This is a genomic window from Pseudomonas sp. HT11, from assembly GCF_044875395.1.
Lineage (GTDB): Bacteria > Pseudomonadota > Gammaproteobacteria > Pseudomonadales > Pseudomonadaceae > Aquipseudomonas.
Genome location: NZ_CP173217.1, coordinates 1,214,634 through 1,272,304, shown reverse-complemented (window position 1 = coordinate 1,272,304; position 57,671 = coordinate 1,214,634). Strand labels below are relative to the sequence as shown.

The 57,671-nt window shown below is 62.1% G+C and carries 42 protein-coding genes (2 of these 42 cut by a window edge); 18 read left to right on the top strand and 24 right to left on the bottom strand.

What is annotated here, in order from left to right:
* From ABWL43_RS05630 to ABWL43_RS05615, 4 genes are all read right to left on the bottom strand, one after another.
* Positions 1–544, bottom strand: partial view of an HD domain-containing phosphohydrolase gene (locus ABWL43_RS05630; protein WP_404487089.1) — the 5' portion only. It extends 803 nt beyond the left edge of the window; the window shows 544 of its 1,347 coding nt (coding positions 1–544); it begins with the start codon at positions 542–544; its stop codon lies off the left edge, out of view.
* Between the two features lie 168 nt (positions 545–712).
* Positions 713–985 carry a type B 50S ribosomal protein L31 gene (locus tag ABWL43_RS05625; RefSeq protein ID WP_242194441.1) on the bottom strand — a complete coding sequence of 91 codons (273 nt, stop codon included), beginning with the start codon at positions 983–985 and terminating at the stop codon, positions 713–715.
* Between the two features lie 101 nt (positions 986–1,086).
* The gene (locus tag ABWL43_RS05620) at positions 1,087–2,412 is read right to left on the bottom strand and encodes an APC family permease (protein ID WP_262210535.1); all 1,326 of its coding nucleotides are present in this window, start codon (positions 2,410–2,412) and stop codon (positions 1,087–1,089) included.
* 253 nt (positions 2,413–2,665) lie between these two features.
* Positions 2,666–3,487: a carbon-nitrogen hydrolase family protein gene (locus ABWL43_RS05615; protein ID WP_145161492.1), complete on the bottom strand. Its 822-nt coding sequence runs from the start codon at positions 3,485–3,487 to the stop codon at positions 2,666–2,668.
* A gap of 93 nt (positions 3,488–3,580) precedes the next feature.
* Here ABWL43_RS05615 and ABWL43_RS05610 point away from each other — a divergent pair, with 93 nt between their 5' ends.
* From ABWL43_RS05610 to ABWL43_RS05590, 5 genes are all read left to right on the top strand, one after another.
* Positions 3,581–4,345 carry a LuxR C-terminal-related transcriptional regulator gene (locus ABWL43_RS05610; protein ID WP_145161489.1) on the top strand — a complete coding sequence of 255 codons (765 nt, stop codon included), beginning with the start codon at positions 3,581–3,583 and terminating at the stop codon, positions 4,343–4,345.
* Positions 4,346–4,372: 27 nt separating this feature from the next.
* On the top strand, positions 4,373–5,992 hold the full coding sequence (locus ABWL43_RS05605; protein WP_404487086.1) for an FMN-binding glutamate synthase family protein: 1,620 nt from the start codon (positions 4,373–4,375) through the stop codon (positions 5,990–5,992).
* Positions 5,993–6,003: 11 nt separating this feature from the next.
* The gene (locus tag ABWL43_RS05600) at positions 6,004–6,288 is read left to right on the top strand and encodes a putative quinol monooxygenase (RefSeq protein WP_145161484.1); all 285 of its coding nucleotides are present in this window, start codon (positions 6,004–6,006) and stop codon (positions 6,286–6,288) included.
* Positions 6,289–6,346: 58 nt separating this feature from the next.
* Entirely contained in the window at positions 6,347–6,643 is a 297-nt protein-coding gene (locus ABWL43_RS05595) for a cupin domain-containing protein (RefSeq protein WP_242194452.1), read from the top strand.
* 132 nt (positions 6,644–6,775) lie between these two features.
* A complete protein-coding gene (locus tag ABWL43_RS05590; RefSeq protein ID WP_404487083.1) occupies positions 6,776–7,900 on the top strand; it encodes an OpgC family protein in 1,125 nt (374 codons plus the stop codon).
* Positions 7,901–7,947: 47 nt separating this feature from the next.
* Here the strand turns inward: ABWL43_RS05590 and ABWL43_RS05585 are convergent, their stop codons facing one another.
* Positions 7,948–9,360 carry an amino acid permease gene (locus tag ABWL43_RS05585; protein WP_404487081.1) on the bottom strand — a complete coding sequence of 471 codons (1,413 nt, stop codon included), beginning with the start codon at positions 9,358–9,360 and terminating at the stop codon, positions 7,948–7,950.
* Between the two features lie 454 nt (positions 9,361–9,814).
* Between ABWL43_RS05585 and ABWL43_RS05580 the strand changes: the two genes are divergently transcribed.
* From ABWL43_RS05580 to ABWL43_RS05570, 3 genes are all read left to right on the top strand, one after another.
* Positions 9,815–15,154, top strand: a complete 5,340-nt coding sequence (locus ABWL43_RS05580; RefSeq protein ID WP_404487079.1) for a hypothetical protein — start codon at positions 9,815–9,817, stop codon at positions 15,152–15,154.
* Between the two features lie 89 nt (positions 15,155–15,243).
* Positions 15,244–18,333: a transglycosylase domain-containing protein gene (locus tag ABWL43_RS05575; protein ID WP_262210544.1), complete on the top strand. Its 3,090-nt coding sequence runs from the start codon at positions 15,244–15,246 to the stop codon at positions 18,331–18,333.
* A 150-nt stretch (positions 18,334–18,483) separates the two neighbouring features.
* Positions 18,484–23,499 carry a dermonecrotic toxin domain-containing protein gene (locus ABWL43_RS05570; RefSeq protein WP_404487077.1) on the top strand — a complete coding sequence of 1,672 codons (5,016 nt, stop codon included), beginning with the start codon at positions 18,484–18,486 and terminating at the stop codon, positions 23,497–23,499.
* Between the two features lie 138 nt (positions 23,500–23,637).
* Here ABWL43_RS05570 and ABWL43_RS05565 read toward each other — a convergent pair whose 3' ends face one another.
* The 5 genes from ABWL43_RS05565 to ABWL43_RS05545 form a co-directional block, all read right to left on the bottom strand.
* The gene (locus tag ABWL43_RS05565; RefSeq protein WP_369300888.1) at positions 23,638–24,120 is read right to left on the bottom strand and encodes a CS1 type fimbrial major subunit; all 483 of its coding nucleotides are present in this window, start codon (positions 24,118–24,120) and stop codon (positions 23,638–23,640) included.
* A 5-nt stretch (positions 24,121–24,125) separates the two neighbouring features.
* Positions 24,126–24,884: a molecular chaperone gene (locus ABWL43_RS05560; RefSeq protein ID WP_242194465.1), complete on the bottom strand. Its 759-nt coding sequence runs from the start codon at positions 24,882–24,884 to the stop codon at positions 24,126–24,128.
* Between the two features lie 69 nt (positions 24,885–24,953).
* A complete protein-coding gene (locus ABWL43_RS05555) occupies positions 24,954–26,198 on the bottom strand; it encodes a hypothetical protein (RefSeq protein WP_404487074.1) in 1,245 nt (414 codons plus the stop codon).
* Positions 26,199–26,229: 31 nt separating this feature from the next.
* Entirely contained in the window at positions 26,230–28,749 is a 2,520-nt protein-coding gene (locus ABWL43_RS05550) for a TcfC E-set like domain-containing protein (protein ID WP_404487072.1), read from the bottom strand.
* 120 nt (positions 28,750–28,869) lie between these two features.
* Positions 28,870–29,361: a CS1 type fimbrial major subunit gene (locus ABWL43_RS05545; RefSeq protein WP_106579440.1), complete on the bottom strand. Its 492-nt coding sequence runs from the start codon at positions 29,359–29,361 to the stop codon at positions 28,870–28,872.
* Positions 29,362–29,838: 477 nt separating this feature from the next.
* Here ABWL43_RS05545 and ABWL43_RS05540 point away from each other — a divergent pair, with 477 nt between their 5' ends.
* Positions 29,839–30,411 (top strand): PadR family transcriptional regulator, encoded by a 573-nt coding sequence (locus ABWL43_RS05540; protein ID WP_145161452.1) that lies wholly within the window; start codon positions 29,839–29,841, stop codon positions 30,409–30,411.
* Complete coding sequence (locus ABWL43_RS05535; protein ID WP_262210552.1) at positions 30,408–31,175, top strand: siderophore-interacting protein; 768 nt, start codon at positions 30,408–30,410, stop codon at positions 31,173–31,175. The genes ABWL43_RS05540 and ABWL43_RS05535 overlap by 4 nt, the downstream gene beginning before the upstream one ends.
* 46 nt (positions 31,176–31,221) lie before the next feature.
* On the opposite strand, the gene ABWL43_RS05530 is transcribed toward ABWL43_RS05535, so the two are convergent.
* Both ABWL43_RS05530 and ABWL43_RS05525 read right to left on the bottom strand, forming a co-directional pair.
* Positions 31,222–31,848 (bottom strand): Pr6Pr family membrane protein, encoded by a 627-nt coding sequence (locus ABWL43_RS05530; RefSeq protein WP_145161446.1) that lies wholly within the window; start codon positions 31,846–31,848, stop codon positions 31,222–31,224.
* A 4-nt stretch (positions 31,849–31,852) separates the two neighbouring features.
* Positions 31,853–32,086, bottom strand: a complete 234-nt coding sequence (locus ABWL43_RS05525; RefSeq protein WP_048720273.1) for a VF530 family DNA-binding protein — start codon at positions 32,084–32,086, stop codon at positions 31,853–31,855.
* A gap of 213 nt (positions 32,087–32,299) precedes the next feature.
* On the opposite strand from ABWL43_RS05525, the gene ABWL43_RS05520 reads away from it, so the two are divergent.
* Together ABWL43_RS05520 and ABWL43_RS05515 are read left to right on the top strand one after the other, a co-directional pair.
* Positions 32,300–34,318 carry a TonB-dependent receptor gene (locus ABWL43_RS05520; protein ID WP_404487068.1) on the top strand — a complete coding sequence of 673 codons (2,019 nt, stop codon included), beginning with the start codon at positions 32,300–32,302 and terminating at the stop codon, positions 34,316–34,318.
* 563 nt (positions 34,319–34,881) lie between these two features.
* On the top strand, positions 34,882–37,299 hold the full coding sequence (locus ABWL43_RS05515; RefSeq protein WP_404487066.1) for a glucose/quinate/shikimate family membrane-bound PQQ-dependent dehydrogenase: 2,418 nt from the start codon (positions 34,882–34,884) through the stop codon (positions 37,297–37,299).
* Positions 37,300–37,489: 190 nt separating this feature from the next.
* Here the strand turns inward: ABWL43_RS05515 and ABWL43_RS05510 are convergent, their stop codons facing one another.
* The 9 genes from ABWL43_RS05510 to ABWL43_RS05470 all read right to left on the bottom strand — a co-directional run bounded on the left by ABWL43_RS05510 (position 37,490) and on the right by ABWL43_RS05470 (position 47,783).
* Positions 37,490–39,826 carry a putative bifunctional diguanylate cyclase/phosphodiesterase gene (locus tag ABWL43_RS05510; protein ID WP_404488373.1) on the bottom strand — a complete coding sequence of 779 codons (2,337 nt, stop codon included), beginning with the start codon at positions 39,824–39,826 and terminating at the stop codon, positions 37,490–37,492.
* Between the two features lie 255 nt (positions 39,827–40,081).
* The gene (locus tag ABWL43_RS05505) at positions 40,082–41,254 is read right to left on the bottom strand and encodes a PotD/PotF family extracellular solute-binding protein (protein ID WP_145161435.1); all 1,173 of its coding nucleotides are present in this window, start codon (positions 41,252–41,254) and stop codon (positions 40,082–40,084) included.
* Positions 41,251–42,225: a CobW family GTP-binding protein gene (locus ABWL43_RS05500; protein ID WP_404487064.1), complete on the bottom strand. Its 975-nt coding sequence runs from the start codon at positions 42,223–42,225 to the stop codon at positions 41,251–41,253. The genes ABWL43_RS05505 and ABWL43_RS05500 overlap by 4 nt, the downstream gene beginning before the upstream one ends.
* Entirely contained in the window at positions 42,222–42,518 is a 297-nt protein-coding gene (locus ABWL43_RS05495; protein ID WP_145161429.1) for a hypothetical protein, read from the bottom strand. Before ABWL43_RS05495 ends, ABWL43_RS05500 begins: the two co-directional genes overlap by 4 nt.
* Positions 42,519–42,531: 13 nt before the next feature.
* Complete coding sequence (locus ABWL43_RS05490) at positions 42,532–43,281, bottom strand: SDR family NAD(P)-dependent oxidoreductase (protein ID WP_242194485.1); 750 nt, start codon at positions 43,279–43,281, stop codon at positions 42,532–42,534.
* 137 nt (positions 43,282–43,418) lie between these two features.
* Positions 43,419–44,180 (bottom strand): SDR family NAD(P)-dependent oxidoreductase, encoded by a 762-nt coding sequence (locus ABWL43_RS05485; protein WP_145161424.1) that lies wholly within the window; start codon positions 44,178–44,180, stop codon positions 43,419–43,421.
* Positions 44,181–44,190: 10 nt separating this feature from the next.
* On the bottom strand, positions 44,191–45,531 hold the full coding sequence (locus ABWL43_RS05480; RefSeq protein ID WP_404487061.1) for an MFS transporter: 1,341 nt from the start codon (positions 45,529–45,531) through the stop codon (positions 44,191–44,193).
* Between the two features lie 30 nt (positions 45,532–45,561).
* Entirely contained in the window at positions 45,562–46,440 is an 879-nt protein-coding gene (locus ABWL43_RS05475; RefSeq protein ID WP_404487059.1) for a polysaccharide deacetylase, read from the bottom strand.
* Positions 46,441–46,451: 11 nt separating this feature from the next.
* On the bottom strand, positions 46,452–47,783 hold the full coding sequence (locus tag ABWL43_RS05470) for an amidase (protein WP_404487057.1): 1,332 nt from the start codon (positions 47,781–47,783) through the stop codon (positions 46,452–46,454).
* Between the two features lie 348 nt (positions 47,784–48,131).
* On the opposite strand from ABWL43_RS05470, the gene ABWL43_RS05465 reads away from it, so the two are divergent.
* The 6 genes from ABWL43_RS05465 (at position 48,132) to cmoB (ending at position 54,744) form a co-directional block, all read left to right on the top strand.
* Positions 48,132–49,121 (top strand): GntR family transcriptional regulator, encoded by a 990-nt coding sequence (locus tag ABWL43_RS05465; RefSeq protein ID WP_145161414.1) that lies wholly within the window; start codon positions 48,132–48,134, stop codon positions 49,119–49,121.
* A gap of 216 nt (positions 49,122–49,337) precedes the next feature.
* Positions 49,338–51,761: an endopeptidase La gene (lon, locus tag ABWL43_RS05460; protein WP_145161411.1), complete on the top strand. Its 2,424-nt coding sequence runs from the start codon at positions 49,338–49,340 to the stop codon at positions 51,759–51,761.
* A 202-nt stretch (positions 51,762–51,963) separates the two neighbouring features.
* Positions 51,964–52,353 (top strand): protease inhibitor I42 family protein, encoded by a 390-nt coding sequence (locus ABWL43_RS05455; RefSeq protein ID WP_106579457.1) that lies wholly within the window; start codon positions 51,964–51,966, stop codon positions 52,351–52,353.
* Position 52,354: 1 nt separating this feature from the next.
* Positions 52,355–53,011 carry a lysoplasmalogenase gene (locus ABWL43_RS05450; protein ID WP_262210568.1) on the top strand — a complete coding sequence of 219 codons (657 nt, stop codon included), beginning with the start codon at positions 52,355–52,357 and terminating at the stop codon, positions 53,009–53,011.
* A gap of 36 nt (positions 53,012–53,047) precedes the next feature.
* Positions 53,048–53,791 carry a carboxy-S-adenosyl-L-methionine synthase CmoA gene (gene cmoA / locus ABWL43_RS05445; RefSeq protein WP_404487052.1) on the top strand — a complete coding sequence of 248 codons (744 nt, stop codon included), beginning with the start codon at positions 53,048–53,050 and terminating at the stop codon, positions 53,789–53,791.
* Positions 53,788–54,744 carry a tRNA 5-methoxyuridine(34)/uridine 5-oxyacetic acid(34) synthase CmoB gene (gene cmoB / locus ABWL43_RS05440; protein WP_242194502.1) on the top strand — a complete coding sequence of 319 codons (957 nt, stop codon included), beginning with the start codon at positions 53,788–53,790 and terminating at the stop codon, positions 54,742–54,744. Before cmoA ends, cmoB begins: the two co-directional genes overlap by 4 nt.
* Before the next feature lie 139 nt (positions 54,745–54,883).
* On the opposite strand, the gene tadA is transcribed toward cmoB, so the two are convergent.
* The 3 genes from tadA to pdxJ form a co-directional block, all read right to left on the bottom strand.
* Positions 54,884–55,381, bottom strand: a complete 498-nt coding sequence (gene tadA / locus ABWL43_RS05435; RefSeq protein WP_124416513.1) for a tRNA adenosine(34) deaminase TadA — start codon at positions 55,379–55,381, stop codon at positions 54,884–54,886.
* A complete protein-coding gene (locus ABWL43_RS05430) occupies positions 55,381–56,757 on the bottom strand; it encodes a multicopper oxidase family protein (RefSeq protein ID WP_145161395.1) in 1,377 nt (458 codons plus the stop codon). Before ABWL43_RS05430 ends, tadA begins: the two co-directional genes overlap by 1 nt.
* Before the next feature lie 271 nt (positions 56,758–57,028).
* Positions 57,029–57,671: the 3' portion of a pyridoxine 5'-phosphate synthase gene (gene pdxJ, locus ABWL43_RS05425; protein ID WP_404487049.1), read on the bottom strand. The gene runs 104 nt beyond the window's last position; only the last 643 of its 747 coding nucleotides appear in the window; its start codon lies beyond the right edge, outside the window; the stop codon is at positions 57,029–57,031.

Here is a 57,671-nt window from a genome sequence, read left to right as displayed (position 1 = left end):
CGTAGGCCAGGTCGAGCATATCGGCGGTTTGCTGCAATTCACTGGTGCGAGAGGCAACACGTTTTTCCAGGGTGGCGTTGAGCTGCTTGAGTTCATCGTTCTGCGCCTGGATCAGCAGCTCCAGGCGCCCACGTTCGCGCTCCGAATGCTGATGGGCCAAGGACTGACGCAGGGCCAGCAGCAGCTCTTCATCGTTCCAGGGTTTGCTCAGGTAACGATAGATCTGGCCTTCGTTAATGGCTTTGACGATCAGCGTCAGGTCGGTCTCGCCGGTCAGCAGGATGCGCACCGTGTGCGGGTGGTGTTGGTGGATGTGCGCCAGCAACGAGGCACCATCCATGTCCGGCAGACGCGCGGCGCTCATCACCAGGTCAATGGGTTGAGTGGCGAGAATGCCCAGGGCATCAGCGGCGCAGGTGGCGCTGTGCAGTTCGAAGGGCTCCAGGCTGAGCAATCGCTTGAGGCTGTGCAAAACATCCGGGTGGGCGTCGATCAACAGCAGCACTGGACGGTTGGCATCGATAAAGGTCACTGACTCTCCCATGGGACACCTCGGATCGTCGATCTGCGTTCCTTACGGTCTGGGACAATGCCTCCTGGCGATTACCAGGTAGTTTAGTTGGTTTTTACAAGGTGATGGCCTTGCGATATCAACGCATAAAAAAAGCCGCTCCCAATGCTGGAGCGGCCTTTGAGGTGAAACGTGAATCCCTCACGCCTCGGCGTTTTTCGGGGTGCTGCCAAACGAAGCAAAACGCTTGTTGAACCCGGCAATCCGGCCTTCGGCCTGAGTCTTGCGCTGCTGGCCGGTGTAGATCGGGTGCGAGGCGCTGGAGACGTCCAGCGGGATGTAAGGGTACGTGTTGCCGTCGCTGTGTGTGTGGGTGCGCTCACTGTCGGCCGTGGAGCCGATCAGGAAGAACACGTCGGCGGCGGTGTCGTGGAACAGCACGGTGCGGTAGTCGGGGTGGATACCAGTTTTCATAGTGCCTCCGGGGCGTTTGAGTGCAATTAATGTGTTACACAGTAACACAAAATCATGCACCCAAACGAGAACCGATTGCAATAAGAATAGACCTGTCGCTTCTATGCAGCTTCCTGGAAGTCCATTTCCGGCGGCTGTTGCGAGAAGCCGCGCGTCAGGAAACCCAGGTAAACCAGGCCGATCGCCAACCACACCACGCCCAGGTAAATCGCCAGATGATCGAGGCTGATCATCAGCCACAAGTCCGCCGCGAGGCCGATGGCCGGGAACAGCAGGAACAGCATCAACTCACGCACGCCACGCGCTTTCGCGCCGATCCAGTAGTGAAAGATCACCGACAGGTTCACCAGGCTGAACGCCAGGAACGCCCCAAAGTTGATGAACGAGGTGGAGGTGGTCACGTCCAGCTTCAATGCCAGTAACGCCACAACCCCACACAACAGGATGCTGTTGACCGGCGTGCCGAAGCGCGCATGCAAGGTGCCAAAGAACGACTTGGGCAACACGCCGTCGCGCCCCATCGCGAACAACAAACGCGAACCACTGGCCTGGGCCGACAGCCCCGAGGCGAACTGGCCGACGATCAAGCCGATCAGGAAGATCGACACAAACAGGTCACCGCCGACATTGCGCGCGATTTCGTAAGCCGCCGAATCCACATCGGCAAACTCGAACGACGGATGCGCGATCTGCACGAAATACGACACGCCAACAAAGATCAATCCGCCGATCAAGGTGATCAGCATGATCGCACGCGGAATGGTACGGCGTGGGTCGCGGGTTTCCTCGGTCAGCGTGCTGACCGCGTCAAAGCCCAGGAACGAATAGCAGGCAATCGCCGCCCCGCTCATGATCAGCGGCATGTGCATCTGGCCGTTGAAGAACGGCGCGACAGTCCACAGCGGCTTGCTCGCATCGCCCCCGATGTAATGGATGCACAGCGCGACAAACGCGATCAGCACCAGAAACTGCACCAACATCAGCAGCGCATTAATGCCATTGGCCAGTTTCAGACCGATGATATTGATCGCCGTGGTGACGCCGATAAACGCCAGCACCCAGATCCATTGCGGCACCGCAGGGAATGCCGAATGCAGGTACGCCGCCCCGATCAACCAGATGGCCATGGGCAAGAACAGGTAGTCGAGCAACACCGCCCAACCGGCGATAAAGCCCAGTTTCGGGCTGATGGCCTTGCGCACGTAGCTATAGGCGGAACCGGCCACCGGAAAGGCCGACGCCATGCGCCCGTAACTCATGGCGGTAAAGAACATCGCCACCAGAGCGGCCAGGTAAGCGGCCGGCACCATGCCGCCGGTGGATTGCGCGAGGATGCCGAAGGTGCCGAGCACAATGATCGGCGTCATATAGGCGATGCCAAACAGCACCACCGACCCTAACGACAGGGTGCGTTGCAAACGAGCCATGAGCGATTCTCCGCTGATTTATTAGATTTATGGCAGAACTGAAGTCGGTGAAGCAGATGTCATTTTTCTTATGATCAAGCGTGTTTACTGTGGCGAGCGGGCTTGATGTGGCGAGCGGGCTTGCCCCGCGTTGGGCTGCGCAGCGGCCCCATTACATTCACTGCATTTCTCCAGGCAAACCGCGGTTGCAGGTTTTAGGGCCGCTTCGCGCCCCAACGCGGGGCAAGCCCGCTCGCCACAAAAAGGGTCAGCCTTAATGGTGTGGAATCAGCAGTTCACGCGTCCCGTCCGTGCGCTCGATCACCTCACCCGGCAATTTCAAGCGCTGGTCGTCGAGGTAGCGGTAGTCCTTGCGAGCCGCCACCAGTTGGTCAAGATCCAGCTCGACGGTAAATTGCCCTTCCTCGCGCCCGGCTTCGAACAGCAGCGTGCCAATCGGGTCGACCAGGGCACTGCCGCCGGCGAACAACAGGCCGCCATCGCCCTCCTCCACGCGATTGACCATCAGCGCAAACGCTTGGTTTTCCTGGGCGCGCGCCATGATCGCGGTGCGGTGCGTGGGGCCGTAAGGGTCCATGTTGCCGTTGGTGACAATCAGCAGTTCGGCGCCCAGTTGCGCGTTGGCGCGGGCGGTTTCCGGGAACTCGATGTCGTAGCAGATCAACAGGCCGACGCGCACGCCGTTCCACAGGCAAGTGGCATAGCGGTCACCCGGCGTGAACACGCCGCGATCCGAGGCCCACAGGTGGGTCTTGCGATACCGCAGGGCAATGCCCTCGGGGGTGATCAGCAACGTGGTGTTATAGAATTGGCCGGCGTCGCTCTCGGCCATGCCGATCACCACGGCGATATTGCCTGCGCGGGCCGCCTCGATAACGGCCTGCACGGTCGGGCCATCCACCGGCTCGGCGATGTCGGCGACGGTCTCGGCTGACGGGAAGCCCATCAGGTGGGTTTCCGGAAATACGATCAGTTGCGTGTCGGCGGCGCAGGCAGCAATTGCCGCCAAGGCGCGCTCAAGGTTGTAAGCTGTGCCGTTATCACGACCTGCCAACTGGGCAAATTCGACCTTCATGGGAAGTCCTGTTGTTTTATCTGTGGCGCAGTATGCGCAGCCGCAACCGTCGGGGAAATCACGCCGCCGGGGTAACCCTATGGGGGTAGACGAATGACAGTCTCGCTGCAAGACATCGCCTGGCACCGTTCGGTGGGGCAAATGATAGACGCCCTCGACCAGGCCAACTTCTGGACCCAGCTCGTGCGCTTGCTGGACAACTACGTGCCGTTCGACAGCTGGGTGGTATTGCTGTTCAGCAACGCGCACCGCCCGCTGGTATTCGCCGAATGCCCGGGCGCCGACGGCACGCCGGACCAGTTGTTCCAGGACTACCTCAACGGCCTGTACCTGCTCGACCCCTTCTACATCGCCAGCCGCGAACACTCACGCACCGGGCTGTTTCGCCTGGCCGAAGTCGCGCCGGAGCACTTTGAACTCACCGAGTACTACCAGCGCTACTTCCGCCTGAACGTGGTGGCCGATGAAATCCAATTCAATTGCCAGCTGCCGGATGGGCGTACCCTGTGCCTGTCCCTGGGCTCCAAACAGCGGTTTGACCCGCAGCAGATCGCCCTGCTGTCGCTGATCCAGCCCTGGGTCTTGAGTTTGCTGCGCCAGCGCCTGCCCTATGAACTCAATCAGGTCAGCGCCCCGCAGCCGCCGGTGCAAACGGATGACTGGGGCGCGCAACTCACCGCCCGCGAGCTGGATGTGGGCCGCTTGATGCTCAGCGGTTGCTCCAGCAAGGAAATCGCTCGTAAGCTGGAAATCTCTGTTGAAACCGTGAAAGTCCATAAGAAACACATGTACAGCAAGCTAGGGATCAAATCCCAGTCGGAGCTGTTCTCGATCTTTCTACAGGCGCAAAACGCCTAGCCGATGAGTGAACCCAAGGAAAACCGTATGAGCCTGTCGTTACTAAGCCGTTACGCCTTCTTTGCCGTGTGCGTCATTTTCACCCTCGCCAGCCTCCCTTTTATCGAACATGAATGGCTGTGGCCGATCACCGTGGTCACCGGCGTGCTCAGCCTGATCGGTCTGGTCGACCTGCTGCAAAGCCCCCACGCGGTGCGCCGCAACTACCCGATCCTGGGCAATATCCGTTACCTGGTGGAGGCCATCCGCCCGGAAATCCGCCAGTACCTGCTTGAATCCGACAGCGATGCGCTGCCCTTCTCACGCGCGCAACGCTCACTGGTTTATTCGCGCGCCAAGAACGAAACCGCCGACAAACCCTTCGGCACCCTGATCGACGTGTATCAATCCGGCTTCGAATTCATCAGCCACTCCATGCGCCCAGCGCCGTTGAGTGACCCGAGCGCGTTTCGCGTGATGGTCGGCGGCCCGCAGTGCAAGCAGCCGTACTCGGCGTCGGTGTTCAATATCTCGGCCATGAGTTTCGGCTCGTTGAGCGCCAACGCCATTCGCGCGTTGAACCAGGGCGCCAAGCTTGGCAACTTTGCCCACGACACCGGCGAAGGCAGCATCAGCCCGTACCACCGCGAAAACGGCGGCGACCTGACCTGGGAACTGGGCAGCGGCTATTTCGGCTGCCGCACCAGCGATGGCCGCTTCGACCCGCAACGCTTCGCCGCGCAGGCGCAGAACCCGCAAGTGCGCATGATCGAAATCAAGATGAGCCAGGGCGCAAAACCCGGCCATGGCGGGATCCTGCCCAAGCACAAGGTCACCCAGGAAATTGCCGAGACCCGCGGCATCATGATGGGCGAAGACTGCATCTCGCCGTCGCGCCACAGCGCGTTTTCCACGCCGATTGAAATGATGCAGTTCATCGCCCAACTGCGCGAACTGTCCGGCGGCAAACCGGTGGGCTTCAAGTTTTGCCTGGGCCACCCGTGGGAGTTCATGGGCATTGCCAAGGCCATGCTCGAAACCGGCATCCTCCCGGACTTTATCGTAGTCGACGGCAAGGAAGGCGGCACCGGCGCCGCGCCGGTGGAGTTCACCGACCACATCGGTGTGCCGCTGCGTGAAGGTCTGCTGTTTGTGCACAACACGCTGGTGGGCCTGAACCTGCGTGACAAGATCAAGCTCGGCGCCAGCGGCAAGATCGTCAGCGCATTCGATATCGCCAGCGTTCTGGCCATTGGCGCCGACTGGGCCAACGCCGCGCGCGGCTTCATGTTTGCCATCGGCTGCATCCAGTCGCAGAGCTGCCACACCAACAAGTGCCCGACCGGCGTTGCCACCCAGGACCCGCTGCGCCAACGTGCGCTGGTGGTCCCGGACAAAGCGCAGCGCGTGTTCAACTTCCACCGCAACACCCTCAAGGCCCTGGCGGAAATGCTCGCCGCAGCCGGTCTGGATCATCCCTCGCAGCTGTCGGCCAAGCACCTGGTGCGACGCATGTCGGCGACTGAAATCAAACTGTTCTCGCAACTGCATGTGTTCCTCAAGCCCGGTGAATTGCTCACCGGTGAAGTAAATGGCCAGTTCTATTCGCGCATGTGGCAGATGGCACGCGCGGACAGTTTTGAGCCGCATGACGTCGAAGCTGCGTGAGGAGACCGGCCATGCTCAAAGTTATCGCTGAAGATTTCATCAAGCCCGAACACGTGGAAACCGTGCGCCCGTGGTATGCCGAACTGGTGGAAAAAACCCGCCTGGAACCGCTGTGTATTGCCTACGAGCTGTTTGTCGATCAGAAAGACCCCGGGCACTTCGTGTTCATCGAGCTATGGCCCGATCAGGCCGCGCTGGATGCTCACTGCCAGACCGAACACTTCACCCGGCTGGTGCCGCAGATCAATGCACATCAGGCCAAGCCCTGCCGGTTCGTGTTGATGGATGCGTTCTAAATTCCTTATTGCTGCTGAACCGGACCACCGACGGCATCGTTGAAACCAGGAGATTCACATGCCGTTACTCGACTTCGCCGCCCTCGCCGGGCAACTGCCCGACAGCTGGAAATCCACGCGCCTGGGCCAGGTAGGCCCGGCGCGGATCAAGGTGTTGCGCATGGATGAGCAGGCCTACGAGGAAGAAACCCACGCTTACAACGAAGGCCTGCTGGTGATCAGCGGCCAGTTGCGCCTGAGCATCGGCGACGAGGAAATCCGCGTACAAGCCGGCCAGATGTACCTCGTCGAAGCCGGTATCGCCCATGCTGTCCTTGCCGGTAGCCAAGGCACATTGGTGATCATTGATGTCTAGAGACATTCAGTAATACCCAGCCTTTGCAATTGCTTACAAATACCGCCAACCTGCGCCCGCCCGACGTGCGGCGTGCGACAACGCCGCCGTGCACCTGTCATTACTAAACTATTTGTTCAAGAGCCCGCTGCCATGCTGAACGGACGCGACCCGCGCATCGATTTTTTTCGGGGCCTGGCGTTGATCTTCATTTTCTGGGATCACGTCCCCCACAACCCCCTCGGCCAGATCACCCTGCGCAATATCGGTTTCAGCGACGCGGCTGAAGTCTTCGTGTTCCTTGCCGGCTACGCCTCGGTGCTGGCCTACGGCAAGGTTTTGCAGCGCGAAGGCTACTGGATGGCCTGCCTGAAGATCCTGCGGCGCACCTGGGTGTTGTACGTGGTGCACATCTTCCTGCTGGCAATGCTGATGGGCATCGTGTTTTTCGCCAACAGCCATGTGGAAACCCGCGACCTGGTCGAAGAGATGGGCCTGACGCATTTCGTCACCCACCCGCAGCAAGCGCTGGTGGATGAATTGCTGCTGCGCTTCAAGCCGAACCTGATGGACCCGTTGCCCCTGTATATCGTGCTGCTGGCGGGCTTGCCGCTGGTTCTGCCGCTGCTGCTGCGCAAGACCTGGGCGGTGGTCGCGGTGTCGATGGCGGTGTACTTGCTGGCGCCGCACCTGGGCTGGAACCTGGCCGCCATCGCTGACGGCGTGTGGTACTTCAACCCGGTCACCTGGCAGTTTCTGTTTATCCTGGGTGGCGCAGCGGCCATTCACGGGCAACAACCCCGCGCACAGGATAATCGGCCACTGCTGCGCCAGCCGTTGTTCGTCACGGCGGCGGTCTACGCACTGGCGGCGGGTGTGCTCACCCTCGCCTGGCGTTGGCCTGAGGTGCACGACGCGTTGATGCCAGCGGCCTTGAGCGAACTGCTCTACCCGATCAGCAAGACCGACTTGTCACCGGTGCGACTGTTGCACTTCCTGGCGCTGGCCTACGTCACCGCCAAACTGTTGCCTGGGCGTGCCTGGACACAAAATTGGCTGGCCCGGCAGACCTGCCGGATGGGGCGTTATTCGTTGGAAGTATTCTGCCTGGGCGTCTTACTGGCGCCGCTGGCGGATATGCTCAACGCCCTGGCTGGCGATGCCTTCACCATGCAAATCGTCACCGCACTGGTTGGCGCCGCCCTGATGGCCGCGCTGGGGGCCTGGCTGGAATTCAACCAACGCCTGAGCCAATCGCCGCGCGTGGCCACCGCCTGAACAACAAAAAGCCCCGATCCCGGGGCTTTTTGTTGTGCGCCTGAACGTCAGGCTTGAGCACGCGCCGCAGCATTGATGGGCTGCAACTTGAACACGTAGAACAGCACGGTCAGCAGCACCAGGAACACCGGGCCGACATACAGCGCCACACGCGTGTCCGGGAAGTACGCCATCAGCCCAACCACCAGCACCAGGAACGCCAGCGCCAGGTACGAACTGACCGGGTACAGCCACATGCGGTACTTCAGGCCGGCTGCCTCGGCCGGGCTCAGGCTTTTGCGGAATTTAAGCTGAGCCAGCAGGATCATCAGCCAGGTCCAGATCGCGCCGAAGGTGGCGATGGACGTCACCCAGACGAAGACTTTCTCGGGGACCATGTAGTTGAGCAACACGCCCAGCAGCAGCACGAAAATCGACAGCAGCAGCGCCTTGCGCGGTACGCCGTTGCTTGAGGTGGTGCCGAATGCGGCCGGGGCCTGACCGTTCTGCGCCAGGCTGTAGAGCATACGGCCGGTGCTGAAGATGCCGCCGTTGCAGGAGGACAACGCAGCCGTGATCACCACAAAGTTGATGATGCCAGCGGCGGTCTTGATGCCCAGTCGCTCGAAGGTCATCACGAACGGGCTGCCCTGGGTGCCGATTTCATTCCATGGGTAGATCGACAGAATCACGAACAACGCCCCCACGTAGAACAGCAGGATGCGCCAGAACACCGAGCCGATGGCGCTCGGGATAGTCTTCCGCGGGTTCTTCGCTTCACCGGCAGTAAGGCCGATCATCTCGACGCCCAGGTACGCGAACATCACCATTTGCAGGGACATCAACACACCGGTCACACCATTGGGCATAAAGCCGCCGTGGGCCCACAGGTTAGAAATCCCCAGCGCCACACCGTCGTTGCCGAAGCCGAACGCGATGATGCCGACGCCGCCGATCACCATGGCAATGATCGTGACGATCTTGATCAGCGCGAACCAGAACTCGAACTCACCGAATGCCTTGACCGCAATCAGGTTGATCGTGCCCATGCTGACCAGCGCCGCCAGCGCCCAGATCCAGCGCGGCACATCGGGAAACCAGACGCCCATGTAGACGGCAACGGCGGTGATTTCTGCCACGCAGGTCACCAGCCACAGGAACCAGTAGTTCCAGCCGGTCAGAAAGCCCGCCAGCGGGCCGAGGTAGTCCTGGGCATAACGGCTGAACGAACCGGCGACGGGGTTATGCACCGCCATTTCGCCGAGCGCGCGCATGATCACCAGGATCGCCAGGCCGCCAATGATGTAGGAGAGCATGATCGCCGGGCCGGCCATTTCGATGGCCTTGGCGGAACCCAGGAACAGGCCGACACCGATACAGGCGCCGAGGGCCATCAGGCGAATATGCCGTTCGCCCAGTTCACGTTTCAGCGGGCCGCCCTGAGCGGTCTCGCCATGGGGCAGCTGATTGCCAACTGGCATAGGGGTACAACCTCGTCTTGTTATTGGATATGAACCACCGAGCGTTGCGCACGCCATGCCGGTAAGCCGGGGGCGAACTTCAACCAGGCCTGTTTCGTGGACAGGCGCGTCCGGCAGCGCACAGCCTGCGGGATCGGCGGGGGTGCAGTATAAAAAGCCGACACTAGGGTCTTTCACTCTAAAAATGACTAAATTCAGCGATAAATCTGGGTAAATACGCCTTTTACAAGGAAGCATTACCTGCCTTTACGCATTTATCAGGTCATCGCGAGGGCCGCGAGTATTGCACAGTGATGGTGCAGCGTCATGCCTGGGCCGACGCCCTCTGGCTGTCAACGAAGGCTCTGGCCCAACGCTTCGAGCTCGGCCACAGGCAAATCGGAAACGTCATGATCCCCCCGCCAACGGCACTCCCTCAGGATGATGCAATTGCATCCATGCACAGGGAAAATCAATGGACACGCCTACCGAGCGCCTCGAGCAGGGCCGCACCCGACGCCAGGAGGGTGACCAGCACATGGTCACTATCCTGATCAATCATTTGAGTTCCACCAGCGCCGAGCCGCTGCTGATACCGCCCCATTCGTCGCCAGGTTGCTGGCTGCAACTCTGGCGCCAGGCCATTAACCGCCCGCGCTTCATCGCCTGGGCCCGGCAACGGAACATCGACCTCGCCAGCCTGACCCTGGCCAATGGCACCCTGACAGACCGGACGCGACACACCTGGACCCTGTGGGACGACGCGCCAGGGCGCGCCCTGGCCCTTCCCCTGTTGACCATCGCCGACATACTGGACCCAGCGGCCACCGGCCTGCCGTACGGGCCGATGACTGCCGGCGAGAACACGCTGCAATTGCCCGCCAGCCAGGTGCTGCGCTTCTACGGTTACCCTCAGCCGCAGACCCGGGGGCAGCGAATGATCGTCATCCAGGCCCTCGATCAGCTCAACCCTTTCGCCAGCGCCAACCCAACACTGGCGGATGATTTCGAGCGGCTGAACCAAGACCTGCTGCAGCTGGCCGACAGCCTGGAGGCTGCTGCGGGCGAGGCGGGTTTCAACCCGCAAACCGCTCACCGCCAGAGGCTGACCCTCGCCTCCGGCTCTTTTGCAGCCAACGCCCAACAAACCGGCGCAGCGCTGCTGGATTACATCACCCGTCATCAGGACTTCCTGGCGCTGAAGCCGGTTCACGGCCTGCAGCCCGGCCATTACACATTCGATCCCGATACCCGCCAGCTCACCGGCCAGCGCGCCAATGGCGCACAGGTAGCACTCGGCATCGAATGGCTGTTGCCGCTGCCATTGGCAGGCCGTCTCGAACAACTGGTCAGTGTGGCGCAACAGCTCGGCACCTCTATTCACCAAAGCGGTCAGTTCAGCGTGGCGCAGTTGCTGCAGTGCCATGACCTGGCAGTGCCCGCCACGCCAGACGCGGCCAGGGCGCTGAGCCTGCGCCTGCGCCTGCGCGCGTCGCAGCCTCTGCACGTGCTGCCTGTTTGCGACTTCGCGGGTGCCGATATTGCGCTGATGCAGCAACGGCACTGGCAGCGTCTGGACCATGACCGCGACCATGCCGCGGCGGCTTTGCGCACGCTGCTCGAGGGCAAAGTCGCTGACGCCGTGATTGCCACGCACGCGCCATTGCTGCAGGCCTCGGCCGGCGACGCCCATTTGCATCCGGCACTCGCACCTGCGCCGCGCACCGAAGCGCGCAGCCTCGCCCAGCTTCTGCAAGGGCACGGTCTTGCCGTTCCACGTACCGCTGGCGACGCCCTCGGTACGCTGCAAATCCTCGAAATGACCCTGCCGCGCAGCACTGAACACGCTGACTATCGACAGGGCCTGCCCTTAACGCCAGGCCAGCGCGAGACCGTGCGAAATGCGGTCAACGCCTGGCTGCCGCGCACGAGCAGCAGGCTGTTGGAATATCTGGTGGGGCCCTTGTTGGCCGAGCTGTCGCGAAGCGCGATTCGCACCCAGGCCGACCGGTTGCTCAAGCTCATGCTCAGGCGCCCTCCTGCCCGGCAACTGGGCCGACGGTTGCTGGAGGCACTGGGCGGATACGGTCAACACCCGCACGAACACACCAACAGTGCCAGCCTTGAAAACCTGGTGCTGGCCGCGCTGATGATCGAACTCGACCCGCTGCAGGATGAACAGCGTTACGTCGTCGCGGGGTTCGACCTCGCCGAAAGCAGCCAATGGGGCCGCTCCCATGCGGCCCTGCGTGAAGACCTGGAACTGCACCTGATACGCAGCGGCGCCGTCTCGGCTGAGGCCACGCCGCTGGCCGCCCACCTGCTGCTCGCGGGGGCAGCGCCGGAGTTTTTGGTGCGAGAACTGCCGGCCACGTTGCGCTTCATGACCTCCACCCACTGGCTGGTGTTCAGCCAAGGCGTGGCGATGGCGCACAGGGTCGCGCCCGGCTCACCGCAGCAGCTGAGCTACAACGATGTCATCGCCCTGGCGTCACGGGAGGACACCTCGCCCGAGCAGCAACAATGGCGCGAATACACCGCAACCCAAGGCCTGCTCGATTGGGCTGTCGCCCAGGGTGAGCTGACGCAACAGGCCGACGGCCGCTACCCGATCAGCGAGATCGACGCGGCGAAAGCCCGACTGCAAGCGCGCCTGGAGGCACTGAAAAGCGCGTTCATGACGTTCGCCAGCGACCTTCCGACGCGCCGGTCGGTGGCGCTCGACGACCTGCGAAAAGTCTTCCCGGGGCACCCCCGCATCAATACGCCCGACCTGCGCTGGGCGTTGGGGTCGCGCTTGCAACTGAACCTCGGCCTGGCGTCCAACGGCCCACCCCGTTGGCATAACGTGCCTTACCTCAGCGAGCACTCCCTGGTGGACTTGCACAGCCAGGGCTGGCTGCAGCCTTTTTCGCGCCACTGGGCATCGGTTCATCCACACCTGAACCTGAACCTGATGCGCAGCGCGTTCAGCCGTCTGGGGCATGTGAATACGCTGTTCGAGGCAGCCTTCGACGCCCACATTGATCGCCTTAAACAGGCGTACGCCACCACCCTCCAGGACCTGTTGGCACAATTACCGCTGGCCGAGCGTGCCCGGCTGCCCATCGGCGAGCTGCAACTGCTGGTGCTGAGCAAGGCGGCCACCAAGCCAGAAGGCCTGGAAACCCGCGAGGAAAAAAGTGCCCGCGTCGGGCGCTTCGGCATCCTCCTGCGCTGCACCCTGCCCCACGCTACCCACGATTACGAGTTGTTCCCACTGCTCAACCGCCTGCATAAACGCAGCGGGCCCGCCCTGGTGTTTGACCTGGGCGGCAAGCCCCTGTCGGTCACCACCGGCCGACCAGGCTCGGTTCAACCCGTCAGCCGCTTGCACACCGGCAATCAACTGGGCGTCGACTGGCAAGCCTACGAAACCGGCAGCGCGCCGCGGCCGAACATGTTCTCCACCGTGGTCGTCGAGCAGCTATGGCAGCAGGGCCCCACACCCGATGAAAGCGGCGCCCCGCGGTTCGGTTCGGCGATCCTGCGCAGCATCACCCAGGCCATTGTCGAGCGGCATTTTTTTCTCGACGTCGAAGCCGCACGACAACAGGCGCATGGCGCGTCCGCCGAAGAGGAGTTTGAACGCCACCACGAAGCGTTGACGCAGCGCCTCAAAATCCTCGTGCCGTTGTGGTCGTGCGGCCAGGACATCGCTTCGGGCGATCCACACCGCATGACCTATGGCAGCTACCAGTGCCTGCTCGACCTGTTCAGCCTGCTGATGCCCGCCCGCGCCTACTCGTCGGCCGGCCTGGCGGTATTGAAAAGCACTGCCCCGCTGCCAATAAAACTGCTGCAACTGGGCAAAGCGAGTACGCACCTGCTGCATGCAACCCTCAACCCCCTCGACCACATTCCCCGACTTGCCAGAGTGGCCCGCAACGGCCTGGTCAGGCTGGGCATGGACGCGTGGCACACCCTGAGGCAATCCATCGAGCAAACCCAACGCTGGACCGCCAACACGTCGTTGCGCGAGTACGTGCGCTGGCTGTCCAGGGCCGACATCGGCATCGGTGCCGTGCTGGGCGGGAGCGACTTTTCGCGCATTGTCGCGGTGATGCGCGAAAAGCAGTGGTACGCCTTCGACCCTTTCAGCGCGAGGCCCTATGGGCCACCGCTGGCGAGCTTTCGTCTGGACAGCGCCCTGAGCGTGACACCGGTGCACTGCGTCAACGGTTACCAGGCGCGCGTCACCGAGCGCCTGTTTGACACTCCGCCATTGCTGATTCCCCGCGCCACCGCCACGGATTTACTGGTTGATGGCAAGGTCATGCGCCTTGAACACAGTGCCCCGACCCACTTGGACGACCTGGCATCGCCCGCCCATTTTCGCGTAGAGCACCATTTCGACACCCGCTGCACGCCCACCCGAAGAAAACGCAATGCGCCCCCCTTCATCTGCTTCACCAAACGGCTGTCTGCGTTTGCCAACTCCATTCATCAACGCCGCGTGCAAGCGCTGGAACATATCCGGATCATTCCCGCGCCCGGCCAGGGCGGTGCAAAACAGCGACTGGCGTATCACCACACCGTTTACGAAGTCAGCCGTGACGACGTCGCCTTTGAGCTGACCCAGGTCGCGGCACCGCCGTTGATCTATCGCCGCCGCACGCTGGGCACGCTTGTCGATGAACCGCAATTCGGGCTGCCCGACGACCAACTGGACAACCTGCTGGGCCATGAAACCCGGGTGGTGGAACTGCAAGGCATCGCCGAAGGCATTGATGACACGCGCATCCTGCGAGCCATGGTGTTCGAACTCTCCCGGCCTGGACCGATCCCCGGCCCACGCTGGGTTGTCGAGGCCGACACCGGTGTGTTCTATGAAGTGATCCAGACCGCCAACCCGCCAGAACTGGTCTTCGATTACCTGGACTTCAGCCAGGGCGGCGAGCACGCGCGGCTGATCCACGCCTTCTGCGGTTACAAGCGCGATTACCTGGACATCGCCGAACTCATGCCCACGCAACCACTGGTGGCGCTGCCGACGCTGGAGGTGCTGTACCGGCAACTGGCGGCCCGCGGTTTTTCTGACGGCACCTTGGCAAGGCTGCGCCATACCGCCAGTACCCTGACCCCCCTCAAACAACGGGAATTATTGTTGAACGCGTCCAGCCAGGGACAGCGTCTGGATGTGCATGTCGCCGCCAAACCCTTGCAGCTGGATATATGGCCGCCACGCCCGCTAGTAGCCGGCGGCCCCAGCGCCGCGCAGATCAACGAGTACCTCGCGCAGAAAGCCCACGCCAGCACGCAGGCGTTGGTCGAAAGAACCGGAGTCGGCGCCGCCAACCTCGTTACCGATGCCGTTGACGACCTGGCGCGGTTGCGGATCGCAGCCCCCGTGGTGCTGTGGCAATACTCCCTGGTCGGGCAGCCCGACTACACCGAGATCATCCTCAAGACCGGCGCCGGCAATTGCGACCAGATGGCCCATGTTGCCCATGAGCTGATCCGCACCAACGGCGGTGTCTCGCAGATATGGGGCTCGCGTCCGCCTACCCATGCCTTTGTGGTGGTCGGCAAAACGCCGTCAAGCCTGGTCGAGACCCAGGACTTCAAGGAGGACGACTGGCAAGGCCTGTGGATCTGCGACCCCTGGGCCCGGATTGCCTGCCCGGCCAATCAGTACCCGAACGCGTTTAACGAACGGGTGCGTGACTGGTCCGGCCAGCACATGTCGGTTTACTACAAGGGCCAGTGGGAGCGAATCGAAAACTCCAGCTGGCTGGCGGACTGGAACCGCGGCCTGAAACTTTCATGGAGCTAGCAAGCCCGCACACAAAATCTTCACGGCGCATCACCAGCGACTAAGCTTGAACCAAGTCCGATCAATCTGCGTGAATGGATCAATCGACTATGGGCGCTTTATGGCAGACCGATTCGAAACCCGCTGTGGTCCAGACCGACAGTGCGGATCCACCGCCATTGCCACAAAGCCCCCGCTCTCGACGCTTGTGGTGGCGGCTGATCGGGCTGGTGCTGGTGCTCGCGTTGGTGGCCCTGGGGTGGGCCGCCAGCCGGGAGATACGCACCTCGCGCCTGCAGGCTGAACACCTGAGCCCTTTTGCCGCGTCACTGAGCTACCGGGTGGAACCTGGCGCAAGTGATGCGATGGTGTATCCCGGCGAGGGTCCTTTTGACCGGCGCCTGGGCTACAGCGCGCTGAATGAGTTTTTGCCACGCCTGCTCAAACGCAATTACGTGATTCAGGCACAGTCGCGGTTTTCCCCGGCGCTGATGAGCTACGCCGAGCACGGCCTGTTCGTGCCCTACGCCGAAAAGGTCCAGGCCGGCCTGACCATCACCGACTGCCGCGCGGCGCCGCTGTACGCTTTCAGTTACCCACAGCAACTCTATGCAAGCTTTGCCGCCATTCCACCGTTGGTGGTGCACAGCCTGTTGTTTATTGAAGACCGCGACCTGCTGGACCCCAAGCGTCCAATGGCCAACCCGGCGGTGGATTGGCCGCGCTTTGCCAAGGCCGCCTGGTCGCAGGTGGCCAAACTGCTGCATCTGCCAGGGCAAACCGCCGGCGGCAGCACCCTGGCCACCCAGCTTGAAAAGTATCGCCATTCGCCCGACGGCCTGACGCTGTCCGGTGGCGAAAAAATCCGCCAGATGATGTCTGCCAGCGTCCGCGCCTACCAACCGGGACCGCAGACCCTGGACAGCCGGCAGAACATCGTGCGCGATTACCTCAACAGCGTGCCGCTGTCGGCGGTGCCGGGCCACGGTGAAGTGCACGGCATGGCCGAAGGTTTACGCGTGTGGTACGGCGCCGACTTCAACCAGAGCAATGCGCTGTTGAGCGGCAACGCGCCCAAGGACCTTCCAGCAAAAGGCCTGGCGCTGCGCGAAGTGCTGTCGCTGATGATCGCCCAGCGCCGCCCTTCGCATTACCTGACCAAGGGCCGCGATGAGCTGGCGCAATTGACCGACAGCCATATCCGCCTGCTGGCACAGAACAACGTGATCGATCCGGCGCTGGCCAAGGCCGCCCTCGCCAGCCATGTCACCTACCGCGACTGGCAGCAACAACCGACGCTCCAGCCGGTGGAAACCAACAAGGCGATCAACGTTGCGCGCAGTCGCCTTGCCAGCCTGCTCAATCGCCCGCTGTATGACCTTGATCGCCTCGACCTGTCAGCCACGAGCACGCTGCAATACGACCTGCAAACCCAGGCCACCGAGTATCTCAAGCACCTGGCCGACCCCGCCTTCGCAGGGCAAATGGGCCTGCTCGGCCCGCGCTTGCTCACCCCGCAAAGCACGCCGCAAGTGCGCTACAGCTTCACGCTGTTCGAACTGACGCCCGATGGCGCACGGGTACGGGTGCAAACCGACAACACCGACCAACCTTTTGATATCAACGAAGGCAGCAAGCTGGAACTGGGCTCCACCGCCAAGCTTCGGGTGCTGACCACCTACCTGCAAATCATCACCGAGTTGCATGATCGCTACCGCGCGCAAACACCCGCCGAGTTGAAAAAAGTCGAGGTCCCCGAACAGGACCCACTGTCACGCTGGGCGCTGGATTACCTGATCCAGACCCCCGACCGCGACCTGTCGAAGATGCTCGACGCGGCCCTCAACCGCACCTATTCGGCCAGCCCCGGCGAAGCGTTTTTCACCGGCGGCGGCTTGCATCACTTCCACAATTTTCGCAATGAAGACAATGGCCGCAGCCCGACCCTGCGCGATGCGCTGCGCGAGTCGATCAACCTGCCGTTCATTCGCCTGATGCGCGACCTGGTGCGCTACACCACCTACTCCGGCGAAGACAACAGCGCGCGCTTGCTCAAAGATGACAACGATCCGCGCCGTCAGGAATACCTGGCCAAGTTCGCCGACCACGAAGGCACTGCGTTCCTGCTCAAGTTCTGGAAAAAGTACCGCAACAAAGACACTCAGACACGCCTCGACACCTTCATGGACGGCCTGCACCCCACCGCGATTCGCCTGGCTGCCGTGCACCGCTACCTGCTGCCCCAGGCCAGCCAGGAGAGCTTCAACCGTTTTGTGCGCTCGCATCTGAAGACCCCCAGGACCCCCGAAAAGCTCACGGACGAGCGCCTCGAAAAGCTCTACCAAAGCTACGGCCCCGGCGCCTACGACCTGCCGGACCAAGGCTACATCGCCAAGGTGCACCCACTCGACCTGTGGCTGCTGGGCTATCTGCTCAACCACCCCGACGCGACCTTCGGCGAGATCGTCAAGGCCAGCGAATTCGAACGCCAGGAAGTCTACAGCTGGCTGTTCAAGAGCCGGCACCAGAGCGCGCGCGACAGCCGCATCCGCACCATGCTGGAGATTGAAGCGTTCCTGGAAATCCATCAGCGCTGGCAGGCTGTCGGCTACCCGTTCGACCACCTGGTACCGTCGCTGGCGACCGCCATCGGCAGCTCCGGCGACCGCCCCGCCGCCCTCGCCGAACTGATGGGGATCATCCTCAACGATGGCGTGCGCATTCCGGTGCTGCGCATCGACAGCCTGCATTTTGCCGCCGGCACGCCGTATGAAACGCTCGTGAGCAACGACCCCAACCGTGGCAAGCGCGTGATGCCCAGCGAAGTCGCCACGGCGCTGCGCGGTGCGCTGTCGCAGGTGGTGGACGCAGGCACGGCGAAACGCGTGGCCGGCAGTTTCAAACTGGCCGATGGCGCGCCGCTGGCCATGGGCGGCAAGACCGGCACCGGCGACAACCGCATCGAAGCCATGGGCGCGGGTGGGCGCATCCTCAGTTCCAAATCGATCAACCGCACTGCAACGTTTGTGTTCTACATCGGCGAGCATCACTTCGGCACGCTGACCGCCTTCGTCCCCGGGGCCTCGGCCGAGCATTTCACCTTCACCTCGGCATTGCCGGTGCAAGTGCTCAAAGGCATGGCGCCGATCCTGACGCCGTACCTGCAGCCGGGCACGCAGACGCTGTGTGTGGCGCGCTGAATCCAGGGTGTCAGTTATGTATTTTTCACCCTCGAATTGTTGACTGTTACGCGCGTTAAAACCCGCGTAAGCCGCTATTTTTAAAGCTTATTTTAGCCTCGACGCGTGAATAGACTCAGGGAGTCTCCACTCTCTGTTCAGGTTCACACCATGCCTACCGATTCCTCCGCCCTGCCGTTCCAGGGCCGTCATTTCGAGTTGATCCAGAACGCGTTGCCCGACTGGGTAAAGGGCACCACAGCGGCGCGAATTGGCGCGCTCAAACGCCAGGGTCTTGCATCTGCGGCGCCTTACCTCGAGACCTCGCCGGCGCAGCACGTGTCACTCAAGCGCGCCGTCGCTGACCATTGGCACGCCCAGGCAGCGCTGGACAAACGCCTCGGCCCGCTCAACGATTTGCGCGCCTTTGCCGAGCCGCTGCTCAAGCGAGCGCTGTTCACGCACTACGGCGAGGTCGATGTACGCAACACCTGGCTGCGGGTGTACGTAGACGCGTCCAATGCCTGGTGGGTGATCAACGTCAAACGAGGCGTACAAAGCAAAACCCTGTCGTTGCTGGACATGGCCCTGCATAACTTCGCCGCCGGCGACACCTTCGTCGACCACGCCTTCCTGGGCCCGGAAGACGCCCGTGGTCAGCGCGACAGCCTGACGATACGTGGCCGGCCCGGTGGGCCGATACTGACGGCGCAGCGCTTCAAGGCCGTGTGTCGATCCCTGGACATCGGCGGCCTTTACCAGGCCCGGCTCCAAAGCGCGCTGGGGTTCGATCAGCCGGCGCTGGCCCGCACCGTGCGCGACGAAGTGGTCAGCCAGCTCAAGGCGGATTTGCGCAGCAGTGCGCACCTGGGCCTGCACAGCGGTCATCTGGCAAACGACGCCCATCACGCCTTGCTGAAGTTCATCGACACACCACTGGGCCTGTCACTCGATGGCCACACCCTGAGGTGTCATACGCTGAGCCTGGCTGAGTGCGAACTGAGCGGGATTATGCTGTTCGCCACGCCTGCAGCGCAGGGCTCCGCCCTTGGGCGGTTGATTGCCTGGGTGCCCCAGGACCCCGAGCATCCGCTCAAGCAGTACCCTTCGCCGATTGCCTTCGTCGAAGAGCTGACGCGTCAGTTGCACAGCGGCCCGGCGTATCAGGCGTTTTTCAGTCAATTCGTGGCGCACGCCGAGCGCGGGGTGTTTTTCTCGCGGTTGCAATCGCGTGCACATCTGCCATTGCGCCTGGTGGACATTGACCGGGATCACCCCAACCGCGCCGCCAACCCTGCGCGAGACGACCCGTGGAACTACCTGCACCGGGTCAAGCTCAACAAGATCGTCAACGACGCCCGGGAGCTGGCGGTATCCACTGCCTACGTCGACCGGCTGGCACGCTGGGCCTGGTGGGACAACCTCGAGCAGATACTCTCGGACGTCCTCAATGCGGCCTTGCTGGTGGTCACACCGTTCGTGCCGGTGGTGGGCCAATTGATGTTGGCCTACAGCGCCTATCAACTGTGCGACGACGTTTTCGAAGGCCTCCTCGATTGGGCCCAGGGCAATGTGCAGGAAGCTGGCGAGCATGTATTGGGCGTAGCTGAAAACCTGATTCAGCTCGCCTTGTTTGCCGGCGCGGGAAAAATCGGCGAGGTCGCGCGCCTCAAACTGTCGGCGTTTGTCGAAGGCCTGCACCCGGTGCAACAGGCCGACGGCACGCTCAAATTGTGGAACCCGGACCTTGCGCCCTACGCCCAACCCAGCCCGCAGGGGCCCACGGACAAAACCCTGTTGCCGCTGGAGGACCGGCACTATCACGTGCGCCACGATGCCCAGGCCGACGAGCATCGCGTGGTGCACCCAACACGTGAACAGGCGTATCAGCCCTGGGTAAGGTTCAATGCCGACGGCGCGTTTTTGCACGAAGGCGAGCAGCCGCAACGCTGGGACAGCCAGACCCTGATGCGCCGTATTGGCCCGCGTGTAAAAGACTTCAGCGACCAGCAACTGGCCGACTTGCGCATTGCCAGTGGCACCGATGAAGGCGTGCTGCGCGCGATGCACCTCTACAACGAGCCCCTGCCCCCCTTGCTCGCCGCCAGCCTTGGCCGCCTTGAAGCCCAGCGCTATCCCGAAGCCATCAGCCGCAAGGTTCGTGCAGGCACGCCGCTGCCAAACGGGCCGTCATCGGATTGGTTCCCGCAGCTCATCACCGAGCTGCCCGGGTGGCCGCAGGACAACGCCCTGAAGGTCTGCCTCAATGATGATCTGTCGGGACCGGCCCTCACCTTCGGCAACGTCAACGCAACCCAGGCCAGCACCCTGACCCTCAGCCTGTCTCAGACGTTGTCCGGGACCCTGCCTGAACGAGTACTGGCTTTTCTCGACGACGCCGCAATACGCAACTTGCTCAACGGCGACGTCCCCAAGGACCTTCGGCTCACCGCCCTGCGCGATCAATTGGCCGACCGGGTGCTCAGCTACGCCCCCGAGATTGCCGACAAGGTCTACAAGACCCGCGAAATCACCGACAAGCCCAGCCTTGCGACCCTGCGCAAGCCCTTCGAGTACTTGGACTCCAACGCAGCCCTTGCCCTGCTCGGCAGCGCCACCGGCGAGGAACGCCAGGCGCTTGCCCAACGACAACTGCCTCTGCGCCTGCATAACCAGGCGCGTGAATTAGGCTTTGCCAACCAGTCGGTGCTGGCCTTCCAGGGGTTTGACTGGCCTTCGCCGTTGCCGACCCCGACCGAAAGACTGGTGCTCAACACCTTGAAGTTTCACAGCGACACCTTTGCTCGGTTGCGCATTGAAATCCGCGAACAGGCGGTGACAGGTCGCGTGCTGTGTGAAGCCGGGCCGGCGACTGCCGACACCACACGCGTGCTGATTCGCAAGGCGCGCGGCTATGAAGTGCTCGACCCTTTGACTTCACGGCCGTCAGCGCTCATCGACCTTTACGAGGCGATCCTGCAAGCCCTGCCCGCTGACCGGCGCGACGCATTGGGTATGCAAACGGGCGAAGGTCAAGCGCTCAAGCATTGGCTCAAACAGCGCATGACGTCCCTGGCCGAGCGTCGCAAAGTCCTCGCGCAACCTCCCGTGCCGATGGTCCAGGGCCGCGAAACCAGCCGCCTGCTGGGTGGCCCGGCGGCCAGCCGCTGCTCGGCGTTACCCGCCCAAACCCATACCGAGCACGCCCGGCAAACCCTGCAATTGTTGTTTCCACACTTGAGCGAAGCACGCTTGAACCGATTTCTGGAGGACATTCCCCAGGCACAACTGCGCCATACCCTGAACACGCTGGTGGTGGAAAAACAGCAACTGCATGTGGACCTGATGAACTGGCAGAACTCGCTCATCCTCGGCGTCGCGGACGCCGCCGATGACTACGAAGCGAGGGTGTCCAGAAAGCACCTGGCCCATCGGATCATGCGTTGCTGGGGTGACCGGTTTGCTGAATTCACGGACGGCCGCGGTGCTGTCCAGCAAGGTGCCACACTCAACTTCAAAGGCCTGCGCCTGCCGCCCAGGCTCCCGACGCTGAGCGCCAGTTTCGAGCACGTGACATTTCTGGACGCCAGCCAGTGCGGCTTCGGCGAACGCCACAGTGATTTCCTCAAGCACTTCCCCTCCTTGCGCGGCCTCAACCTGGCTGACAATCGCCTCACGCAGGTGCCCAAGGCGCTGGAACAGATGCGTTTTCTCAAGGCGTTGAAACTGGCAGGCAACAGACTTGCACTGACGGCGGAGGACGTGACGCGGTTAAAAAAACTGCGGCGCCTGAAGAGCCTAGACCTGAGCAACAACCCTTTGACCCTGGCGCCCGACATCAGCCATATGCCCGGGTTGCACCTGCTTTACCTCCGCGGCACGCGCCTGGCTACCTGGCCCCAAGGGTTGTTCGCACACCCGCGCAATGACGCCTTTGTACTCGACCTGCGCGGCACCCGGATCAACCGCCTGCCCGAGGTCGCAGCCGGTTCCGCGCAAGGCAGAGTGGTGGCCCGCGCACGCCTGGATCGGCGCACCCTGCCGGACGAGCAACGCCTGCGCTATGAAGCTTTGCGCGTGGCCGCAGGCCTTGATCCCAACCGCACGTATGAGCCGCTCGGTCACAACGCATTCTGGACGCAGGGCCTGCAAGGCGCCGATCTTCAGGACGCTCAAGCCCTGTGGCAGGCAGTGGAGCAGGAACAGGGTTCCCAAGGCTTTTTCGAAGTCATTGAAGCGCTGGAGATCGAAGGCGTTTTTGAGACTGACGCCGACCGCCAACGCTACGCCGTCAACCGCCCACTGCTGACCCAGCAGGTATGGCGCCTGCTGTGGGCAGCCCATGAAGACACCGAACTGCGTGAGCGCCTGTTCAAGATGGCGAGCTTTCCCGGCCTGTGCCCGGATGCCGGGGCGCAGATTTTCAATGAAATGGGGATCGAGGTCATGGTCAGCGAGATCCGCCGTGATACCGCAACCGCCGCTGAGCTGGAAAGCCGTCTCGTCACGCTGGCCAAAGGCAGCGCCCACCTCAAACAACTGGCGAAGGCCGTGGGCCAGGAAATCGCCCGACGCCTGCGCCCGGTGGCCGAAGGGGGCCTTGGGCAGCGCTTCAGATCGCAAGTGCGCGACGGGGTGCCCGGCGAGGTTGATGAGGTGGATATTCACCTGGCCTATCAAACCGCGCTCGCCCGCCGTCTCGACCTGCCCTGGCTGAGTGATCACATGCTTTACCGGGTCAACGCGGCTGTCAGCGCTGCCCAGATCGAGCAAGCCTACAGCGTGGTGCTGGAGCTGGATGAGGGCGACGGCCTGGTCAACCAGATGCTGCTCGAACCCTGGTGGGAACAGCACCTGCGTGACGCTTACGACAGCCAGTACCGTGACAACGAGCGCGAGTTCGGCGAGCGCTTCCTGGCGCTGGATGATCTGCAAACGGCGCAGGCGCAATGGGCCAATGCCCAGGCGTTGCCGGAGCCCGAACGCGAGCGCCTTCGCGCAGCGCTCAAGCACTTGGCCGAGGCGGTGCAAGTGCCCGAAAGTGTGGTGTTCACCGCCAAGCCGATGGACGACGCGCAGTACAACCGGTTGCTCAACGACCTGGGCTACAACGAACAGGAATGGATGCGCCGTCTGACCCGCCGGGCGCTCAGCGACGCGACGGGGCGCAGCAACCGTTCCCGTTGAAGAAGGTGACGGTGGCGCGGGGAGGTTTTTCCGTCCACCGTCTCGACGCTTGAAACGGGTCGGTGACTCGATAAAACCAGCCAGCGAATGCGTGCCTCTGGGCAAGTGGCGGTCAACCGTTACCGGTGCACGGTCAACTCAAGGTGCGAGGAAGTCGAACACGATGTGCACCGTGCCGTAATACTCCCCGGCCACGTACCCGCCGACGGGCTTGATCGCGGCGATTTCCAACTCCGCGCGCCGGCCCACGCGCGCCTCGGCGGCGTTGACGACTTCGGTACTCTCAAGGGTCAGCGGCACCTGGTTGAACAGCACCTGCAGATCAATCCGCTGGTGGCCGCTTTGCAGATAGGGCTCGGCCCCCAGCCGCGCGGCAACCGCGCCGGTGAGGTTTTTAACATCAAAATTCTTGCGCAGGCGGCTCAGCTCGGAGGTCACCAGGTTCCAGGCAAGCACTTGATCATGCCCCATCCAATCGGGCTCGGAAGGCAGCACGTAGGCCTCGTGCACCGGAATCGTCACCGAGACATCGAACGCGTGACGGGACTCAATCGCCCAGGCCTGGGCGGCCACCAATAGCAGCACTGCAAACAGCGTCAGCCTTGTGAGTTGTTTGAACATCGTCATCACCCGTTGCTGTTGACCGTGACCGGTTTTTTGTTCTGCCCTTCAATCAGCTGAAAGCCGTAGGTGCGGTCGGTTTTTTTCTCGAACACCAACTGGCGCCCGGGCAGGATGTGATGCTTGGTGGTCGGCAGGCAGTCGCTTTTTGCGGTGAGCGAACAGTCACGAAACTCATCCAGCACCACCACGCTGTTGCCGTTGTTACGCAACTGGTATTGGTTGCCTGTCTGGTTGATCTGCGTATCGAAACGCGTGGCCTTGGGCCGCACGAAAAACACCGTGCCGTAACCCGCCATGACGTTGATTCCGGCCGCGAGGCTGTCCTTGTAGTCGGCCCGTTCTTCGTCGGTGATCGCGAAGTTATCGTCCTTCTCCGGCACTACGGGAATAAAGCGCACGCGGAAATAACGCTCCTTGTCCCTCGGCCCCATGTACAACAGGCGCGTGCCCTGGCGCCCGTTGGCCGGCACGATCAGCCGCGCCGGGCTCGCCATCAGGCCGTCGCGCCGGGTGGTATTGCCATCGCTGTCGGTGAGCGATGCAACCGGCACCTCGCGATGGGTGCCATCGGCGTTGTAGACGATCTCCAGTACATCGACGCGGATGAACGCCGTGCTCGTGCCGGTGTTGGACACGCGCTTGAGATAGGAACTGCGATCCTGCTCGAGGTAGTCATACACCACCCCGACGTTGATCGCCGGGGCCGCCTGGGCGCCGAGAGCACAAAGCAACAACCCGATCGATAACACTGCCTGTTTCATGTTTGATTACGCCTCGTTAATTGAACACGGCCCGCGCGATACCCACGAGCCGGGAATGCGGATGGCCGTCTAGACCTGCGAATCCCAGACCACGGTTACCACGCCCGAATAGGTACTCCCGGGCCGTTTGAGCATTTCGCTCATGTCGTCTCGCTGCACTTCGAAGTGCAGGGTGCCGGGCCGGTCATTGATGTAATGCAACGGCTGAAACAGCTCGCTGCCCACGCCATCCAGGCGCAGCGCGAGTTTGTTCACGGTTTGGGCGTACTGATCGACCAGGCCGCTGGGCAAGGTCACCGCGACCTGCAGCGGCACTTCATCACCCTCGGCATTGCGCAGCCCGCAGGTGTTGCCCATGACGATCGAGCACTCGAGCTGCATCTTGAAACGCGAGCTGCTGGCGATGCGGAACGTCTGGTCGCGGTACAAACGCGCCGGTGCCCGCCCCTGGTTGAGCCAGGCTTGCCAGCCGCCCTGAGGGATCAATTCGACACGGTTGCCACCGGGCGGGATATCGACCTTGAGCGCGTGTTCCACGCTCAGCCGAAAATTGAAGGTGGCGACGGTTTCGCTGGTTTGCATCACATCGCCGATGTCGAAATCCCCGCCTGGCCCGAAGGTGTAGGTGAGGCTGCCGGCGTAATCACCGGACCTCATGTTGAGCGGGTTCGGGGTCCTGAGTTCGTAGGCGTATTCAAAATTGCTGTAGTACATCCAGGGTATGTCAGTGCCGGCCGTCACACTGCAGGCACCGGCATTCTCGGGAACGATCCAGAAAAACAACGCAAAGGACGGCGAGGCCGCCAGGTAATTCACGCCCTGGCAAGGCGCTGGCGCATGCTGCCAGTAGTAAGACCACTGAGGCATGCCTGTCGTCGCCCAACCACTGACTCCCGGTGGGTAGGTGACATCCCAGCGCGCGCCCACACCGGCAATACGCATCTGGACCGTCTCGGTTTCACCGGTCGCCTGGTGGGTGACCTGCAGGTCTCGCCAGGCCGAGGGCACTTTGAAATAAGCGCCTTTGCGCGGCTCGGCATAAGCCAGGACGGGCCCGCTTGACGCCGCCGAGAAGGGCCTGCGAATGGTGAAAATATTCATCTCCTTGCACCGCGCGGGAATATGCCCGGGGCAAATCCCGCTTTCCGGCGTGGTGTTCTCGAATTTGTTGACCATCGGGTTGCCCGGGTCGGGACGGAACACGGCGGTAATTTCCTCGACAAACGCCTGCGCCGGTGTGCTGAACAAACCCATGATCAGGGCCAGCACACGGCACGGCCCCAAGGCGCTTCTGATTGCAGCGACTGACTTCATACATTCTCCGGTTCAAAAGTGCGGGCAGCCATCAGCCGGCGGTTTCCACGTTGAAGTTGGCTTCGGCCAGCGTGTCGGGGGTGCAACGCAGGTCGCCGATCATCAGCACATCGTTTTCATTCGGGGCGTTGGCCGGGTCGAGGCGGAACTGGCAGAGCAACTGGTTCTGGTAGCGCACTTGCAGGGTGGGTGAGCTGGCGCTCATTTCCATCGAGAAGAACCCGTCTACCTCGCTGACCCCACGGCTGGCGTGGTTGATCACGTGATGCCCCTTGAGCGGCCGACCCTGGGCATCGAGCAGACGCCCCAGCACCGACACGGTTTTCAGCACGGTGACCTTGCGGTAGTCCACCCCGCCCTTGTTCAAGTGATACGTAGTGCGCGCCGGCTGGATGTTGGCGGCGGGCGGGTGATTGCCGTCGAAATCGAAGTTGACGCTGCTGCTTTTGTAGGCGGCCAGCGGCACAAAATTGCGACCGGGGCGCAAGACCGCGCCACCGCCACTGAAGTCATCGGCGCGCAGGGTGATGGCGTCGAGGTCAGTCTCGACATCGATGATCATGCCCGCGCCCGTGCCGTGGTACTGGCTGGTGAGCAACGCCTTGTCGGCGCCGGCCACGAACGTGCTGTTGAGGTTCAGGCCGCCGGTGAATTTATTGTTGAACGAGCTGCGCTGCAGGAAGCCATCGCCGCTGACCGTGTCGGTACTGAAGCTGGCCGTGCCCGACAGGCCAACGCCATAAGTGTCGGTGATGGCAGTGGCCGAAACGCTTTGCAGCAGGTGGTCGGTGAGGTCCTGGCGAAAGGTGACCGAGGCATTGTTGTCACGGCCGCCATCACGCGCCGTGCGAGTGCCGACACTGCCGGACACTTGGCGGCCGTCGGTGCCCAGCGCCAGGCTCAAGGTCACGTCGATGCCACGGTTGCGCTGATCGTCAGTGCCGTTGGTGCCCGGCCGGTCGAACGCCGAGAAGCGCCAGTTGGCGTCGCTGCCCATCAGGGTACTGCGCCGGTTCCAGCCCAGGTCCAGGCCGGCGCCCACGACATTGCCCTGGCTGTGGGACAGGCGCACGTTCCAGGAGTTGAGCGCATCGACACGGTGGTTGACCGACAACGCGGTGTTGCTGGTTTCGCCGACAAAGGTATTGCGCCGCAACCGCGTGCCGTCGGGCAGCGTGTCATAGGTGTCGCGGGTGTCGAGCCAGCTGCGGTTGTGGCTGAACACCAGGTTGGTGGTGCCCAGCGTATAAAGCGCCTGCAGGTCCATCCCGGTGCCGTGTTCCTGTGTCTCATACACGTTGGCGTAGACGCTGGTGTTGTTGGCGACGGTCCAGTCCACCGAACCGCCGTATTGCAATTGCTCACGCACTTCACGTGCCGACAACCCGAGAATCACCCGCGGGTGCAACAGGTAATTGACGGAAGCGCCGGTGGTGATGGCGCCGGAGGCCTGGTCGTCCCAGTTGCTGAATAACTTGGTTTCCCTGCCGGCAAACACGTTGTAGCGCCAGCGGTCGTCGGCGTTACGCCAGTTGCTCGGTTTGTACACCAGCTCCTGAGAGGTACTGACCGTCATGCCGTCTTCCACCAGGCGCACTTCCACCTCATAGATACCGCCGGGCAGTGGGCGGGTGTCGAGCGTCTGCAGGCCGGCCGCCACTGACTGGCTGTTGAGCAGCAGGCCATTGCGGTAGATCTCCACGGAAGCCTGACGGTTGGCCGTGACGTAGATCGGATAGACGCTGGCCTTGGCGTTGTTGATCGCCAACGTGTCGGAGCTGCCGTACATCACGCCCAGGGCCGTGTCGGGGCTGGCGCCAAAACTGCGCAGCTGTCGGGTCAGGCCATCGGAATTGGGCGTGAAATGGCCCAGGCGCAGAAAACGCCCTTCGAGCTCGCGCTGGGTATACAGCTCGTGGATCGCGTGGCGCAGGTGCTCTTCGTCGCCGCTCTGGCGGGCCAGCTGCAGGTTGAACACCTGGCTCCAATTGCCCAGGCTGGCGCTCGCCTGCAAACCGTAACGCCCGCCCAGGTCTTCGTCCTGGCCGCCGTTGAGGTTCAGTTGATTGTTGACGATCAAGCCACGGCTGCCGCCTTCCGGCTGCGCGTAGTAGCGCGGGGCGTCATCGGCGTGTTCGACGTTTTGCGTGATGATCGAAAGCTGCGAGCTCTCGAGGCTGTAGTGGGTAGACAGCATCTGCGCGGGGCACGCCTGGCTGCACGCGCCCAGCGCCACACCCTTTTCAAGGATGGCCTGCCAGGTGTCGCGGGTCGCCAGTGGGACTTTGCTGTCGCCCACGTCGGTAAATTCGAGCAGGGTTACGCGGTCATCCCGGGACAACACGATTAACGCCTCGCCGAGTAACTGCTGGTCAAGGTCGACCCGCACGGCCAGCGGTACATCGAAGAAGTGATCACTGAACCCAGTGGGCAAGCCTTGGGCCTGAGCGATCAGACTGCCAGGATTTTCAACACCGGAATTCGGCGCCGCCAGGGCACCCATACAAAAAAAAAGCGCAAGCGCCGCCGCGATGGGAGTCATCGGGAACATGAACACATACTCTGAATGCCAAATGACAAGAATGAAAATCAGGCCGGCGGCCCCTGAACAACCGGCCGGCCTGCTGACGCGATGCCCACGAGCGCGAGGCTCAAGGGGCACTCATTGACGTCAAAGAGCTGGCAGCACCGCGTCAAATACCAGCGGCATAACGCTGGTGTAATTGCCACGCTGATTCGCCGAAGGTTTGGCGGCGTCGATACGCAGTACGGCGCCCAGGCCCGGTGTGGAATCAGCTTCGTTGACAACTTCCTGAGGCGTGCCACTGAGCACCACACCATTCAAGGTGGCGGTCAGCGGAATGTTTTGCGTGGCATCACCGTTGAACAGCACTGCCGGGCCGCCGTCGATATAGGCGTGAATAGACCCGTTGGTGTTGCGCATGTCGTAGACCGCGGACAACGACGCCAACTCACCATTGGCCAGGTTATACGACATGGCCTCGTCACGGCCCCAGTTAGGGTCGCGCGGCTGCACGTGGAACACGGTGGTCGGGATGCTCGCCTTGATATTGACAGTGTGATTGGCCTCACCGGCCGCGAACGCCATGGAGGACAGCGCCATGGCAGCCAAAGGGGCAGCAATTGCGAACTTCTTGAACATAGTCGACACCTGTTATTTGCATTGAGTTATATCGCTGAACGTTGAACACAAGACACTGCACAACGTGCGAAGGGCATTACGCGCTCATCAATGTTTGAAAAGCACGGTAATGATCAAGCAATTCAAATAACCAGGATGCCCGCCATTTCTTATAGAGCTGTGGCTTTAATTAGTAAGGCTTGAGGGAAAAAGATGGCACATTGCCAAAACTTTTAATTGCTCTGTAAGAACAGGACTACACATCTATATTCGAAACTTTGCTGTGGAACAAAGTCCGTCAGAACAGTACCACAACAGTAACTTTCCGGATAAACATCGGCGCAAAAAAGTTGAGCATCAACTCTAAATATAATTCACACATCTGAACGCTCTCTTGAAAAGACCAAACGGCTGCTCACCGACCGTTGGTCGCCTCGGCCTTTCGCCGCCTAAAGATATATCTTAAGTTATATCTTAACCCAAACGGAGAAAGCCAAAATGAGAGAGCATCCCCACCAACGCAATCACGGTGATGGCCGTGATGGTTTTGAAAAACGCCCCGGCCGTGAACGCGGCGGCCGTGGTCCACGCGTGTTTGCCCCCGGCGACCTGAAATTACTGCTGCTGGCGTTGATCGGCGAACAGCCCTGCCACGGCTACGACCTTATCCGCCAGATCGAAGGCCTGTTCGATGGCGCCTACAGCCCCAGCCCCGGCGTGATCTACCCGACCCTGACCTTTCTGGAAGAAAGCGAACTGGTGACCGGCGATACCGAAGGCGGAAAAAAACGCTACACAATCACCGACGCCGGTCGTCTTTCCTTAAGTGAGCAGGCGATTGCCCTGGAAGGCGTGCGCATGCGCATCGACGTCAGCAAACGCTCGCTGCGCGGCCATGATCGCCCGCCCGAAATCCATGAAGCGGTGCACAACCTGCGCCATGCCTTGCAGCTGCACCACGGGCGCTGGAGCCCGGAAGAAATCGCGCGTGTCGCGGCCCTGCTCAACAGCACCGCCCAAGCCATTGTCGACGGCCCGGCCGTTCAACCAGTCCATGGGAAAGCTCAATGAATACGCAAGCCATCCACCGCGTCACCCACGAGATCAAGCGCCGCCGCCTGGAAGTGTTGCGCGTGACCGACATCACCCCGCGCATGCGCCGCATCACCCTGGGTGGGCCCGAGCTGGCAGGTTTTATCAGCCTGGGCAGCGACGACCACATCAAGCTGCTGTTCCCGCAGAACGCCGCCGAACAGGCCGCGCTGGAAAGCCCGAACTTCAGCATCAAGGGCGAGGGCCCACAGCCGGCCATGCGCGACTACACGCCACGGCGTTTCGACCTGAACACCGGTGAACTGGACATCGACTTCGTGCTGCACGGCGATGGCCCTGCCTCCACTTGGGCCGAGCAGGTGCAGGTTGGCCAGCACCTGTATATCGGTGGGCCACGCGGTTCGATGATCGTGCCGGATATGTTCGACAGTTACCTGCTGATCGGTGATGAAACCGCCCTGCCCGCCATCGGCCGGCGCCTGGAAGAATTACCGGCGGGCCGCAAGGTGCTGGCGGTGATTGAAATCGCCAATGCCGCAGAACAGCAGGCGCTGAACAGTGCCGCGGATGTGCAGGTGATCTGGGTGATACGCGGTCAGGACGACCTGCTAGAGACCGTTCGCACACTGACGCTGCCGAGCGGCTCGCTGTACAGCTTTGTGGCGACAGAAACCAAGCTGTCGCGCCAAGTGCGCCGCGTGCTGCTGGACACCCATCAGGTCAATGAAGCGTTCCTCAAGGCTGTGGGTTACTGGCGTGCAGAAGGCAGCGAAGAAGAGTAAGCCGATCGAGGTCGACAATGTGGCAGCGGGCTCGCCGCTGCCACATTTAGTTTCGCGGTGGCTTTAAGCACTTATCCAGGCCCACCACTGCCAACGCAATCCCGATGAACCCCGCCAGAATTCCCCCGGCATTCACAAACACTTGTGGATAACCAAGCGTGTCCACATCAATGAACGGGTACTGATACTGCCCGAGCAAATGCCCGCGCAGCAGCACATAGCCGAAGTACACCAACGGGTAGATCACCCAGGCGCCGATGTGGTTGAAACGCAACGTGCCCTTGGGCACACACCGCCACCAATAGATCACAAACAGCACCGGCATGACGTCGTGCAGCAATTCATCGGCGACGAACTGAAAGCCCGTGGGGCTCCACAAATGCCGCAACAGCAGGTTGTACGCCAGGCTCACCACGACGATGCTCGCAGCTATCGCGCTACTGACCCTGGGCGCCAGGAAAAACCGCTTGGCGGCTGAATCCCGACTGATCAGCGCGTAGCTGAGCACCACCACCACCAGGGTGTTGGTCAGCACCGTGAAGAAACTGAAAAAGTTGATTAACCCGCCCAGCAGGCTGGCGCCCGCCGTCCAGCGCGAATCGAAAATCAGGTATTGCTGAATCGCCAACCCTGCCCAGCCGGCCAGTGCCGCAGCCGCGATGAAACGCTTCATGGGCTCAGTCCAGTGGGCGTTTGGTACGCATCAGCTTCACGTACAACCCTTCGACTTTTTCCCGCGCCCATGGGGTTTTGCGCAGGAACGTCAGGCTCGACTTGATGCTCGGATCGCTCTTGAAGCAGCGCACATCAATGCGTTCGGCCAGGCCTGCCCATTCGTAGTGTTCCACCAGGGTGGTGAGGACGTGTTGCAGGGTCACACCGTGGAGCGGGTCGTTGCTTGTCGCGGTCATGCCGGGCCTTTTGCAATAAGAGGAAACACAGCCGCGCACCTTAGCCGACGGGGCGTACAGGTGGAAGCACTGCATTGAATATAGACGTCGGAGAAAAGTTCCCCTTTTCAGCGAAAAAAGAGATGTTATATTGTAACGATAAATATCAAAAGTAACTGACCCGATACCGTTTCAGCCTTCTCTTTTTTGTGCCGTTTTGCCAAGGAATGTTCGATGTCCCTCTCTTCTCTCTGGCGCTTGACCCCGCTTGCCGCCGCTCTGCTGATCTGCTCCGAAGCCCATGCCCTGGAACTGCAACCCCAAGTCATCACCGGCAATCCATTGGGCAGCGAACAGCTCGCCTCACCGACCACCGTGCTGGAAGGTGATGACCTGACCCTGCAACAAAAAGGCAGCCTCGGCGAAACCCTGAACAAGCAGCCGGGCGTGTCCTCGTCCTACTTCGGTCCGGGTGCCAGCCGGCCGATCATTCGTGGCCAGGATGGCGACCGCATTCGCCTCCTGCGCAACGGCGTGGGCGCGCTGGATGCCTCGTCACTGTCCTACGACCACGCCGTGCCGCTGGACCCGGTCAACGTCGAGCGCATTGAAATCGTACGCGGCCCGGCCGCCCTGCTGTACGGCGGCAGCGCCATTGGCGGCGTGGTCAACACCTTCGACAACCGCATCCCCACCGAAGCCATCGAAGGCATCCACGGTGCCGGTGAGTTGCGCTACGGCGGCGCCGACACCACCCGCAGCAGCGCCGGCAAACTGGAGGCCGGCAACGGCACCTTCGCCTTGCACCTGGACGCGAACGCGCGGGAATTCAACGACCTGAAAATTCCCGGTTTTGCGCGCAGCCGCCACGCCCCTGAAACCGAAGATGGCCCCGGCAAAAACGGCCGCCTGGGCAACAGCGACGGGCGCCAGGACGGTGGCGCGGCGGGCGGTTCCTACACCTGGGACGACGGTTACGCCGGCCTGTCCTACAGCAACTACGATGCAAACTACGGCTCACCTGCCGAGCAGGACGTGCGCATCCGCATGAAGCAGGATCACTACGCCTTTGCCTCCGAGATCCGTAACCTGCAGGGCCCGTTCACCTCGGTGAAACTCGACGCGGGCTACACCGACTACCAACACCGCGAAATCGAAGGAGGCGAAACCGGCACGGTGTTCAAGAACAAGGGTTACGAGGCGCGCGTAGAAGCTCGCCATCAGCCGATTGGCCCATTCAATGGCGTGGTCGGCGCGCAGGTGACCCGCAACGAATTCTCGGCCCTGGGCGAAGAGGCCTTCGTGCCGCAGACCGACACCAACGCCGGCGCCCTGTTTATCCTCGAAGAAATGCAGGCCACCGAGCGCCTCAAACTCAGCCTCGGCGCTCGCCTGGAACACACCAGCGTCGACCCGGACGCCAAGGGCAATGCGCGCTTCACCAATGCCGACCAAACCAATGACTTCACCGCCGGCAGCCTGTCGTCCGGCGCGGTGTACAGCCTCACGCCGGTCTGGTCCCTGGCCGCGACCCTGGGCTACACCGAGCGCGCGCCGACCTTCTACGAGCTGTACGCCAACGGTGCCCACGTCGCCACCGGCACTTATGAGTTGGGCGATGCCAACCTGAAGAAAGAAAAAGCCGTGTCCAGCGACTTGGCATTGCGTTTCGACAATGGCACCCACAAGGGCAGCTTCGGGGTGTTCTACAGCCGCTTCTCCAATTACATCGGGTTGTTGGGCACCGGTCGTACGCTGAACGATGACGGCGACGAGGACGCGGGCGGCATCCCTGAGTACAGGTACTCGGGTGTGCGTGCACGTTTCGCCGGCTTCGAAGCCCAGGATCACTGGAAACTCGGCGAAGGTGCCTACGGCAAGTTTGCGCTGGAGCTGTCGGGCGATTACACCCGCGCAACCAACCTGGACACCGGCGAGGCCTTGCCGCGCATCGCGCCGCTGCGCGTGAACAGCGGTTTGCTGTGGGAACTGGACCGCTGGCAGGCGCGAATCGACGTCGAACATGCGGCGGGCCAGGGGCGTGTGCCGAGTAACGAGCGCGGCACCGATGGCTACACCACCCTGGGCGCGAGTGCGGGTTATCACTTCAACGTCGGCGCCAGCCAGTGGCTGGCGTTCGTCAATGGCGAAAACCTGACCAACCAGACCGTGCGGTATGCCAGCTCGATCCTGCGCGATATCGCGCCGGCGCCGGGGCGCAGTGTGCAATTTGGTGTGCGTACCACTTTCTAACGCCCGCCTTTGGAATCAGTTTTTTGTAGCAAAAGTACTTCCTGTGGCGAGCGGGCTTGCCCCGCGTTGGGCCGCGAAGCGGCCCTGAAACCAGTCAATGAGCGGTGCCTGATACACCGCATTTCTCATTGATCAGGGCCGCTTCGCGCCCCAACGCGGGGCAAGCCCGCTTGCCACGACAAACCAACTGACCACCACACCCTCAATCCACCTTGGGAATCGGGTTTCCACAGACATTTTTGCAGCGACGTTCTGTCACTGTTACCAGAACTGAAATGATGCATCTCTCGATTTAGTCTTTCTCAATACGAGCAGGCGCTTTATCCTTGCCGCAACAAACTGAAACGTTTCATGCCTGCGGTCGATCCCACCTTGCCAAACTTACCCCTCTTCAGAGACAGCGCTGTCTTCTACCGACCTGCGCACGGGAATAAATCGCCCGCCTGTGGATAACCCTCTTATCCCCAGAAAAACCGAATTAACGCTGAACCAAGCCCGCGCCGAATCGTCATCTACAGTGAAGCACGGGGTTACATAATTCCAACGTCACGGAGAAACACACTATGAGCACTGATGGTGCTTCAAGCCCAAGCCGCCTGCTGCCCAGGTTGCTGGGGATCTTGCTGCTGATCATGGGGCTGGCCTTGCTGGCCGGCGGCGTCAAGCTGAGCATGCTCGGCGGGTCGCTGTACTACCTGCTGGCCGGTATTGGCATCGCCCTCACCGGCGTTTTGCTGCTGGCCACCCGCCGCGCCGCGCTGGGTCTGTACGCACTGGTGCTGTTCGCCAGCACCGTGTGGGCACTGTGGGAAGTCGGCCTGGATTGGTGGCAGCTGGTGCCGCGCCTGGCCCTGCTGTTCGCCTTGGGCATCGTCTTGCTGCTGCCGTGGTTTCGCCGTCCGTTGTTGCGCGGCCAGCCTGCGCCGCTGGGCACTGGCGCGCTGAGCGTGGCCGTGGTGCTGGCGGGCGCTGCCGCCCTGGCCAGCCAATTCACCAACCCGGGTGAAATGGTCAAGACCGGTCAGCTCGACCGCGACGCCGTGCCTGGCATCGCCAGCGCTGCACCGGCCCAGGCCGATGGCGACTGGAACTCCTACGGTCGTTCGGCCTTCGGTGATCGTTACTCGCCACTGGCGCAGATCACCCCGGAAAACGCCCACAAGCTGGTACCGGCGTGGACCTTCCGCACCGGCGACATTCCTGGCCCAGGCGATCCCGGTGAAACCACCGCGGAAAACACCCCGCTGAAAGTCAACGGCATGCTCTACGTGTGCACCCCGCACAGCCAAGTAATTGCCCTGGACCCGGACACCGGCAAGGAAATCTGGCGTTTCGACCCGAAGATCAGCACCGAAGGTGCCGCGAACTTCAAAGGTTGGGCGCACATGACCTGCCGTGGCGTCTCGTATCACGATGACGCCGTATACGCTTCCGAGCAAAGCCCTACCGGCAGCGCCAGCGCTGCTCCGGTCAGCGCCGTCTGCCCGAAACGCATTTTCGTACCGACTGCCGACACCCGTCTGATCGCCCTGGATGCCGACACCGGCAAAATGTGTGAAGACTTCGGTGACAAAGGCCAGGTCGACCTGCGTGCCAATATCGGCAGCTTCGCCCCAGGCGGCTACTACTCCACCTCGCCACCGGCCGTGACCAAGAACCTGGTCGTGATCGGCGGTCACGTGACCGACAACGTTTCCACCGACGAGCCTAGCGGCGTGATCCGCGCGTTCGACGTGCACACCGGCAAGCTGGTATGGAACTGGGACAGCGGCAACCCGGACGACACCACCCCGTTGGCCGAGGGCAAGACCTACACCCGCAACTCGCCGAACATGTGGTCCATGTTCAGCGTCGATGAAAAACTCGGCATGCTCTACCTGCCGATGGGCAACCAGATGCCTGACCAATACGGGGGCGACCGTACCGAAGATTCGGAAAAATACAGCGCCGGCCTGACTGCTCTGGACATCGACAGCGGCCACGTGAAGTGGACCTTCCAGTTCACTCACCACGACCTGTGGGACATGGACGTGGGCGGCCAGCCTAGCCTGATCGACATCAAGACCGCACAGGGCGTCAAGCAAGCGGTGATGGCTTCGACCAAGCAAGGCAGCATCTACGTGCTGGACCGCACCAACGGTCAGCCTGTGGTGCCGATCAACGAAATCCCTGTACCGCAAGGCGCAGTGGCCGGTGATCACACCTCCCCTACCCAACCCAAATCCGACCTGAACTTCATGCCGCCGCCGTTGAAAGAACGCGACATGTGGGGCGTGACACCGTTTGACCAGATGCTGTGCCGGATCGATTTCAAATCCATGCGCTACGACGGCCCGTTCACCCCGCCATCGCTGCAAGGTTCGATCGTTTACCCAGGTAACTTCGGCGTGTTCGACTGGGGCGGCATTTCCGTCGACCCGGTTCGCCAGATTGCCTTCGTGAACCCGAGCTACATGGCGTTCAAATCGAAACTGATCCCGGCGGCCGACATTGCCAAGCAAGGTCCGCGCGTCAGCGAAACCGAAGGCGTACAGCCGAACAAAGGCGCGCCGTACGGCGTGATCCTCGAAGCGCTGCTGTCGCCTCTGGGCCTGCCGTGCCAGGCGCCGGCGTGGGGTTATGTGGCGGCGGTCGACCTGACCAACCACCAGACCATCTGGATGCACAAGAACGGCACCGTGCGCGACAGCTCGCCGGTTCCGGTCCCGCTGACCATGGGCGTGCCTAGCCTGGGCGGGACATTCACCACCGCCGGTGGCGTGTCCTTCCTCAGCGGCACCCTCGACCAGTACCTGCGTGCCTATGACGTGAAAAACGGCAAGCAGCTGTGGGAAGGCCGCCTGCCAGCAGGCGCGCAAACCACACCGATGACCTACACCGGCAAGGACGGCAAGCAGTACGTGCTGGTCATGGCTGGCGGTCACGGTTCGCTGGGCACCAAGCAGGGTGACTATGTGATGGCGTTCAAACTGCCGGACTAAGTGTTAACCGGCGGTAAAACAAAGGCGGCTACCTGATGGGTAGCCGCCTTTTTTGTGCCCAACATTTACTCAATGTGGGAGCTGGCTTGCCTGCGAGGGCGGTGCAACAGAAACAGATTCTTTGACGGGCACACGGCCATCGCGGGCAAGCCCGCTCCCACAGGGTTTAGCGGTGTTCAGGCGAGTGGATTTACAGGGCTACCCGCGCGCGGTGCATCCACATCTCAAACGCCATGGCGTTCAACGGCCGGCTGATCAGGTGACCCTGCGCCGTGTCGCACTTCCATTGCCTGAGCAACTTCAGGCTGGGCTCGAACTCCACACCCTCAGCCACCACCTTGAGCCCCAGGTTGTGGCTCATTTCGATGGTCGAACGCACAATCACGCCGTCTCCGCTGGCGCTGTCGAGGTTGCGGATGAACGACTGGTCGATCTTCAATTCCTGTACCGGCAAACGCTGCAACTGCGCCAGGGATGAATAGCCGGTGCCGAAGTCGTCCACCGACAGGCTGATGCCACAGCCGCGCAATTGCTCCAGCACGCTGAGCGCCTGTTGCGGGTTGTGCATGATCGCGCTCTCGGTGATCTCGAAGGTCAGTTGCTGCGCCGCGACAGCGTATTGCATCAGCAAGGCGGTGACGCGAATGGCCAGGTCGTCATCGGCCAGGTCGTCCACCGAAATGTTGACCGACAGTTGAATGTGCAAACCGCGCCCTGCCCACTCGGCGATCTGCCGGATCGCCTCCTCGATCACCCACAACGTCATGCTGCGCATGCTGCCGGTGCGTTCGGCCAAGGGAATGAATTCGGCGGGCGACACCTGGCCCAGCGTCGGATGCTGCCAGCGCAGCAAGGCTTCCGCCTGGCGTACGTGACCATGCATGAGGTCGAGTTTGGGCTGGTAGCACAGGAAAAATTCGCCTTCGACGACCGCGCGGCGCAGGTCGCGGATCAACGTGATCTGGCGCTGGTGCGCCAGGTCACGGTCTTGCTGATAGATCTGCAGGTGCCCAGGCAGGCTCGCCGCATCATGCCGGGCGATGGCGGCGCGGCTGATCAGTTCTTCGACCTGCTGGCCGTCGGCCGGGTAGGCGGCAATGCCGATGCTGACTTCATGCCGCACTTCGTCGTTGCCGATGCGCTGGGGCTCGGTGAGCAGCCCATACAGGCGGTCGGCGCGGGCTACCGCGCGGTCGATCTCGGTGTTTTCCAGCAACAGCAAAAACTCGCTGCCGGCGATACGCGCAGCGGTGTCACTGGCCAACAGGCACATGGACAGGCACCGGCTGGCTTCACGCAACATTTCTTCGACGCCCTGTGGCCCGAAGCCTTCGTTGATCACCCGGTAGTTTTCGATCCCTAGGTACAGCAACACCACCGGGCGCTGCGCACTGATCGCACTGCCCAGGCGTTCCATGGCCAACGCGCGATTGGGCAAGCCGGTGAGCGGATCATGCAACGCGTTATGGGCCAGCTGCCGCTCGCGCACGGCGATGCCGCTTTGCATTGCATTAAAGGCCCGGGCCAGCAAGCCGAATTCATCGTGGCTGCGCACCCGCACCGGGGTTCGATAATCACCGGCACCAATCCGCTCGGCCGCCTCCACCAGGGCGTTGAGCGGGCGTGACACGCGGCGCGCCAGCAACAACGCGGCGGCCAGCGACACCAACAACACCGCCAGGGCGATCCCGAGGAACTGCCGGTCCAGCGGCGCAAAAGACTCAAGCGCATGGTCCAGCGGGCTTTGCAGCAACACGCGCACCTCATTACCCTCGCCGGTGTTGGCCAGCGGCAGCACCTGGCTGAGCACGCGTTGCCCGTAGAACAGGTTGATCTGCGCATCAGGGTTGAGTTGCGCCTGGTGCAGCGTATCGATGATGGTGGCCCGATAGGCTTCAGGCTGGGTGCTGAACAACTCGCCGACCTGGCCGTTCTGCACGCTGAGGAACGACACTTCAAGGTTGCTCATGGAGCGCAGTTCGTTGGCGAACTGCTTGTCCATGGGGAAGCCCATCACCACGCGGGCGATGGGCTGCGGGTCGAGGACGACATCCTGCACAAGCAGATAGGGCTGGCTGTCCATCGCGACGATAAGCATCTGCAAGCCGCTGCGTCGCGCATGCCGCAAGGCCTCGTCGTACGGGAAGGGCTGGCCGTGTGTCAGCACCGGCAAGGTACTGACCATCACCTTGCCATCCAGGCCCAGCACGAACACTTCACTGGAATGCAGGCCGGTGCCATGCCGTCGCAGCGCGGCCATTACCGTTTCGGGGTTGCCCTCGGCCACCGCCTGTTTGAAGGGGCCGTCGGCGGTGAGCCAATCCAACCCGTATTGCAGACGACGCCCGCGCAGGTCGAGCAAACGTTCGAACACTTGGCTGCCGGTGCTGAGCTGAACCTGGGCCTGTTTCTCCACGGCGCGGGTGGTGGCGGCCTTGACGGCGAAGTAGGTCGCAGCCACAACCACCAGCAGCAATAGCGCCAACACCCCGGCAATGCGGGTCTGAAATGTGTGGCGCCACTTCATTGCCGTGGCCTCTGGCAGCACGCGCCTCTCTGTGCCGATCCGTCCCTTTGTCATACGCATTCCTGGCGGCTGCTGACCTGGCGTCAAAAAAACATTCGTCTTTAACGAATGGTTGGTTCAACCAGATTAGCTGGGGGCTGGGATATGTACACCCAATAGGGACGGGGATGTGTCTGTCAGTTTATTGGCGGCAAACGCTTGGCTCGGAGGGTTGGTGGGGCATAGCCCCAAGCTGGGTGACGGGGACGTACGCAATCACACGCGCGCGCGCATGAAATCCCCCCACCGCCGCACCAGGTAATTGTGCTCATCCATCACCGAGTTCCACACCGCAATGTGGCCCATGCGCTGCTCATAGGAGCCACCATCGCGCACCTCGCCGACGTCGATCAACGGCAAGCCATCACTGCCGAGCAACTCTTCACGGGCGGGCTTGCCGGCATACCAGTAATCCCACTCGGCGCTGCTCAAATGATCGCGGGTACGCGCCGGGTTACCGATGTAATAGCCCTGACGCGCCATCACCGCCCCCGGCCAGCCGGATAACCACCAATTCAGATAAGCATAAGCCGCATCCAGCACCGGCCCCTGGGCATGGCGCGACAGCGACAACCCACCAAACCATCCGCGGTACCCTTCACGGGGCACCGCCAGCCGATACTTCACGCCTGCCCGGTGCAAGCGCATCAGGGTCGGCGACCACAGACTCTGGATATCGATGCTGGGGCTCAGCATCAATTGCGCGGCCTCTTCATCATCCGACCAGAACGCCGCAAAGTGCCCCTCCTTCTGCTTGCGCACCAGAATGTCAGCCAGTACATCGATCTCTTCGATGCTCATATTGCCAATGTCTTTGAACTGCGCCAGCCCCGCACCCTGCACCGCCAACGCGGCATCCAGCGCGCCAATCGCGGCATCGCTTTGCAGCGCAGTGCGCGCGCTCCAGGCCGGGTCGAGCAGCCAGCCCCAGCTTTCATTGCCGTGGCTGAAGCCTTCGGGCAAACGCTCCGGGCGGTAGGCAAAACTGTCGGCGTTATGGGTCAACGGCAGCATGCTGATGCGCTCGGTGACGCTGCTGCCAAGGCTGCCGTCGTGCTGCACGAACAGGCGCTCGCTGGGTACGCTGCCGCCGCCCAACCGGTCGTTGGCCGATAAGCGACCACGCTTGGGCAAGTCATTGATCTCGTGCCACAAGGCGATGCGCCGCGTGTCGATGGGCTGGATCGCCCGCGCCGGCCAGACGAAATCAACGTTGTGAAACCATTGGTCGTAGAGGTCGTAGCTGTCGGGCTGCATCACGGCGATGCGCTGGGCCTGCGCCACGTCGTGCACCTGATAGACCAGGCGAATACCCAACTCTTTTTCGGCGCGAACGCGCAAGCATTCCAGCAGGGTCACGGACGTACCGAGCACACGTAATGTGATCATGCTGCGAAGCGCCGTGAGAACACCTCGAAGGAGCGCCGCAACAGCGCCGGATCGAGGCCGCGCAGGATAAACACCAGGCGCGACTGGCGGTCGGTGCCGGGCCACGCGGGCAAATGCACCGGGGCATGCAGGCAGTGCTGCACGCCATGAATGACGATGGGGGCCGAGCTTGCGTTCACGTTGAGCAGTCCTTTGACGCGAAGGATTCGTTCGCCGTGGCATCTTAACAGCATCGACAACCAGACCCCGAAGCCGACCCAGTCCAGCGGTTGGTCGAAGCTCAGGCAGCATACTTGCGCGGCGCCGTGGGTGGCGGTGGTGGTCTGATGCAGTTGCCAGCGGCTGACTTCAACGGCCGGTTCGGCGCTGCGCACGCCTTCGCCAAGCAGCAACTGATCGCCGCTGTGAACCTCATGGGTATCGAGAATCGGCGTCCCCGCATTGAGTGCCCGCAAGTGCGCGCGCAGCGCTTCACAGTCGCCGACCAAGTCGGTCTTGCTCAGCAGCAAGCGGTCGGCCGCCGCAACCTGGGCCAGCCATTCCGGGTGCAGGCGCTCTTGCAACGTGGCGTGACTGGCATCGACCAGCGTGATCACCAGGCCGATATGAAAACGCCCGCGCAGTTGCACATCGTTGTTCAGCGTGGCCAGGATCGGCGCCGGATCGGCCAACCCGGTGGTCTCCAGGATCACCCGTTTGAACGCCGGAACTTCACCGCGCTCGCGCCGTTGCAACAGGGCGAGCAACGCCTCCTTGAGCTCGCCGCGAATCGAACAGCACACGCAACCGCTGGGCAGCAGCACGGTGTCCGGCGCAACTTCTTCCACCAGCAGATGATCGATGCCGACATCGCCGAACTCATTGATCAGCAACGCCGTGTCACCCAGGCTTTCACCTTGCAGCAGGCGCTTGAGCAAGGTGGTTTTGCCGCTGCCGAGGAAACCGGTAATGACGTTGAGGGCAATGCTCATGATGACTCCAGGTGATCAAGCAAGCGGGGGTCCAGCGGATCCAGCGGGCGACCGAGCATGTTTTCAGCCGCTTGCCAGAGTTGATCCAGGCCACTGGCCAGGGCCTGTTTGCCGGTGGCGCCCAACAACAGGTAAGACGCGCCCTGGAAGTCTTCGACCTTGAGCCGGAACACCGCCAGCACCTGGTTGATCGCGGCGATCCGGCGCAGGCGTTCGCGGCGCCGGGGCAGCTCATCGCCCAAGGGATCGCTCCAGTGCAGGTCTTCGCCGAGTAATCCGCAGAGTCCGCACATGGTTACACCTCACTCATGGCATGACATCGCCGGAGTTCGGGCCCAGGGTCTGGCCGACAAACAGGTTGCCACCCGGCTCACTGGCCAGCAGCACGGCGGTGGGCGCGACTTCATCGGCCAGGCCGAAACGGCCCAGGGGCAATTCGGCGGCCTTGGCGCGCTTCCAGTCGTCGCTGATGCCGCCCACCAGCGGCGTTTCGATAGGGCCCGGCGCGATAGCGTTGACCAGCACATTGTCCTTGGCCACTTCCAGCGCCAGGGATTTGGTGAAACCGATCACGCCAGCCTTGGCGGCGGCGTAATGGGTCAGCTCGGCGCCGCCCTTGATGCCCAATTGCGAGGCCACATTGATGATGCGCCCCCAACGTTGCGCCAGCATGTGCGGCAAAGCGCGCTGGCTGGCGACAAACACGCTGGTGAGGTCGACGCGCAACATGTCGTTCCACATGTCGATGGAGAGGTCGACGCAGCGCGCCTGGGTGAGCATGCCGGCATTGTTGACCAGAATGTCGATGCCGCCGAAGTGCTCGACGCAGCGGTCGACACTGGCCTGGGCGCCTTCGACAGTGCCGACGTCAGCCAGGCATTCAAACACTTCGGCGCCGAGGTTGCGGCAGGTGATGGCGGTTTCGGCAAGGCTGGCAGCATTGCGGTCAGCCAGCAGCAGCCGCGCGCCCTCGGCGGCGTAGGCGCGGGCAATGGCGGCACCGATGCCGCTGCCGGCGCCGGTGATGACGGCGCGGCGGTTATTCAGTTGAGGCATACAAAATCTCCTTAAACAAACACGATCCCTGTGGGAGCTGGCTTGCCTGCGATAGCGGTGGATCAGTCAGTACATGTGGGGCTGAAACTCCGCTATCGCAGGCAAGCCAGCTCCCACATTTTTTAGACCGCGTGCGGTCAGTCAGGCCAGCGCACGGTCAAGCCGCCGTCGATGACGATGCTCTGCCCGGTCAGATAACTGGATGCCTCACTGGTCAAAAACTGCACCAACGAGGCCACCTCATCCGCCCGCCCTACGCGGCCCAGTGGAATCGCCCGCGCCGCCTTCGCCAACCCTTCAGGCCCCAGCGAATTCTTCGCATCCAGCGACTGCGGCGTCTCGATCAAGCCCGGAATCACCGCATTGCAACGGATGCCCAAGGGCGCCAACTCCACCGCCAGCGACCGGCACAACCCCGGCACGCCGGCCTTGGCCGCCGCGTAATGGCTGTGCTCCTGCCAGCCATACACGCCGCCGGCAATCGACGAAATCGCTACCAGCGCGCCGCCCTCGCCCATATGCCGGGTGGCCGCGCGGAAGGTGCGCATCACCCCCGTCAGGTCGACATTGAGCATCTCGTTCCACAACGCATCGGTCATGTCCAACAACGGTGCGCGACGCAGCAAACCGGCATTGGCCACTGCGTAATCCAGGCGTCCGAAATGCTGCACGGCTTGCGCGGCCAGCGCGTCCACCGAGGCGGTGTCGCCCACGTCCAGCGGTAGCATCAGGCACTCACCACCGGCTTCTTCCACCAGCGCCACGGTGGTGTGCGGGTCGTGCGGATCGGCCGGGTAATACCCGCCCACCACCGCCACGCCATTGCGCGCATAGGCCACGGCCAGGGCTTGGCCGATGCCGCTGGCGGCACCGGTAATCAGGGCAACTTTACGGCTCATCTCACACTCCTCACTGAACGGTTTCCGGGCGCACATGGCGAGCGCCAAACATCAGCGCACCGGACAAAAAGCATGGCAGCGCGCCGAACCACAGCGCGGCGGTCTGCCAGTCGCTGCCGGCGGACAACACTTGGGTGGCGCCAAAACCGGCCACCACCGCCCCAATCGGACCCATGGCATGAATGATCGCGCCACCGGTGGCGCGGATGCTGGTGGGGAAACTCTCGCTGATAAAAAACAGCGCCGCCGAGTACGGCCCGATCAGGAAGAACAGGCCCAGGCTGTAGAGCCCCACCACCATCGCCATATTGCTTGGCCCAAACAGCATCCCGGCAAACGCCAGGCCGCCGAGCATCCAGCCCAGACCGATGACATTGCGACGGCCGATTTTGTCGCCCATCCAGCCATGAGTCAGGTAACCGCAGTACCCCACCAGGTTCGACAGCACGAGGATGATCAGCGAATTCTCGAACGAGATATGGTGCACGCTGACGATCACCGAAGTCCCCAGCACGCTGAACACCTGGATGGCCGCCCAGTTGAGCAACAGCGCGGCGCCGATCACCAGCGTGGCGCGGCGGGCCGGGCCACGGAAGGCGGCTTTGAGGCCGGCCTTGCTGTGTTCGTCATAGTCCACGCCGTAGGTCACGGCGACGTTCTGCGCCTCTTTCACCGCGCCACTTTTACGCAGTTCGCTGATGCGCTGGTGAATCTGGAACTGCGGGCTCTCCTTGAGCTTGCGCGCCATGATCGCAATCACGATGGCCGGGATCGCGGCAAAGATGAAGCAACCCTGCCAGCCGATGATCGGCAACAGCAGCGCGGTCAACCCGGCGGCGATCAGCGCACCGACCGGCCAGCCGCCCTGCACCAGGCTGTAGATAAACCCGCGCCGCTTGGTCAGGCGCGGGTCTTCAGAGGCGCCATACAGCTCGCTCAGATACGTGGCGTTGACGGTTTCCTCGGCATAGCCCAGGCCACCCAACGAGCGGATCAGAATCAGCGGCGACTTGCCCCACGCCCCGCCAATCGCGGTGAGTGCCGAGCACAGCGCGGAGCCGGCCACGGTAAAAATAATGCCTTTGCGCCGCCCCAACTTATCCACGACCGGGCCAATGGCAAAGGCAACCACTGCCGTGCCCACCGCCACCCAGGTCGCGATTTCAGCTTGCTCCACTTCTCCCCAGCCAAAGTGCCGGCCGATCTCTGGCAGCAAGGTGCCGAAGAGGATGAAGTCATACACCGCAAACACCCAGGCGAAAAACGCGATCCAGGTGGCGAAGCGCACTTCCTGGGACGTCAGTTGCCGGGGTTTCCAGCCAGTCAGGTCAAGCTTGTTGTAGATGGACATAAATCGCGCCTCGGGGGTGTGGGCTAAGGGTCAGGAACGCGGTTGGCGGCGAATAAAGTCATCGGCGATTTCGTCGAAAGTGACGAAGCGCACACCGGCATGGCTCTGGATGTGTTCGATCAGGCGCTCAAGCATCAGCAGCACTTGCGGGCGACCGGACACGTCGGGGTGAATGGTCATGGTGAACACCGCGTGTTCGTGTTCGCGGTAAACCCAGTCGAACTGGTCGCGCCACATTTCTTCCAGGTGGCGCGGGTTGACGAAGCCGTGGCTGTTGGGGGCTTTTTTGATGAACATCATTGGCGGCAGGTCGTCGAGGTACCAGTTGGCCGGGATCTCCACCAGGTCGGTTTCTTCGCCGCGCACCAGCGGTTTCATCCAGATGTCGGGGTGCTGGCTGTAGTCGATCTTGGTCCAGCTGTCGCCCTTGCGTACGTAGTAGGGGTGGAAGTCGTTGTGCATCAGGCTGTGGTCATACTTGATGCCTTTTTTCAGCAGCAGCTCGTTGGTGACCTTGCTGAATTCCCACCACGGCGCGACGTAGCCGGTCGGGCGTTTGCCGGTGACCTGGGTGATCAGCTCGATGGATTTATCCAGGACGATTTCTTCCTGTTCGGCCGTCATCGCAATCGGGTTTTCATGGCTGTAGCCGTGCACGCCGATTTCGTGACCGGCGTCGGCCACCGCCTTCATCTGCTCGGGGAAGGTTTCCATCGAGTGGCCGGGAATAAACCAGGTGGTGCGCAGGCCATAGCGTTCGAACAATTTGAGCAAGCGCGGCGCGCCGATTTCACCGGCGAACAGGCCGCGCGAGATGTCGTCCGGCGAGTCTTCACCGCCGTAGGAACCGAGCCAGCCGGCGACGGCGTCAACGTCGACGCCAAATGCACAGAGAATGTCTTTAGCCATGATGTGTCTCCTTAAATAGTCATTACGGATTCGACGGACAACGCCACGCGCAACAGGCGTGCGTCTTCTCCCGACGGGGCGCTGAGCAGCAGCCCGGTGGGCAGGCCCAGGGCGTCGCGGCCGCTGGGCAGGCTGACGCCTGGCATGTCGAGCAGACTGCCGGGCATGGTCAGGCGCAAGGTGGCGAGGTTGGTTTTCACGAACAGCTCGTCGTCGGCCTCCAACGGGGCCAACGGGGGGGCGACATGGGCAACGGTCGGGGTAATCAGCACGGCGCCGTCGAGCTCGTCGACCAGTTGGCACTGCAGGCGACGGCGTTCGTCGATCAGGTGCAGCAACTGACTGGCGGGCAACGAACGTGCAGCTTCCAGGCGGCGGCGTACGCGCGGGTCGAGCAGGTCGGCGTCGCGGCTGTCGAGCAAGGCCTCGTGCAGCGCGAAGGCTTCGAATGAGCCGAGCCAGCCGTCCTGCTTGATCAGGTTGAGCGTGGCCTGGAAGGTGGCTGACGGGCGCACCTCGATCAGCGCGCCTGCGGCCTTGATGAGGTCCATGGCGCGCAGCAGGTTATTGCGTACGGCCGGTTCGATGTCTTCCAGCGCGCCTTGCTCGAGCACAAAGCGTTGCCCCTTGAGGCTGCGGGCAACATGGGTTTGCGTGCGGCCATTGAGCAGGTCGTCGATCACCAGGGCATCGCGCACGCTGCGGGTCAGCGGGCCGAGGCTGTCGAGGGTGTGCGCCAGCGGGAATACCCCGTCGCGGCTGTAGCGTCGACTGCTGCTGCGGTAGCCCACCACGCCATTGAGCGCGGCCGGAATGCGGATGGAGCCGGCGGTGTCGGTGCCCATGGCGATTGGCACAATGCCGCCGGCCACGGCGACGGCCGAGCCGGATGACGAGCCACCGGGAATACGCGGTTGATCGCTGCCGTTCGGGTTATACGGCGTGCCGAAATGCGGGTTCAGGCCCAAGCCGGAATAGGCCAGTTCGCTGAGGTTGGTCTTGCCGAGACTGACCATCCCGGCGCGACACAACAGGCCCACGCTCGGCGCATCGAGCAACGCCGCTGGCGCCTCGCGACGGAATGCGGCGCCGGCGGTCGTGATGCTGCCGGCGACATCAAACAGGTCCTTCCAGGCCAGCGGCACACCATCGAACACGCTCAACGGTTGCCCGGCACGCCAACGGGCTGCGGCGGCTTCGGCTTCGCGACGGGCGCGCTCGGCCGTCAGGGAAATAAACACGGTGGGCGCCATGCTCGCGTGCAGCAGCGCCTGTTCGAGGACTTGCACCGGGTCGCTGCGACCGCTGGCGAACGCTTCGGCCATTGATGTGGCGTCTGACATCAAGATGCACCTCATAAAACGTATATATTAATAAAATGTACATTTTACAAAGGCAGCTTTCGTGCCAGTCTTTGGTGCCGCCATTTTTGCACGAGCGCGTTTCTGCCCTTGAGCTACGGGCTAGATGCTTTTGTAGGAAACAAAAAGATTGGCAAAGGCGTGGGCACGGGCCTTGAATGAAATAATGTATCTTTTATTAATAAGTACATTTTGGTGCAGAAAAGTAACAGGGTGACGGCCAAGGCCCCAAAAAAGTGCCAGCAGCGTGGCGCAGAGTGACAGGGTAACTATGAGAGAATCCCCGACCACTTTCCTACAAGCCCTTCAACTCTTTACCTAGAGAAGCAGATGAAAGCAGTGTCCGCCTCGGCCTCCCGTTACGCGATGATTCACACGCTGTTGCGTGATGCGATCGTCAACGGCACCGCCCGCCATGGGCTGGTCTTGCTGGAAGCGCCGCTGGCCGAGTTGTTCGGCACCAGCCGCGTGCCGGTGCGCAAGGCGCTGGACCTGCTGCACGACGAAGGCCTGATCTGCCGCTTCAATGGCCGCGGGTACCTGATCAACCCCGAAGGCCTGGCCATGGAGCCGCTGCGCCTGCCCTTGAGCCCTGCGCACCTGGGCCTCAACGGCGATGACGAGTTGGTAGACACCCGGCCGCTCGGCGAACGGATCGTCGAGGAAATCGGCGCGGCGTTGTCCACCTGCATTGCCTTCGGCCATTACCGCCTGGATGAGCAAGCCGCCGCCGACCATTACGGCGTCAGCCGCGCCGTGGTGCGTGAAGCACTGATGCGCTTGCGCGACCGTGGCCTGGTGGAAAAAGAGCCCTACTCCCAATGGCTGGCCGGGCCGCTGACCGCGCGCGAGGTGACCGAAGACTACGAACTGCGGGCCTGCCTGGAACCCGAAGCCCTGCGCCAGAGCGCGCCGAACCTCGACCGCGACATGCTCGAAGCCATGTTGCAGCGCGTGCTGGCGGCTCAAGAAAGCCCACAGTGCAGCCTGCAAGCCATTGAGCAGATCGAAGAAGACTTGCACCAGCGCTGCCTCGCCGGCCTGCAAAACCGCAAGATCGCCGCGCTGATTCGCCAGGGCCAGAGCCCGATGATCATCAGCCGGATTTTCTACCGTTTACTGGGGATCGGCGCCGATCCCGCCATGCTCGCCGAACACCGATTGATTCTGGAGCTGCTGCTGCACGGTGCATATGACGCGGCGGCGCTGAATTTGCGTGAGCATTTGCAGCGGGCACGCCAGCGGATGCTGCAACGCTTGAAGGTGTTGTCGGTGCTGCCGGAACAGCCATTGCCGGCTTATCTTCACAAAATCAGCTGACGGCGCTCGGTACACAATGCTGGCTTGCCTGCGATAGCGATGTGTCAGTTGATACATCACGCAGCTGAGCCACCGCTATCGCAGGCAAGCCAGCTCCCACAGGGGGAAAGCGGTGTTTCGAAAATATTATGCAATTTGTTGCTAACTGCGCCCCGCCATTGAAACCACCGCTGCCCCGCCCCATCTAAGCTGCATACTTCCTTATGCAGGTGCCCCATGAGCGACCAGCAAGAATTCCCGGACATCGACCTGAACGATTACGCCGACCCCGAAAACGCTGAACACCAAGCTTCGTCCAACACCGGCCTGGCCCTGCCTGGGCAAAACCTGCCGGACAAGGTCTACATCATCCCGATCCACAATCGGCCGTTCTTCCCGGCGCAAGTGCTGCCGGTCATCGTCAACGAAGAACCGTGGGCCGAGACCCTGGAGCTGGTGAGCAAATCCGACCACCACTCCCTTGCGCTGTTTTTCATGGACACCCCGCCAGAAGATCCGCGCCATTTCGATACCTCCAGCCTGCCGCTGTACGGCACGCTGGTGAAGGTGCACCACGCCAGCCGCGAAAACGGCAAGCTGCAATTTGTCGCCCAGGGCCTGACCCGCGTGCGCATCAAAACCTGGCTCAAGCACCACCGCCCGCCGTACCTGGTGGAAGTCGAATACCCGCACCAGCCGACCGAGCCGACCGACGAGGTCAAGGCCTACGGCATGGCGCTGATCAATGCGATCAAGGAACTGCTGCCGCTCAACCCGCTGTACAGCGAGGAGTTGAAGAACTACCTCAACCGCTTCAGCCCCAACGACCCGTCGCCGCTCACCGACTTCGCCGCCGCGTTGACCTCGGCCACCGGCAACGAGCTGCAGGAAGTGCTGGACTGTGTGCCCATGCTCAAACGCATGGAAAAAGTCCTGCCGATGCTGCGCAAGGAAGTTGAAGTTGCGCGCCTGCAAAAGGAAATCTCCGCCGAGGTGAACCGCAAGATCGGCGAGCACCAGCGCGAGTTCTTCCTCAAGGAACAGCTCAAGGTCATCCAGCAGGAGCTGGGCCTGACCAAGGACGACCGCAGCGCGGACGTCGAGCAGTTCGAACAACGCCTGGTGGGCAAAGTACTGCCGACCCAGGCGCAAAAACGCATCAGCGAAGAAATGAACAAACTGTCGATCCTGGAAACGGGTTCGCCGGAATACGCCGTTACGCGCAATTACCTGGACTGGGCCACCTCAGTGCCGTGGGGCGTGTACGGCGAAGACAAGCTCGACCTGAAACACGCCCGCAAGGTGCTGGACAAGCACCATGCGGGCCTGGATGACATCAAGAGCCGCATCCTCGAGTTCCTCGCGGTGGGCGCCTATAAAGGTGAAGTCGCCGGTTCCATCGTGCTGCTGGTCGGCCCGCCGGGCGTGGGCAAGACCAGCGTGGGTAAATCCATCGCCGAGTCCCTGGGCCGGCCGTTCTATCGCTTCAGTGTCGGCGGCATGCGCGACGAGGCCGAGATCAAGGGCCATCGCCGTACCTACATCGGCGCCCTGCCGGGCAAGCTGGTGCAGGCGCTCAAAGATGTGGAGGTGATGAACCCGGTGATCATGCTCGATGAGATCGACAAGATGGGCCAGAGCTTCCAGGGCGACCCGGCGTCGGCATTGCTGGAAACCCTCGACCCGGAACAGAACGTCGAATTCCTCGATCACTACCTGGACCTGCGCCTGGACCTGTCCAAGGTGTTGTTCGTCTGCACGGCGAACACGCTTGATTCGATCCCAGGCCCATTGCTGGACCGGATGGAAGTGATTCGCCTGTCGGGCTATATCACCGAAGAAAAGGTTGCCATCGCCAAGCGCCACCTGTGGCCAAAACAGTTGGAAAAGGCCGGGGTGTCGAAAAACACCCTGACCATCAGCGACGGCGCCCTGCGCGCGCTGATCGACGGCTACGCACGCGAAGCCGGGGTGCGCCAGTTGGAAAAACAGCTGGGCAAACTGGTGCGCAAGGCCGTGGTCAAGCTGCTGGACGAGCCGGACTCGGTGATCAAGATCGGCAACAAGGATTTGGAAAGCTCCTTGGGCATGCCGGTGTTTCGCAATGAGCAAGTGCTGTCCGGTACCGGCGTGATCACAGGCCTGGCGTGGACCAGCATGGGCGGCGCGACCCTGCCAATCGAGGCGACGCGCATCCACACGCTCAATCGTGGCTTCAAGCTCACCGGGCAACTGGGTGAGGTGATGAAAGAGTCCGCTGAGATTGCCTACAGCTACATCAGCTCGAACCTGAAGTCATTTGGCGGCGATCCGAAGTTCTTCGACGAAGCCTTCGTGCACTTGCACGTGCCGGAAGGTGCTACGCCCAAAGATGGCCCAAGCGCCGGCGTGACCATGGCCAGTGCGTTGCTGTCGCTGGCGCGCAACCAGCCACCGAAAAAAGGCGTGGCGATGACCGGCGAGCTGACGCTGACCGGGCATGTACTGCCGATTGGCGGGGTGCGTGAGAAAGTGATTGCGGCGCGGCGCCAGAAGATTCACGAGCTGATTTTGCCGGAGCCCAACCGTGGCAGTTTTGAAGAGCTGCCGGAGTACCTGAAAGAAGGCATGACGGTGCACTTTGCCAAGCGCTTTGCGGATGTGGCGAAGGTGTTGTTCTGACCATTGTGTAGTGCCTGAACTGGCCTCATCGGGGCAGGCCCCCTCCCACCATTTGACTGCACTCCAAAGGATGTACTCGGTCAACTGTAGGAGGGGGCTTGCCCCCGATCAGGCCAGCCCTGCCAACACAAAAGCCCGCCTTGTCACACCTTGTCTCATCTTCGGTTATGCTCGCCCTTCGTCGTCAAACAACGGAGCCCCCATGACCGCTGCCCGCCTGCTTCTCCCCTTGAGCCTTGCCCTGCTGGCCGCCTGCGCCAGTGCCCCCAAGCAAAACGTCACCGTGGAAAACCAGAGCGCCTGCCCGCTCCAGCTTAAAACCGGGCAAAACCTGATCCTCACCTTGCCGAGCAACCCCACCACCGGCTATCGCTGGGCCATCCAGGATTCTGCCGGCGGCGTGCTGCGTGCACTCAGCCCTGAGGTTTACAGCAGCACCGAGTCCGGTGTGATCGGCGGTGGCGGCCAATCCACTTGGCGCTTCCAGGCCTTCGCGGCCGGCCAGGGCCGTTTGCGCCTGACCTCCCAGCAACCTTGGGAACCGGAAGCCGAGCCTGCCGAAACCTTCGACTGCGCCATCACGGTGAACTGATATGCCTTGGCTGATTCTTGCGTTGATGGGCGCCGGCACCTTTGTCTACGGTTTGAGCACCCACGCGGCGTTGTTGTGCCTGCTGGTCAAGCCGTTGCCGGTGCTGGCGTTGCTGGGCTGGCTGCATGACGCGCCGCCCACCGACTATCGACGCTGGATCAGCCTGGGGCTAATTTTTTCCCTGGTGGGCGATGTCTTGCTCGCGTGGCCAGGCGACCTGTTTATCTTCGGCCTGGGCGCCTTCCTGTTTGCGCATTTGGCGTATCTGAAAGCCTATTTCAGCGATTGCCGGCGCTTGGCGTTGTTGCCGCTGGTATTGGCACTGGGCGTGGGCGCGATTCTGCTGAGCATTCTGATTGCCCATGGCCTGGGCGAGTTGCTGATTCCGGTGGTGGTGTATGCGCTGGTGATCAGCGCCATGCTCTGGCGTGCATTGGCGCGACTGGGCAGTGAGGTGCCCAAGCGCTCGGCCCTGCTGGCGGCGGCGGGCGCGGTGTCGTTTGTGTTTTCCGACACGCTGATTGGTATCAATCGGTTCGTGGTCGCCTTTGAGGCGGCGCCGTATTTATTGATCAGCACGTATTGGCTGGGTCAGTGGGGCATCACCGCCTCGGCTTTCCATCAGACTACCCGCGCACACGAGGGCCAATTTGGCTAAAATGCCGGCCTTTCCCCCCTCGTCGCCGGAACAACCGTGAGCAAAGAACCCGATCGCCTATTCGCCCAGCCCCTGCCCCAGGTGCCGGACTTCGCCTTTAACGAGGACGTGGTGCGGGTGTTCCCGGACATGATCAAGCGCTCGGTGCCCGGTTACCCGACCATCGTCGAGAACCTCGGCGTGCTGGCCGCGCAGTTTGCGCAACCCAACAGTGTGCTCTACGACCTGGGCTCGTCCCTCGGCGCGGTCACCCAGGCGCTGCGCCGCCATGTGCGCACCGACGGATGCCGGGTAATCGCCGTGGATAACTCGGCGGCGATGGTCGAGCGCTGCCGCGAATACCTCAATGGCCAGGACTCGATGTTCCAGGAGTTGCTGCCGGTTGAGGTGATCGAGGGCGATATCCTCGCGCTGCAGTTCCAACCGGCCTCGGTGGTGGCGCTGAATTTCACCCTGCAATTTATCGCCCCTGAACAACGCCTGGCATTGCTCGCGCGTATCCGCCAGTCGCTGCTGCCGGGCGGCGCGTTGATCCTCTCGGAAAAGCTGCGGTTCAACGACCCCGAAGAACACGCATTGCTCACCGACCTGCACATCGCGTTCAAACGCGCCAACGGCTACAGCGAACTGGAAATCGCCCAGAAGCGCAGCGCCATCGAAAACGTCATGAAGCCCGACAGCCTCGAAGAACACCGCGAACGCCTGTTGGCAGCCGGGTTCTCGAAAGTCGTGCCGTGGTTCCAGTGTCTTAACTTTGCCTCGTTGATTGCCTTGCCATGATTGATCTCTCTCCCCTCGCCCGCCACCTGGTCGGTACTCCGTTGGCCGTATGGGCCCAAGGCCTGCAAGCGCAACTCGATAGCAAGATGGAAAAGGGTCATGGCGACCTGGAGCGTTGGCAGAGTGCGCTGGACGCGCTGCCGCAGATCCAGCCCAGCGAAGTCGATTTGCTCAATGGCCTGACTCTTGATACCGATTGCGACGACGCCACCCGCGCACAGATGCGCACCGCGCTGATGGGCCTGAGCCCGTGGCGCAAAGGCCCGTTCAACCTGTTTGGCGTGCATGTGGACACCGAATGGCGTTCGGACTGGAAGTGGTCGCGGGTTGCCCCGCACCTGAATTTGAACGGCAAGCGCATCCTCGACGTGGGTTGCGGCAACGGCTACTACATGTGGCGCATGCTCGGCGCGGGTGCCGACAGCGTGATTGGCGTGGACCCGAACTGGCTGTTTTTCTGCCAGTTCCAGGCCGTACAGCGCTACCTGAACGAGCCGAAGGCCTGGCACTTGCCGTTCCCGTTTGAAGACCTGCCGCCGAACCTGGAAGGCTTCGACACGGTGTTTTCCATGGGCGTGTTCTATCACCGCCGTTCGCCGATCGAGCACTTGCTGGCATTGAAAGACTGCCTGGTCAAAGGCGGCGAGTTGGTGCTGGAAACGCTGGTGGTCGAAGGCGATCAGCAGCAAGTGCTAGTGCCGGAAGACCGCTATGCGCAGATGCGCAATGTGTGGTTCCTGCCCTCGGTGCCGGCCTTGATGCTGTGGCTACGGCGTGCCGGGTTCAGCGACGTGCGCTGCGTGGATGTGAGCGTGACCACGGTCGAAGAACAGCGCGGCACGGAGTGGATGAAGTACCAGTCGCTGAGCGACTTCCTGGACCCGGATGATCACAGCAAGACCCTTGAAGGGCTGCCGGCGCCGATGCGGGCGGTGATTATCGCGAAGAAATAACCTGCAATCTCCCTGAATAAATGGAGATCAAACTGTGGGAGCTGGCTTGCCTGCGATAGCAATCTTTCAGTCAATTGATCAGTGACTGATGCACCGCTATCGCAGGCAAGCCAGCTCCCACATTGGTTTTCAGTGTTCTTTAGAGTGTGGGCTTGGCTCTGCGGGCCTTGAAGAACTCACTCAACACTGTCCCGCATTCCTCAGCCAACACCCCGCCTTCAAACAGCACCCGATGGTTGAGAAACCCTTGGGTAAAAAACTGCCCCTGGCTTTGCACGATCCCCGCCTTGGGCTCCAGCGCGCCGTACACCACCCGCGCGATGCGCGAATGCACAATCAGGCCCGCGCACATGCTGCACGGTTCCAGCGTTACATACAGCGTGCTGCCGACCAGGCGATAGTTGCTGATCGCCTGCGCGGCGGCGCGGATGGCGACCATTTCGGCATGGGCGCTGGGGTCATTGCCGCTGATCGGGCAATTGAAACCCCGACCGATGATTTCACCGTCCTGCACCAGCACCGCGCCAACGGGCACTTCGCCAAGGGCGGCGCCTTGGGCGGCGAGGGCCAGGGCTTCACGCATGAAGTGCTGGTCGCGGCTGCGGTCGATAATCGCCGTGGGGCGAATCTGGCGCATCACGCCACCTCGATGGCGGCCATCAGGCCGGTTTCCATGTGATCGATCACGTGGCAATGGAACATCCACACCCCCGGGTTATCCGCCACCAACGCCACGCGTGCGCGCTCGTTCTTGCCCAGCAAGTAAGTGTCGGTGAAGTACGGGATCACCTTGTGGCGGTTCGAGGCGATTACCTTGAAACTCATGCCATGCAGGTGGATAGGGTGCTGGTACTGGGTCATGTTCTTCAATTCGAAAATGTAGCTTTTGCCTTTCTCAAGCTTGGCAATCGGGCGATCGGCACAGGTCTTGTCGGTGATGTCCCAGGCCTTGCCGTTGATTTGCCACAGGCTCGGCGGTTTGCCGTCATCGACCGACACGGTACCGACCCATTCGAAATTGAAGTTGAGTTTCTCGGCATTCGCCAGGTCCGGCTCGGCGATCGGGTTGGCGGGCAGCGCCGGTGGCCATTCGGTGGGCGCATCGGTATTGGCGACGGAGCGGAAGGTGCCCAGGCGCACCGGGCCGTTGCGGATGGAGAGCTCTTCACCGGCAGGCGGTGCCTTGATCGCCAGACAAATACGCATGCCCGGGCCCAGCCAGTATTCCTTGCCCAATGGGCGCGGCTCGACGGGGTTGCCGTCCAGCGCGTAGATCTGCGCATCGACGTCGGGAATGTTGATGCGATAGGTCAGCGTGTTGTCGAGGTTCAGCAAGCGCACGCGGGTGATTTGCCCGGCCGGCAAATCGATCACCGCCTGGGACACGCCATTGATCGTCGACAACCGCCCGGCCGTGCCGCCACGCGCGGCTTCACGGGGTACGCTGAACGCCACGAAGGCGCCCTCTTCGTCCACGTGCCAGCTTTTCAGGCTCAGGGTGCGCTCGTGTTTGAAACCGGTGGGCTCGCGCTCTTCGATGATCAGCGGGCCCACCAGGCCACGGCCGAGTTCTTCGCTGCTGTTCACGTGCGGGTGATACCAGTAGCTGCCGGCGTCCGGCACGCGGAATTTGTAATCGAAGTATTCGCCGGGCAATACCGGCAACTGCGAGACGTAAGGGACGCCGTCCATTTCCAGCGGCAGGCGGATGCCGTGCCAATGAATGGTGGTGGCGACCGGCAAGTGGTTGATAAAGCGCACCCGCAGCCACTCACCCTGGCGCACACGCAACTCGGTGCCCGGCGCCGAGGGGCCAAATGCCCAGGCTTCGGTTTTGTGGCCCGGCACCAGTTCCACGTCCAGCGGCGCGGCGATCAGTTGGTAATCGTGCCCGGCTTCGGCCTCTGCAACTTTTCCCAGCCAGTAGCGATAGCCGCCACCGGCACCGACGCCCACTACGGCCAGGCCTGCGAGACCACCCAGGATTTGTCGACGGGAAAAGGATCGGGACACAACAACCTCACGTATCTGCCACAGGCCAGAGGCCCGCAAAGGGCGGATACGATACACCTGACCCGGCTAAACAGTAAGGCTTCGCATTGCCGCATGGCTCAATTCAATGGGTTTGGCTGGGTAACTACACCTCTGGATACACCGAAAATCACTGTGGGAGGGGGCTTGCCCCCGATTGCAGTGGGTCAGCTACAGATAGGCTGACTGACACACCGCTATCGGGGGCAAGCCCCCTCCCACATTTTGATCTTCAGTGATTTTTAGACTGTGCTCACTTGGAGCTGGCAGCCGCCAGAATCAGCGCTTTCATCTCGGCCACCGCGCCTTTGAAACCGACGAACAGCGCGTGCGCCACCAGCGCGTGGCCGATGTTGAGTTCGTTGATGCCCTTGATCGCAGCCACGGCTTCGACGTTGTGGTAGTGCAAACCATGGCCGGCGTTGACGATCAGGCCTTCATTGAGGCCGCACTGTACGCCGTCGATAATGCGCTGCAGTTCGTCAGCGACTTCGGTGGGCGTGGTGGCATCGGCATAGCGGCCGGTGTGCAGTTCGATGGCCGGCGCGCCAACACGGCGCGAGGCTTCGATCTGGCGCTCGTCGGCGTCGATGAACAGCGAGACTTCACTGCCGATCTTCGACAGACGCTCCACCGCGGCTTTGATCCGCGCTTCCTGGCCAGCAACATCGAGGCCGCCTTCGGTGGTGAGCTCCTGGCGCGTTTCAGGCACCAGGCAGATGTGCGCCGGGCGAATGCGTTCGGCGAACGCCATCATTTCTTCGGTGACGCCCATTTCGAAGTTCATGCGGGTTTGCAGCACGTCCTTGAGCAGCAACACGTCGCGCTCCTGAATGTGGCGGCGGTCTTCGCGCAGGTGCACGGTGATGCCGTCGGCGCCCGCTTCTTCGGCGTCC

Bases quoted from the DNA above. Each gene is read 5' to 3' on its own strand.
- ABWL43_RS05625 (WP_242194441.1), bottom strand. From the start codon at position 985: ATGAAAACTGGTATCCACCCCGACTACCGCACCGTGCTGTTCCACGAC.
- ABWL43_RS05620 (WP_262210535.1), bottom strand. From the start codon at position 2,412: ATGGCTCGTTTGCAACGCACCCTGTCGTTAGGGTCGGTGGTGCTGTTT.
- ABWL43_RS05615 (WP_145161492.1), bottom strand. From the start codon at position 3,487: ATGAAGGTCGAATTTGCCCAGTTGGCAGGTCGTGATAACGGCACAGCT.
- ABWL43_RS05610 (WP_145161489.1), top strand. From the start codon at position 3,581: ATGACAGTCTCGCTGCAAGACATCGCCTGGCACCGTTCGGTGGGGCAA.
- ABWL43_RS05605 (WP_404487086.1), top strand. From the start codon at position 4,373: ATGAGCCTGTCGTTACTAAGCCGTTACGCCTTCTTTGCCGTGTGCGTC.
- ABWL43_RS05600 (WP_145161484.1), top strand. From the start codon at position 6,004: ATGCTCAAAGTTATCGCTGAAGATTTCATCAAGCCCGAACACGTGGAA.
- ABWL43_RS05595 (WP_242194452.1), top strand. From the start codon at position 6,347: ATGCCGTTACTCGACTTCGCCGCCCTCGCCGGGCAACTGCCCGACAGC.
- ABWL43_RS05590 (WP_404487083.1), top strand. From the start codon at position 6,776: ATGCTGAACGGACGCGACCCGCGCATCGATTTTTTTCGGGGCCTGGCG.
- ABWL43_RS05585 (WP_404487081.1), bottom strand. From the start codon at position 9,360: ATGCCAGTTGGCAATCAGCTGCCCCATGGCGAGACCGCTCAGGGCGGC.
- ABWL43_RS05580 (WP_404487079.1), top strand. From the start codon at position 9,815: ATGGACACGCCTACCGAGCGCCTCGAGCAGGGCCGCACCCGACGCCAG.
- ABWL43_RS05575 (WP_262210544.1), top strand. From the start codon at position 15,244: ATGGGCGCTTTATGGCAGACCGATTCGAAACCCGCTGTGGTCCAGACC.
- ABWL43_RS05570 (WP_404487077.1), top strand. From the start codon at position 18,484: ATGCCTACCGATTCCTCCGCCCTGCCGTTCCAGGGCCGTCATTTCGAG.
- ABWL43_RS05565 (WP_369300888.1), bottom strand. From the start codon at position 24,120: ATGTTCAAACAACTCACAAGGCTGACGCTGTTTGCAGTGCTGCTATTG.
- ABWL43_RS05560 (WP_242194465.1), bottom strand. From the start codon at position 24,884: ATGAAACAGGCAGTGTTATCGATCGGGTTGTTGCTTTGTGCTCTCGGC.
- ABWL43_RS05555 (WP_404487074.1), bottom strand. From the start codon at position 26,198: ATGAAGTCAGTCGCTGCAATCAGAAGCGCCTTGGGGCCGTGCCGTGTG.
- ABWL43_RS05550 (WP_404487072.1), bottom strand. From the start codon at position 28,749: ATGTTCCCGATGACTCCCATCGCGGCGGCGCTTGCGCTTTTTTTTTGT.
- ABWL43_RS05545 (WP_106579440.1), bottom strand. From the start codon at position 29,361: ATGTTCAAGAAGTTCGCAATTGCTGCCCCTTTGGCTGCCATGGCGCTG.
- ABWL43_RS05540 (WP_145161452.1), top strand. From the start codon at position 29,839: ATGAGAGAGCATCCCCACCAACGCAATCACGGTGATGGCCGTGATGGT.
- ABWL43_RS05535 (WP_262210552.1), top strand. From the start codon at position 30,408: ATGAATACGCAAGCCATCCACCGCGTCACCCACGAGATCAAGCGCCGC.
- ABWL43_RS05530 (WP_145161446.1), bottom strand. From the start codon at position 31,848: ATGAAGCGTTTCATCGCGGCTGCGGCACTGGCCGGCTGGGCAGGGTTG.
- ABWL43_RS05525 (WP_048720273.1), bottom strand. From the start codon at position 32,086: ATGACCGCGACAAGCAACGACCCGCTCCACGGTGTGACCCTGCAACAC.
- ABWL43_RS05520 (WP_404487068.1), top strand. From the start codon at position 32,300: ATGTCCCTCTCTTCTCTCTGGCGCTTGACCCCGCTTGCCGCCGCTCTG.
- ABWL43_RS05515 (WP_404487066.1), top strand. From the start codon at position 34,882: ATGAGCACTGATGGTGCTTCAAGCCCAAGCCGCCTGCTGCCCAGGTTG.
- ABWL43_RS05510 (WP_404488373.1), bottom strand. From the start codon at position 39,826: ATGAAGTGGCGCCACACATTTCAGACCCGCATTGCCGGGGTGTTGGCG.
- ABWL43_RS05505 (WP_145161435.1), bottom strand. From the start codon at position 41,254: ATGATCACATTACGTGTGCTCGGTACGTCCGTGACCCTGCTGGAATGC.
- ABWL43_RS05500 (WP_404487064.1), bottom strand. From the start codon at position 42,225: ATGAGCATTGCCCTCAACGTCATTACCGGTTTCCTCGGCAGCGGCAAA.
- ABWL43_RS05495 (WP_145161429.1), bottom strand. From the start codon at position 42,518: ATGTGCGGACTCTGCGGATTACTCGGCGAAGACCTGCACTGGAGCGAT.
- ABWL43_RS05490 (WP_242194485.1), bottom strand. From the start codon at position 43,281: ATGCCTCAACTGAATAACCGCCGCGCCGTCATCACCGGCGCCGGCAGC.
- ABWL43_RS05485 (WP_145161424.1), bottom strand. From the start codon at position 44,180: ATGAGCCGTAAAGTTGCCCTGATTACCGGTGCCGCCAGCGGCATCGGC.
- ABWL43_RS05480 (WP_404487061.1), bottom strand. From the start codon at position 45,531: ATGTCCATCTACAACAAGCTTGACCTGACTGGCTGGAAACCCCGGCAA.
- ABWL43_RS05475 (WP_404487059.1), bottom strand. From the start codon at position 46,440: ATGGCTAAAGACATTCTCTGTGCATTTGGCGTCGACGTTGACGCCGTC.
- ABWL43_RS05470 (WP_404487057.1), bottom strand. From the start codon at position 47,783: ATGTCAGACGCCACATCAATGGCCGAAGCGTTCGCCAGCGGTCGCAGC.
- ABWL43_RS05465 (WP_145161414.1), top strand. From the start codon at position 48,132: ATGAAAGCAGTGTCCGCCTCGGCCTCCCGTTACGCGATGATTCACACG.
- lon (WP_145161411.1), top strand. From the start codon at position 49,338: ATGAGCGACCAGCAAGAATTCCCGGACATCGACCTGAACGATTACGCC.
- ABWL43_RS05455 (WP_106579457.1), top strand. From the start codon at position 51,964: ATGACCGCTGCCCGCCTGCTTCTCCCCTTGAGCCTTGCCCTGCTGGCC.
- ABWL43_RS05450 (WP_262210568.1), top strand. From the start codon at position 52,355: ATGCCTTGGCTGATTCTTGCGTTGATGGGCGCCGGCACCTTTGTCTAC.
- cmoB (WP_242194502.1), top strand. From the start codon at position 53,788: ATGATTGATCTCTCTCCCCTCGCCCGCCACCTGGTCGGTACTCCGTTG.
- tadA (WP_124416513.1), bottom strand. From the start codon at position 55,381: ATGCGCCAGATTCGCCCCACGGCGATTATCGACCGCAGCCGCGACCAG.